At 37.2% G+C, this 57,671-nt stretch carries 63 protein-coding genes and 1 other RNA gene (2 of these 64 cut by a window edge); 5 read left to right on the forward strand and 59 right to left on the reverse strand.

What is annotated here, in order from left to right:
- From KTB61_RS09610 to KTB61_RS09795, 38 genes are all read right to left on the reverse strand, one after another.
- Nucleotides 1-220, reverse strand: the beginning of a protein-coding gene (locus KTB61_RS09610) for a Nif3-like dinuclear metal center hexameric protein (RefSeq protein ID WP_075758412.1). Its footprint begins 572 nt before the window's first position; 220 of the gene's 792 nt are visible here — the first part of the coding sequence; it begins with the start codon at nucleotides 218-220; the stop codon falls past the left edge of the window.
- Nucleotides 210-905, reverse strand: coding sequence for a tRNA (adenine(22)-N(1))-methyltransferase (locus KTB61_RS09615; protein WP_216697384.1), 696 nt, complete (start codon nucleotides 903-905; stop codon nucleotides 210-212). Before KTB61_RS09615 ends, KTB61_RS09610 begins: the two co-directional genes overlap by 11 nt.
- A gap of 9 nt (nucleotides 906-914) precedes the next feature.
- Nucleotides 915-2,006, reverse strand: coding sequence for an RNA polymerase sigma factor RpoD (gene rpoD / locus KTB61_RS09620; protein WP_075758410.1), 1,092 nt, complete (start codon nucleotides 2,004-2,006; stop codon nucleotides 915-917).
- 36 nt (nucleotides 2,007-2,042) lie between these two features.
- Nucleotides 2,043-3,815, reverse strand: a complete 1,773-nt coding sequence (dnaG, locus tag KTB61_RS09625; protein WP_075758409.1) for a DNA primase — start codon at nucleotides 3,813-3,815, stop codon at nucleotides 2,043-2,045.
- Between the two features lie 88 nt (nucleotides 3,816-3,903).
- The gene (locus KTB61_RS09630; RefSeq protein ID WP_216697385.1) at nucleotides 3,904-4,914 is read right to left on the reverse strand and encodes a deoxyguanosinetriphosphate triphosphohydrolase; all 1,011 of its coding nucleotides are present in this window, start codon (nucleotides 4,912-4,914) and stop codon (nucleotides 3,904-3,906) included.
- 63 nt (nucleotides 4,915-4,977) lie between these two features.
- Complete coding sequence (locus KTB61_RS09635) at nucleotides 4,978-5,736, reverse strand: sigma-70 domain-containing protein (protein WP_075758407.1); 759 nt, start codon at nucleotides 5,734-5,736, stop codon at nucleotides 4,978-4,980.
- A 13-nt stretch (nucleotides 5,737-5,749) separates the two neighbouring features.
- The gene (locus tag KTB61_RS09640; protein WP_075758406.1) at nucleotides 5,750-6,574 is read right to left on the reverse strand and encodes an undecaprenyl-diphosphate phosphatase; all 825 of its coding nucleotides are present in this window, start codon (nucleotides 6,572-6,574) and stop codon (nucleotides 5,750-5,752) included.
- Between the two features lie 81 nt (nucleotides 6,575-6,655).
- Nucleotides 6,656-6,895, reverse strand: a complete 240-nt coding sequence (rpoZ, locus tag KTB61_RS09645) for a DNA-directed RNA polymerase subunit omega (protein ID WP_075758405.1) — start codon at nucleotides 6,893-6,895, stop codon at nucleotides 6,656-6,658.
- Nucleotides 6,896-6,906: 11 nt separating this feature from the next.
- Entirely contained in the window at nucleotides 6,907-7,524 is a 618-nt protein-coding gene (gmk, locus tag KTB61_RS09650) for a guanylate kinase (protein WP_075758404.1), read from the reverse strand.
- A gap of 14 nt (nucleotides 7,525-7,538) precedes the next feature.
- Nucleotides 7,539-8,420: a YicC/YloC family endoribonuclease gene (locus tag KTB61_RS09655; RefSeq protein WP_216697386.1), complete on the reverse strand. Its 882-nt coding sequence runs from the start codon at nucleotides 8,418-8,420 to the stop codon at nucleotides 7,539-7,541.
- A 92-nt stretch (nucleotides 8,421-8,512) separates the two neighbouring features.
- The gene (locus tag KTB61_RS09660; protein ID WP_075758402.1) at nucleotides 8,513-9,046 is read right to left on the reverse strand and encodes a Holliday junction resolvase RecU; all 534 of its coding nucleotides are present in this window, start codon (nucleotides 9,044-9,046) and stop codon (nucleotides 8,513-8,515) included.
- A 2-nt stretch (nucleotides 9,047-9,048) separates the two neighbouring features.
- A complete protein-coding gene (locus KTB61_RS09665; RefSeq protein WP_216697387.1) occupies nucleotides 9,049-10,017 on the reverse strand; it encodes an RluA family pseudouridine synthase in 969 nt (322 codons plus the stop codon).
- A 10-nt stretch (nucleotides 10,018-10,027) separates the two neighbouring features.
- Entirely contained in the window at nucleotides 10,028-10,786 is a 759-nt protein-coding gene (locus tag KTB61_RS09670) for an SDR family NAD(P)-dependent oxidoreductase (protein WP_216697388.1), read from the reverse strand.
- A gap of 35 nt (nucleotides 10,787-10,821) precedes the next feature.
- Entirely contained in the window at nucleotides 10,822-11,487 is a 666-nt protein-coding gene (locus KTB61_RS09675) for an HAD family hydrolase (RefSeq protein ID WP_075758399.1), read from the reverse strand.
- Entirely contained in the window at nucleotides 11,481-12,218 is a 738-nt protein-coding gene (locus tag KTB61_RS09680; protein ID WP_216697407.1) for a pseudouridine synthase, read from the reverse strand. The genes KTB61_RS09675 and KTB61_RS09680 overlap by 7 nt, the downstream gene beginning before the upstream one ends.
- Nucleotides 12,209-13,570, reverse strand: coding sequence for an RsmF rRNA methyltransferase first C-terminal domain-containing protein (locus KTB61_RS09685; protein WP_075760470.1), 1,362 nt, complete (start codon nucleotides 13,568-13,570; stop codon nucleotides 12,209-12,211). The genes KTB61_RS09680 and KTB61_RS09685 overlap by 10 nt, the downstream gene beginning before the upstream one ends.
- Before the next feature lie 7 nt (nucleotides 13,571-13,577).
- A complete protein-coding gene (locus KTB61_RS09690) occupies nucleotides 13,578-14,381 on the reverse strand; it encodes a GTP pyrophosphokinase (RefSeq protein ID WP_075758397.1) in 804 nt (267 codons plus the stop codon).
- A gap of 120 nt (nucleotides 14,382-14,501) precedes the next feature.
- Nucleotides 14,502-15,464, reverse strand: a complete 963-nt coding sequence (locus tag KTB61_RS09695) for a beta-ketoacyl-ACP synthase III (protein ID WP_075758396.1) — start codon at nucleotides 15,462-15,464, stop codon at nucleotides 14,502-14,504.
- An 81-nt stretch (nucleotides 15,465-15,545) separates the two neighbouring features.
- Complete coding sequence (gene spoIVA, locus KTB61_RS09700; RefSeq protein ID WP_216697389.1) at nucleotides 15,546-17,018, reverse strand: stage IV sporulation protein A; 1,473 nt, start codon at nucleotides 17,016-17,018, stop codon at nucleotides 15,546-15,548.
- 116 nt (nucleotides 17,019-17,134) lie between these two features.
- Nucleotides 17,135-18,010 (reverse strand): shikimate dehydrogenase, encoded by an 876-nt coding sequence (gene aroE, locus KTB61_RS09705; RefSeq protein ID WP_216697390.1) that lies wholly within the window; start codon nucleotides 18,008-18,010, stop codon nucleotides 17,135-17,137.
- 13 nt (nucleotides 18,011-18,023) lie between these two features.
- Nucleotides 18,024-19,520, reverse strand: a complete 1,497-nt coding sequence (glpK, locus tag KTB61_RS09710; protein ID WP_216697391.1) for a glycerol kinase GlpK — start codon at nucleotides 19,518-19,520, stop codon at nucleotides 18,024-18,026.
- Nucleotides 19,521-19,547: 27 nt separating this feature from the next.
- Nucleotides 19,548-21,005 (reverse strand): UDP-N-acetylmuramoyl-L-alanyl-D-glutamate--2,6-diaminopimelate ligase, encoded by a 1,458-nt coding sequence (locus KTB61_RS09715; RefSeq protein ID WP_075758392.1) that lies wholly within the window; start codon nucleotides 21,003-21,005, stop codon nucleotides 19,548-19,550.
- Between the two features lie 14 nt (nucleotides 21,006-21,019).
- Nucleotides 21,020-21,856, reverse strand: a complete 837-nt coding sequence (gene dapF / locus KTB61_RS09720; protein WP_075758391.1) for a diaminopimelate epimerase — start codon at nucleotides 21,854-21,856, stop codon at nucleotides 21,020-21,022.
- A 166-nt stretch (nucleotides 21,857-22,022) separates the two neighbouring features.
- The gene (locus KTB61_RS09725) at nucleotides 22,023-23,291 is read right to left on the reverse strand and encodes an aminotransferase class I/II-fold pyridoxal phosphate-dependent enzyme (protein ID WP_075758390.1); all 1,269 of its coding nucleotides are present in this window, start codon (nucleotides 23,289-23,291) and stop codon (nucleotides 22,023-22,025) included.
- 25 nt (nucleotides 23,292-23,316) lie between these two features.
- On the reverse strand, nucleotides 23,317-24,336 hold the full coding sequence (locus tag KTB61_RS09730) for an NAD(P)H-dependent glycerol-3-phosphate dehydrogenase (RefSeq protein WP_216697392.1): 1,020 nt from the start codon (nucleotides 24,334-24,336) through the stop codon (nucleotides 23,317-23,319).
- A 9-nt stretch (nucleotides 24,337-24,345) separates the two neighbouring features.
- Complete coding sequence (plsY, locus tag KTB61_RS09735) at nucleotides 24,346-24,969, reverse strand: glycerol-3-phosphate 1-O-acyltransferase PlsY (RefSeq protein ID WP_075758388.1); 624 nt, start codon at nucleotides 24,967-24,969, stop codon at nucleotides 24,346-24,348.
- On the reverse strand, nucleotides 24,969-26,291 hold the full coding sequence (der, locus tag KTB61_RS09740) for a ribosome biogenesis GTPase Der (protein WP_216697393.1): 1,323 nt from the start codon (nucleotides 26,289-26,291) through the stop codon (nucleotides 24,969-24,971). The genes plsY and der overlap by 1 nt, the downstream gene beginning before the upstream one ends.
- Nucleotides 26,292-26,362: 71 nt before the next feature.
- Nucleotides 26,363-27,181: a peptidoglycan editing factor PgeF gene (gene pgeF, locus KTB61_RS09745; protein ID WP_075758386.1), complete on the reverse strand. Its 819-nt coding sequence runs from the start codon at nucleotides 27,179-27,181 to the stop codon at nucleotides 26,363-26,365.
- Nucleotides 27,171-27,512, reverse strand: coding sequence for a YraN family protein (locus tag KTB61_RS09750; protein ID WP_075758385.1), 342 nt, complete (start codon nucleotides 27,510-27,512; stop codon nucleotides 27,171-27,173). Before KTB61_RS09750 ends, pgeF begins: the two co-directional genes overlap by 11 nt.
- Entirely contained in the window at nucleotides 27,512-28,168 is a 657-nt protein-coding gene (locus KTB61_RS09755) for a ribonuclease HII (protein WP_216697394.1), read from the reverse strand. Before KTB61_RS09755 ends, KTB61_RS09750 begins: the two co-directional genes overlap by 1 nt.
- Before the next feature lie 2 nt (nucleotides 28,169-28,170).
- Entirely contained in the window at nucleotides 28,171-28,731 is a 561-nt protein-coding gene (gene lepB, locus KTB61_RS09760) for a signal peptidase I (RefSeq protein ID WP_075758384.1), read from the reverse strand.
- Nucleotides 28,732-28,739: 8 nt separating this feature from the next.
- On the reverse strand, nucleotides 28,740-29,588 hold the full coding sequence (ylqF, locus tag KTB61_RS09765; RefSeq protein ID WP_075758383.1) for a ribosome biogenesis GTPase YlqF: 849 nt from the start codon (nucleotides 29,586-29,588) through the stop codon (nucleotides 28,740-28,742).
- An 18-nt stretch (nucleotides 29,589-29,606) separates the two neighbouring features.
- Nucleotides 29,607-30,161 carry a signal peptidase I gene (gene lepB, locus KTB61_RS09770; RefSeq protein ID WP_075758382.1) on the reverse strand — a complete coding sequence of 185 codons (555 nt, stop codon included), beginning with the start codon at nucleotides 30,159-30,161 and terminating at the stop codon, nucleotides 29,607-29,609.
- A gap of 72 nt (nucleotides 30,162-30,233) precedes the next feature.
- The gene (gene rplS / locus KTB61_RS09775) at nucleotides 30,234-30,581 is read right to left on the reverse strand and encodes a 50S ribosomal protein L19 (protein WP_075758381.1); all 348 of its coding nucleotides are present in this window, start codon (nucleotides 30,579-30,581) and stop codon (nucleotides 30,234-30,236) included.
- Between the two features lie 122 nt (nucleotides 30,582-30,703).
- Nucleotides 30,704-31,546 carry an HAD family hydrolase gene (locus KTB61_RS09780; RefSeq protein ID WP_230973711.1) on the reverse strand — a complete coding sequence of 281 codons (843 nt, stop codon included), beginning with the start codon at nucleotides 31,544-31,546 and terminating at the stop codon, nucleotides 30,704-30,706.
- On the reverse strand, nucleotides 31,536-32,252 hold the full coding sequence (gene trmD, locus KTB61_RS09785; RefSeq protein WP_075758380.1) for a tRNA (guanosine(37)-N1)-methyltransferase TrmD: 717 nt from the start codon (nucleotides 32,250-32,252) through the stop codon (nucleotides 31,536-31,538). The genes KTB61_RS09780 and trmD overlap by 11 nt, the downstream gene beginning before the upstream one ends.
- Nucleotides 32,245-32,760, reverse strand: a complete 516-nt coding sequence (rimM, locus tag KTB61_RS09790; protein ID WP_075758379.1) for a ribosome maturation factor RimM — start codon at nucleotides 32,758-32,760, stop codon at nucleotides 32,245-32,247. The genes trmD and rimM overlap by 8 nt, the downstream gene beginning before the upstream one ends.
- A 90-nt stretch (nucleotides 32,761-32,850) precedes the next feature.
- On the reverse strand, nucleotides 32,851-33,627 hold the full coding sequence (locus KTB61_RS09795) for an HAD-IIB family hydrolase (protein WP_216697395.1): 777 nt from the start codon (nucleotides 33,625-33,627) through the stop codon (nucleotides 32,851-32,853).
- Nucleotides 33,628-33,756: 129 nt separating this feature from the next.
- On the opposite strand from KTB61_RS09795, the gene KTB61_RS09800 reads away from it, so the two are divergent.
- From KTB61_RS09800 to KTB61_RS09810, 3 genes are read left to right on the forward strand one after another with little or no spacing between them, the layout of a single operon-like run.
- Complete coding sequence (locus KTB61_RS09800; protein ID WP_075758377.1) at nucleotides 33,757-34,128, forward strand: GntR family transcriptional regulator; 372 nt, start codon at nucleotides 33,757-33,759, stop codon at nucleotides 34,126-34,128.
- A gap of 3 nt (nucleotides 34,129-34,131) precedes the next feature.
- Entirely contained in the window at nucleotides 34,132-34,983 is an 852-nt protein-coding gene (locus KTB61_RS09805; RefSeq protein WP_075758376.1) for an ABC transporter ATP-binding protein, read from the forward strand.
- Nucleotides 34,980-35,645, forward strand: coding sequence for an ABC-2 transporter permease (locus KTB61_RS09810; protein WP_216697396.1), 666 nt, complete (start codon nucleotides 34,980-34,982; stop codon nucleotides 35,643-35,645). Before KTB61_RS09805 ends, KTB61_RS09810 begins: the two co-directional genes overlap by 4 nt.
- Before the next feature lie 296 nt (nucleotides 35,646-35,941).
- Here KTB61_RS09810 and KTB61_RS13270 read toward each other — a convergent pair whose 3' ends face one another.
- The 12 genes from KTB61_RS13270 to gpmI form a co-directional block, all read right to left on the reverse strand.
- Nucleotides 35,942-36,823 carry an LD-carboxypeptidase gene (locus tag KTB61_RS13270; RefSeq protein WP_287725295.1) on the reverse strand — a complete coding sequence of 294 codons (882 nt, stop codon included), beginning with the start codon at nucleotides 36,821-36,823 and terminating at the stop codon, nucleotides 35,942-35,944.
- A 58-nt stretch (nucleotides 36,824-36,881) separates the two neighbouring features.
- Nucleotides 36,882-37,421 carry a histidine phosphatase family protein gene (locus KTB61_RS09820; RefSeq protein ID WP_216697397.1) on the reverse strand — a complete coding sequence of 180 codons (540 nt, stop codon included), beginning with the start codon at nucleotides 37,419-37,421 and terminating at the stop codon, nucleotides 36,882-36,884.
- A 253-nt stretch (nucleotides 37,422-37,674) separates the two neighbouring features.
- A complete protein-coding gene (locus KTB61_RS09825; protein WP_216697398.1) occupies nucleotides 37,675-38,700 on the reverse strand; it encodes an NAD(P)H-dependent amine dehydrogenase family protein in 1,026 nt (341 codons plus the stop codon).
- A 96-nt stretch (nucleotides 38,701-38,796) separates the two neighbouring features.
- The gene (locus tag KTB61_RS09830) at nucleotides 38,797-39,078 is read right to left on the reverse strand and encodes a hypothetical protein (protein ID WP_216697399.1); all 282 of its coding nucleotides are present in this window, start codon (nucleotides 39,076-39,078) and stop codon (nucleotides 38,797-38,799) included.
- A 245-nt stretch (nucleotides 39,079-39,323) separates the two neighbouring features.
- Nucleotides 39,324-39,893 (reverse strand): MerR family transcriptional regulator, encoded by a 570-nt coding sequence (locus tag KTB61_RS09835; RefSeq protein WP_230973712.1) that lies wholly within the window; start codon nucleotides 39,891-39,893, stop codon nucleotides 39,324-39,326.
- Between the two features lie 68 nt (nucleotides 39,894-39,961).
- Nucleotides 39,962-40,306: a transfer-messenger RNA gene (ssrA, locus tag KTB61_RS09840) on the reverse strand.
- Between the two features lie 96 nt (nucleotides 40,307-40,402).
- The gene (gene smpB, locus KTB61_RS09845) at nucleotides 40,403-40,873 is read right to left on the reverse strand and encodes an SsrA-binding protein SmpB (protein WP_075758372.1); all 471 of its coding nucleotides are present in this window, start codon (nucleotides 40,871-40,873) and stop codon (nucleotides 40,403-40,405) included.
- The gene (gene rnr / locus KTB61_RS09850) at nucleotides 40,836-43,004 is read right to left on the reverse strand and encodes a ribonuclease R (RefSeq protein ID WP_216697400.1); all 2,169 of its coding nucleotides are present in this window, start codon (nucleotides 43,002-43,004) and stop codon (nucleotides 40,836-40,838) included. The genes smpB and rnr overlap by 38 nt, the downstream gene beginning before the upstream one ends.
- A gap of 89 nt (nucleotides 43,005-43,093) precedes the next feature.
- Nucleotides 43,094-43,330, reverse strand: coding sequence for a preprotein translocase subunit SecG (gene secG, locus KTB61_RS09855; RefSeq protein ID WP_192846084.1), 237 nt, complete (start codon nucleotides 43,328-43,330; stop codon nucleotides 43,094-43,096).
- Nucleotides 43,331-43,420: 90 nt separating this feature from the next.
- The gene (gene eno, locus KTB61_RS09860; RefSeq protein WP_216697401.1) at nucleotides 43,421-44,731 is read right to left on the reverse strand and encodes a phosphopyruvate hydratase; all 1,311 of its coding nucleotides are present in this window, start codon (nucleotides 44,729-44,731) and stop codon (nucleotides 43,421-43,423) included.
- A 153-nt stretch (nucleotides 44,732-44,884) separates the two neighbouring features.
- The gene (locus KTB61_RS09865; RefSeq protein WP_075758369.1) at nucleotides 44,885-45,190 is read right to left on the reverse strand and encodes a hypothetical protein; all 306 of its coding nucleotides are present in this window, start codon (nucleotides 45,188-45,190) and stop codon (nucleotides 44,885-44,887) included.
- A 99-nt stretch (nucleotides 45,191-45,289) separates the two neighbouring features.
- Nucleotides 45,290-46,831 carry a 2,3-bisphosphoglycerate-independent phosphoglycerate mutase gene (gene gpmI, locus KTB61_RS09870; RefSeq protein ID WP_075758368.1) on the reverse strand — a complete coding sequence of 514 codons (1,542 nt, stop codon included), beginning with the start codon at nucleotides 46,829-46,831 and terminating at the stop codon, nucleotides 45,290-45,292.
- Between the two features lie 189 nt (nucleotides 46,832-47,020).
- Between gpmI and KTB61_RS09875 the strand changes: the two genes are divergently transcribed.
- Both KTB61_RS09875 and KTB61_RS09880 read left to right on the forward strand, forming a co-directional pair.
- Nucleotides 47,021-47,944 (forward strand): alpha/beta fold hydrolase, encoded by a 924-nt coding sequence (locus tag KTB61_RS09875; protein WP_075758367.1) that lies wholly within the window; start codon nucleotides 47,021-47,023, stop codon nucleotides 47,942-47,944.
- Between the two features lie 121 nt (nucleotides 47,945-48,065).
- On the forward strand, nucleotides 48,066-48,707 hold the full coding sequence (locus KTB61_RS09880; RefSeq protein ID WP_075758366.1) for a helix-turn-helix transcriptional regulator: 642 nt from the start codon (nucleotides 48,066-48,068) through the stop codon (nucleotides 48,705-48,707).
- Between the two features lie 117 nt (nucleotides 48,708-48,824).
- On the opposite strand, the gene KTB61_RS09885 is transcribed toward KTB61_RS09880, so the two are convergent.
- The 9 genes from KTB61_RS09885 to gap form a co-directional block, all read right to left on the reverse strand.
- Nucleotides 48,825-49,193, reverse strand: coding sequence for a RidA family protein (locus KTB61_RS09885; protein WP_075758365.1), 369 nt, complete (start codon nucleotides 49,191-49,193; stop codon nucleotides 48,825-48,827).
- Between the two features lie 93 nt (nucleotides 49,194-49,286).
- A complete protein-coding gene (locus KTB61_RS09890) occupies nucleotides 49,287-50,690 on the reverse strand; it encodes an FAD-binding oxidoreductase (RefSeq protein WP_075758364.1) in 1,404 nt (467 codons plus the stop codon).
- 3 nt (nucleotides 50,691-50,693) lie between these two features.
- Nucleotides 50,694-51,887 carry an electron transfer flavoprotein subunit alpha gene (locus KTB61_RS09895; RefSeq protein WP_075758363.1) on the reverse strand — a complete coding sequence of 398 codons (1,194 nt, stop codon included), beginning with the start codon at nucleotides 51,885-51,887 and terminating at the stop codon, nucleotides 50,694-50,696.
- Between the two features lie 16 nt (nucleotides 51,888-51,903).
- Nucleotides 51,904-52,692: an electron transfer flavoprotein subunit beta/FixA family protein gene (locus KTB61_RS09900; protein ID WP_075758362.1), complete on the reverse strand. Its 789-nt coding sequence runs from the start codon at nucleotides 52,690-52,692 to the stop codon at nucleotides 51,904-51,906.
- A gap of 222 nt (nucleotides 52,693-52,914) precedes the next feature.
- Entirely contained in the window at nucleotides 52,915-53,622 is a 708-nt protein-coding gene (locus KTB61_RS09905; RefSeq protein ID WP_230973713.1) for a FadR/GntR family transcriptional regulator, read from the reverse strand.
- Between the two features lie 12 nt (nucleotides 53,623-53,634).
- The gene (locus tag KTB61_RS09910) at nucleotides 53,635-54,324 is read right to left on the reverse strand and encodes a hypothetical protein (RefSeq protein WP_216697402.1); all 690 of its coding nucleotides are present in this window, start codon (nucleotides 54,322-54,324) and stop codon (nucleotides 53,635-53,637) included.
- A 350-nt stretch (nucleotides 54,325-54,674) separates the two neighbouring features.
- Nucleotides 54,675-55,421: a triose-phosphate isomerase gene (gene tpiA, locus KTB61_RS09915; protein WP_075758359.1), complete on the reverse strand. Its 747-nt coding sequence runs from the start codon at nucleotides 55,419-55,421 to the stop codon at nucleotides 54,675-54,677.
- A gap of 89 nt (nucleotides 55,422-55,510) precedes the next feature.
- The gene (locus KTB61_RS09920) at nucleotides 55,511-56,716 is read right to left on the reverse strand and encodes a phosphoglycerate kinase (RefSeq protein ID WP_075758358.1); all 1,206 of its coding nucleotides are present in this window, start codon (nucleotides 56,714-56,716) and stop codon (nucleotides 55,511-55,513) included.
- Nucleotides 56,717-56,889: 173 nt separating this feature from the next.
- Nucleotides 56,890-57,671 carry the 3' portion of a type I glyceraldehyde-3-phosphate dehydrogenase gene (gene gap, locus KTB61_RS09925; protein WP_075758357.1) on the reverse strand. Its footprint extends 235 nt past the window's final position, so 782 of the gene's 1,017 nt are visible here — the last part of the coding sequence; its start codon lies off the right edge, out of view; the stop codon is at nucleotides 56,890-56,892.

Raw genomic sequence — 57,671 nt, forward strand, 5'->3', positions numbered from 1 at the left:
TTTGAATTTTGGAAAATATTACCGGATGGTGTGCAAGAATAAAATCAACATTTTCTTTTACAGCCATTTCCACCACTTCATTGGTTATATCTAAGACTACAAGAATTTTCCTTACTTCCTGTTCCATATCTCCCACAAGAAATCCCGGATTATCCCAGCTTTCTGCTCCATCTAAAGGCACTTCCCTCTCCAGAAATTCTACCACATCTCTACATTTCATAATATCCCAATGCCTCCCTTATATTACAAAGCATGGTTTTAACTTCTTTTTTTCTGATTTTTATATGTTCCTTTGATTCATCGGTTAATGTTGCACATATTTTTTCATATTTCTGATATTCCAGATCCAGGTATTCCAAAAGTACTGGATGTTTGTCTAGAATCAGATTCTGGCCAAACAAATAAAAACATTCTTTTTTATACTCTTCATGTCCATGAACAGCTCTCATGATCATATAATATTTTCCATCTTCACAAAGCATCTCTTCTTCTAAAATGCGAAAGTTATGATCATGAAGAAAATGCCTTACTTTTTCAAGATGAGACTGAGGAGAAAGAATAAGCTCTTTCACCGAATCAAGCTTATCTAAATCCTGTTCCAGAATACGAACCACGAGATCTCCACCCATACCTGTTATTATAATAGAATCAACCTCCTTTTGAGGAAGTTGATTCAATCCGTCAGAAAGAATACAGACAATTTTATCTGCTGTATTTGTTTCTGTAATATGTTGTTTTGCACGGTTCAGCGGCTCTTCATTGATATCCATAGCAAAAGCTTTTGGACAACAGCCAGTCTGAGTCAGGTAGATTGGTATGTATCCATGATCCGTTCCAATATCTGCTGCACAATAACCTTCTGTTACAAAAGAAGCAATCGTTTTTAAACGGTTTGATAATTCCATTTCTACACCTTAATCCAAATAATCTTTCAATTTTCTGCTACGGCTTGGATGTCTTAATTTTCTTAATGCCTTCGCCTCGATCTGACGAATACGCTCTCTTGTTACATTAAATTCTTTACCGACTTCTTCCAAAGTACGTGCTCTGCTGTCATCTAATCCAAAACGAAGACGAAGAACTTTCTGTTCTCTTTCAGTAAGAGTACCCAAAACTTCATCCAACTGTTCTTTTAAGAGAGTAAAAGCAGCTGCGTCTGCAGGTACTGGTACATTTTCATCCTGAATAAAATCTCCAAGATGACTGTCTTCCTCTTCTCCAATTGGAGTTTCCAGAGAAACCGGTTCCTGAGAAATTTTCAGGATTTCCCGAACCCTGTCAACCGGAATATCCATTTCTTCTGCAATTTCCTCTGGAGATGGTTCTCTTCCCAGCTCCTGAAGCAGCTGTCTGGATACACGAATTAATTTGTTGATTGTTTCCACCATATGCACAGGAATTCGAATGGTTCTTGCCTGATCGGCAATCGCTCTTGTGATTGCCTGACGAATCCACCATGTTGCATAGGTACTGAATTTATACCCTTTTCGATAATCAAATTTTTCAACAGCTTTAATAAGTCCCAGGTTTCCTTCCTGAATCAGATCAAGAAACAGCATACCACGTCCTACATAACGTTTTGCAATACTGACCACCAGTCGAAGGTTTGCTTCTGCCAGTTTTTTCTTAGCAGCTTCATCTCCTTCTTCCATACGTTTCGCAAGCTCAATTTCTTCATCTGCACTTAAAAGAGGTACCTTTCCAATTTCTTTCAGATACATACGTACCGGATCTTCAATACTGATTCCATCAGGCACAGCGATTTCTGTTTCATCATCTAAGTTATCTTCCAGATCATCGTCAGTATCTTCTACCGCTGCCAGAGTCAGCACATCGATTCCATTCTGCTCCAGATAATCATAAATAGCCTCCATCATATCAGAAGTAAGCTTCATATCCTTAAAATATGTCTCAATCTGTGCATACTCCAGAAAATTCTTATTCTTTTTTCCTAATTCTACTAATCCAGCCAGTTTTTCACTGAATTGTTCCATTGTACCTTCCATAATTCGTCCTTTCTTCTCTCTCCTATTTTAACCAACCTATAATGAAATATGCAATTTTGACAATCTGCCTTTTTCCTTAATCAGCTCCTGCCATTTCAAAATATCGCTGGTTGAATTCATCTGTTGTTCGATGCTGTCTTCTTTGACCCGTCGAACGATATCTGTCAGTGCTTTATCATTATCTTCCGGCGAAGGTTCCATTTTTAATTTAGTATTAAACAGCTCTGCTATTTTATTCTGATCCTCAGGATCCGTATACTGATTCATGATCTTCGCAGGAATTACTTTCCTCTCTTCTTCATATTGTGAAAAAAGCATCAGTGCGGCACCATGATAAATTGGATCATAAAAATCATCCGGACCTATGAGTCCCCGAAGCTTTTCAAACAGAATTGGTTCATTGACCAGCCATGTAAGCAAAAGCTTTTGCGGTTGTTTCTTTTTACTCTCTCTGATATCCTCTCTTCGGATACTTTTTTCTTCATTTTCTTTCTTTTGCACTTCCTGTCTTTGTACATAGCCACTGGTTCCATAATAATTGACCAAATCAGAAAATTCTTTCTGTGCCATATAGTATTCACGGGAAACTGCATCAATATAATTCTTTCGCTCCAGCGGTTCTTCAATTACTGCCAGAAGCTTGGCTGCTTCATGCTGAAACTTTGTTTTCTCTTCCGGATCATCCTGATTATATTTTTTTGAAAGAACTTTTACCTGAAACATAAAACTGCTTACAGCTTTCCTGATTCGCTCTTCCAGAGCCTCAGCGCCCAGCTCTTTAATAAATTCATCCGGATCCTTATATGGAGTTAAATCCAACACCTTCACTGTCAGTCCAGCATCTTTCAAAATAGGAATCGCCCTTAGAATTGCCCTCTGACCGGCTTCATCACTATCAAAAGATAAAATGACATTTTCCGTATATCTGCGAAGAAGTGTTCCATGTCCACTGGTAAATGCTGTTCCCAATGCTGCTACCGCATTGGTAAACCCTGCCTGATGCATGGATATCACATCCATATATCCTTCACAAAGAATAATTTCATTCTTCCTGGAACTTCTTGCGAAATTTAATCCATAAAGATTTCGGCTTTTATCAAAGAGTTTTGTTTCTTTGGAGTTTAGGTACTTAGGTGTTCCATCGCCCATAACTCTTCCTCCAAAGCCTATCACACGGTTATTGACATCCACAATCGGAAACATGACCCGGTTCCAGAATTTATCACTTCCTCCCCGCTGTTCATCAATATTTACCAGTGCAGAATCTTTTAACTCCTCATCACTATATCCCTTGCTTTTTAAGAAACGATACAGATCATCGTTATAAATATCTGCATACCCAAGTCCAAATCGTCGAATAGTCTCTTCTGTAATGCCACGTTTCTTCAAATATTCAAGTCCCTTTTCTCCCCGCTTCTGATGAAGCAGATAATAGAAATAATTGGCTGCAAGCTTATTCATTTCCCTTAATCTTGCTTTTTCATCCATCTGTTTTTTAGCTTCATCATCTAATTCTTCCTCTGGCAGTTCCATACCTGCACGGTCTGCCAGAAATCTGACAGCCTCTGGAAATGAGAAATTTTCATATTCCATCAGAAACGTATAAATGTTTCCTCCGGCTCCACATCCAAAACAGTAATACATCTGCTTGTCCCTGCTCACAGAAAAAGAAGGAGACTTTTCATTGTGAAAAGGACACAAGCCAAAATAAGAGCTGCCCTTTTTCTTTAACGATACATATGAAGAGATAAGATCTACGATGTCATTGCGGCTTCGCACCTCTTCAATAATATCTTCTCCATAAATCACATTTGTCCCTCCTTAAAAGTTCTCTCCATATATATTATTCTACATATTTTCTCTGTTTCCTTTTTATTTTACATAAAAATATGAATTTCTATTTTCCTATCCAGAATTTTGGAATAAAAATCTCTTTGTATGTTTCTATTGCAAAATGATCCGTCATTCCGGCTATATAATCACATACTGCCTGTTCTTTTGTCTCTCCCTCATTTTCAATTCTTAAAAGATTATATTCTGGAAGTTTTTCAATGTGAAAGAGAAAATATTCATATAATGGCTCGGTAATATGTGAAACCTTTTGTTCTTCCCTTTTTGTTGCCGGATCCTGATAAACGTTTTCAAACATAAATCTTCTCAGACCAAACATGGCATTATGTACTTTTTCTGACATGATAATATCATTCCTGCCTTCACTTTCATTGACAATATCAAGAATCATAGTATTCATTCGTTCCCTGACCGTATGACCCAGAATATCTGTGTATTCCATAGGGAGATCCTCTTCTGTAATTACTTTTGCTCTAATAGCATCATCCACATCATGATTGATATAGGCTATCTTATCTGCAAGGCGTACAATTTTTCCTTCTAAAGTAGACGGATTGCTGGCGGTTGAATGATTTTCCATACCATCCAGCACTTCCCATGTAAGATTCAGCCCCTTCCCGTTTTTTTCCAGATACTGAGCTATCCGCACACTTTGCATACTATGTTTGAATCCCATTGGATGCATGTCATTTAATACACGTTCCCCTGCATGACCAAAAGGTGTATGTCCCAGATCATGCCCCAGTGCAATAGCTTCTGTCAGCACTTCATTTAAGTTAAGGGCACAGGCAATAGTTCTGGCATTCTGTGAAACTTCCAGTGTATGAGTCAGTCTTGTCCTGTAATGGTCACCTTTCGGTGATAGAAAAACCTGTGTTTTATCTTTTAAACGGCGAAAAGCCTTACAATGCAGTATCCGATCCCGGTCTCGCTGAAAACATGTCCGGATCTCACACTCCACCTCAGGCCTTTTTCTTCCTTTTGTATTTATACTTAATGTCGCATAGACACTTAAAAAATCTTTTTCAGACTGTTCCTGCTTTTCTCTGATATTCATACACGGACCCTCCTGACTATATAGCATACACCACCTGGCATTTTGAATCCTTAAAATCGAGAATTATCTCACATCTGGTGTAATATCTGTTTCCATTACAGAAAGTGCATCTAATGATATTTTCATTATGTCCTTAATCTCTTCCACTGTCATGGATAAATAATCAGCCAGTTCCTCTGCCTTGGGTTCTCTTCCTAACTCTTTTGACAAATGAGTGGATGCTTCATCCAGCCGATTGGCTTTTAATGCCATCTGCTGGCTTACACTATCTGAACCTCTTTGCAGTGCAATAGCATCCAATATGGAATCCTCAATTGCCTTTCTGGCATGACGGAGAAATCCTTCTTCATCATTACCACGATAAGCAGCCATAGCTTCAAGAAGCCCGATATTTCCCTCTTGAATCAAATCAGCAAATAAGACTCCCTTCCCTCTATGGTTTTTAGCAATTTCAACTACAGCAGGAAGCAGACAGGAAATCACCATATCTCCATTATCTTCTCCCTGAAACCATGCCTGAAGCATTGCTTTCTGTTCTTCTTCACCTGGAAGATCCATATTTCTCAGTTCCTCTTCATAAAAATGAATGGCGGCACTTTCTTCCTCCGCTTCTTCATTCTCAGAATTCCCGGATGTTCCTTCATAACCAATCACTCGAATGCCTGCCTCTACATAACTGTCAAATAAAAGTTTCTGCGCTTCTTCATCCAGTGAATAATCACTAAAATATGTAATCAGTTCCTCTTTTGTAATCTGGTTGCCATTGGTTTTTGCAACCGCCAACATTTCTTCCATTCCTTTTAAAAATGCATTTTTATCCATGAACTATCTCCCTTTATGCTAATGCAAAATAAGCAATCACAAGAATACCAAGAATAATTCTGTATACCCCGAAAGCTTTAAAATCATTATTTTTAATATAGCCAAGTAAGAATTTAATTGCAATAACAGACACAATGAACGATACTGCCATTCCTGTTATTAAAACAATCGCTTCCATACTTGTAAAATTCAATCCGAATTTCAGTATTTTTATAAAACTTGCACCAAACATAACTGGTATTCCCAGGAAAAATGAAAATTCCGCTGCAACTGTTCTGGAGCATCCAATCAATATTCCTCCAAGAATAGTTGCACCTGATCTTGATGTTCCAGGAATCAGTGATAATACCTGAAAAACTCCGATGGCCAGAGCCATTGGATAACTAAGTCTGCCAAGATCATTCATCGGTCTGCGCCTGTTCTTTCGATTTCTGTTTTCAATCACAATAAACAAAATACCATAAATAATCAGCATCGCTGCAACAACCGGAGGGTTATAAAGATGTTCATCCAGCCAGTCATCCAAAGGAATACCTATTACTGCTGCAGGAAGGACAGCCAAAATAACCTTTGACCATAAAATCATGGTTTCTCCTTTTTCTGTACGACTTTTGCTAGGTGAAAAAGGATTCAATTTATGAAAATACAAAACCACAACAGCCATAATAGCCCCAAGCTGAATGACCACATTAAACATCTCCATAAACTCTGCAGACATGTTCAATTTGATAAATTCATCTGCAAGAATCAAGTGTCCGGTACTGCTGATTGGAAGCCACTCTGTAATTCCTTCCACAATACCAAGTATGATTGTTTTTACTAATAATAAAATGTCCATATTCTTCTCCCTTAGATGTAATAATCTTCAAAGTGGAAACAAGGGTGCTTAGGAAAACCTAACCACCCTTTGTCCTATGTTCTATTCTTCTGCGTCGTCATCTCCAAGAATTTTGACTTTTTCCTGTCTTAATTCTTCTACAGCTGTCGATAATGGTTTTTCTTCATCTGCATCTTCAACCAGTGGCATATCTCCTGCAATAATCTGTCTAGCACGTTTTGCACTTGCAAGTACAACAGAATAACGGCTGGAAATAACCTTTTCATCTTCACTGTCCCCATTGATAACTTTCATTAATTCTGTATATGATGGATGTAACATAATCATTCCTCCTATAATTCATTTAATCCTTTTTTTGTTTCTTCAATAAACTCAAGATTATTTGCAAGCAGACATTCCTTTGCCTGAACGATTGCATGAACCCGGTCAACACATTCCTCTAAATCATCATTAACGACTATATAGTCATATTTTGACATATCTTCGGATTCTTCTTTTGCACGATTCAGTCTTTTCTGTATGATTTCCTCAGATTCTGTTCCTCTTCCAACTAACCGTTCTTTAATGGCTGCTGCACTTGGAGCTGTAATAAAAATCAAAAGTGCATCTTTATACTGATTTTTTATATTAAATGCTCCCTGAACCTCAATCTCAAGAATGACATTATGTCCCGCTTTAAGTTCCTCTTCTACAAATTTACGAGGTGTCCCATAATAATTATCAACATATCTAGCATACTCTATAAATCCATTATAATCAATAAGATTCTTAAATTCTGCCTCTGTCTTAAAGAAATATTCTCTTCCGTTCTCTTCTCCAATGCGAGGGCTTCGTGTTGTAGCAGAAATAGACAGACTGTATCCATACTTATCAACCAGCTTTTTTGCTACTGTTCCCTTTCCAACACCTGAAAATCCGGAAATTACCAGCAATGAACCTCTTTTTCCCATCTTCATATCCCTTCTTATTCTATATTCTGAATCTGCTCTCTGACTTTTTCCACATTGGTCTTTAACTCGATTGCATGCTCAGATAATGCAACATCACTTGATTTTGACAGGATTGTATTTGCCTCACGATTCATTTCCTGGGCCATGAAATCAAGTTTTCGTCCAATACTTTCGTCTGAATCCAGAACATCTCTCATGGAGCGAATATGACTCTGCAGTCTGACAATCTCTTCATCTACTGCAATCTTATCAGCATATAATGTTACCTCCGCAGCAATTCTGCTTTCTTCTATACCAGAATCCTCCAGAAAATCTTTCACTTTTTCTTCCAGTTTTACACGATATTCCCTGATAATGTCCGGTGAACGTTTTTCAATAAACAAAACGTCCTCTTCCATCTGTTTTAATTTTCCAAGAAGATCTGCTTTTAAATTAGATCCCTCTGCAGTTCTTGTCTCTACAAAATTTTCTGCTGCCTGGCGTAATGCACCTTCAATCAGCGCCCACCACACTTCCTCATCCTGTTGTTTCTCTTCAATTGTAACAACTTCTGGAAATCTTGCCAGACTGGAAGCGGTAATATCCATTTCTATTTGAAATTCTTCTTTCATTTTCTGAAAAACTTCCATATATTCACGAGCCATTTCCTTGTTATAGTGAAGTCCGACTCCTGTTTCAGATAAATCCTCAAAGGATACATAGATATCAATCTTTCCTCTGCTGACATATTCTTTCATAATGTTTCGAATCTTTGCTTCAAACATTGAGAATTTTTTTGGAAGTTTTAAAGACAGATCACAATATCTATGATTTACTGATTTCATTTCAACTGTGACTTTTTGATTACTGGTATTGGACATTTCTCCATATCCAAACCCTGTCATACTCTTTATCATACATCTATCCTTCTTCTATATGTAATCTATCCGGGTTTCCGGATTATAAATTTTGTCAGTGAATTTTATTATACGCAAATATAGACTTTTCGTCAATCATTTGTCTGCAATACCTTTTGAAGACATTCCAGATAATGAAGAATCATCCCTTTTTTCAGCGGAACAAAAAAACCTATATCCAGTTCTTCATACTTGAAATGTTTGGGACCTCCCTTTTTTCCACGATTCCAATAGGTCATCATCTCTTCAAAAGAAAGAAAATAACAGGCATGTCGATTGGTAAAATAAATCAGAAGGAAACTGATTCCGCCCTGCTCTTGAAATTGTTTCATAAAATCAATCTGATGCTCGTGAATATTTTGAAGCGGAAAAACATCTGATGCACATTCTTTAGCATCAAAACAGATGGGAATTCCCTGTACTACACCTATATAATCCACAGTGCTCTTCTGATCAAAATATGCAAGTGTTATTTGCCTTTTTGTCTTATCAAAACGAACCGGCTTAATAGATGTTGGAATTTTCTGGACCAGAGCCAGTTTCTGTTGTCTGTATTTTTCATTGGTATAATTAATAAGTTCTTCCAGAACAGAACCTCTCAACCCTTTTACATTCCAGCTTCCCATAATTATCTCCCAAATAAATCTTTTTTAATTTTACAAAACATTTCCGGCAGAGGAGCTTTAATTATTTTTCCCTGAAGATTTCTACATCCATCCATCTGATCAGGAAATTTCAATTCACTGCAGTGCAACAGCTGACTTGTAATTCCATATTTATCTTTTGCCCACTGATTCCATGATTTATGACCATATTTAAAATCTCCCAAAAGGGGATGTCCAGTACTGGCAAGATGTGCCCTGATCTGATGAGTTTTTCCGGTAATCAGTTTAACACGAAGCAATGTACACTCATCTTTTGTTAAAACCGGTTCATAAAATGTTTCAATTTCAACGCCATCTGCTCCTTTTTTCCCTGAAACCATAACCTTATTATTTTTATGATTTTTTACAAGAAATCCCGATACTTTTCTGGACTGATCGATTCTCCCTTTTACGATACAAAGATAATATTTATCAATCGTTCGTTCTTTTAACATATGCGCCATTGTCTGCAATCCCTCCAGAGAAATTCCGCCGATAATAATTCCCGTGGTATTTCGGTCCAGCCGGTTACAGATTGACGGTGTTACCATCTGTAAATCCTGTTTTGTGATCAGGTCTTTCTCCAATGCATAGGGAGCAATCTGTTCATTGATAGAAACATCTGATGCTTTGGATTTCTGGGATAAAACACCCCATGGTTTATTAATAAATATTACATTCTGATCTTCATAAAGCACATCCAGAGATAATGTCTGCTTCTGAACTTTAACTTCCTTTTGAAAATTTATAATGGTATCTTCAGCCAGATAAATCTGTATCAGATCTCCATTGACCAGCTTTTCGTTGCCTGAAGCCTTTTTACCATTTAATTTTATATTCTTTTTTCTAAGCATTTTATATAAAAAGCTTTTGGGAGCCTGGTTTAAATATTTCCCCAGCATCTTATCCAGACGCTGTCCCTCCTCTTTTGATGTCACATGTATTTCTCTCATATAGTTCCTTCTAACCAATAAATTTTATAATCAGTTCTTCGGGCAGAATCGCACAAAGGATTCTCATTACTTTCATAGTAAATCCATAAACGGAAACCGCTTTATTCCTCTTTCCATCCTCTAATGCTTTTTTTACAACTTTTTTTGTATCTGCCATAACAAATTTTTTGTAAAATTTCATTTCCTGATGCTGATATGCCGTTTCAAAAAATTCTGTTTTTACAGGTCCCGGGCAAATAGCTGTTACTTTGATACCTCTAGCAGCCACTTCCTGGCGAAGTGCCATGGTAAAGCTTAATACATAAGCTTTTGTTGCCGCATATATTGAAAATCCCGGCTGAGGACAGAAAGCTGCTGATGAAGCAAATTGAAAAATATGTGCTCCTTTTTCCATATAGGGAAGTACCATATATGTCATTCTGGACAGTGCAGTACAATTAAGCTCTATCATATTAACTATTTCCTCTTCTGACAAAGTCTCAAAATTTCCTGAGATTCCTATTCCTGAACTATTTGCCAATATACCGACCCTTGGTTTTTCTTTTTGTAGAATCACTTTTAATTTTTCAAAACTATCATTGTTTCTTAAATCAAAAACAAAAGGACGTATTTCAACATCCTTTATCTGCTCTTTCAGAGCAATTAATCTATCTTCTCTTCGTGCAATAACCCATATTTCTTCAAGTACCGGATATTTTTTTACAATCTGCAAAATAAATTCTCTGCCCATACCGGAAGATGCACCTGTCACAATTGCAATTTTTTTCATCTTACTTTCCTCGTATCACTGAAATCTGCCTGTAATCATAATTTCTGATATGTCCCATTGAGAACATCATAATAGGATTCTATGTAATAATCTGCCAGCTGCAGTTTTTGTTCCATCACCCGTTCTGAATAAGGATCCTTTACTGCACAGGTAGTCATATTGGCCCGGTTACCCGCCATCAGCCCATAAGGAATATCTTCGAACACCAGCACCTGTTCTGGTTCTACATTAAGGTTCCTTGCCGCATGGAGATAGACATCGGGCTCCGGCTTTCCCTTGGGAACCTCATTGGATGTACAGATATAATCAAAGGCATCCATAATACCATTTGCTTTCAGACATGCTTTTGTCAGTTCTCTTGAATTACTGGTTGCAATTCCCAAAGAATATTTCTGTTGTTTCAACATGGAAATAAATTCACGGGCTCCATCTTTTAAAGGAATTTCATGTATATACATCTGAGATGCCATTTGATTCCATGTATCCATGATTTCTTCAATAGAAAGTGGTAATGGAAAGTGTTCTTTAAAATATACTGCCGTTTCACGAAAACTAAATCCTTCCAGTGCATCATTTAATCCTTCCGGAACAGTCATTCCATATTTTCCGAGAAAACGGATATCAATTTCTTTCCAGATCCACATGGAATCAACTAACGTTCCATCCAGATCAAATATTACTGCTTTTTTATCTGTTAACATGTATGCTCCTTTAACTGTCTGATTTCTTCCGATGTTAATGTTCTGTATTCTCCCAATGATAGATTCTCATCCAATACGAGTTTTCCCATAGACAAACGTTTCAGGTATAAAACCTCGCTTCCGGCAGATTTTACCATTCTCTTTACCTGATGATACTTTCCTTCTGTTATGGTTATTAAAATCAGAGATTCCTTTTCATTTGCCTCAATTATCTTAAGTTCCGCCGGTTTTGCCACTTCACCATTTCCTATGGATATCCCATTTGAAAACAGCTCCACAGCTTTTTTATCTATACACCCGGAAACTCTGGCAAAATAGACTTTTTTCACATGCTTTTTGGGTGAAAGCAGATTATGAGCCAATTCTCCATCATCCGTCAGTAATAACAATCCTTCTGTATCTTTATCTAGTCTTCCCACAGGAAACAGTTTATTCTTATAAGATTCACTAATCAGATCCAAAACTGTTGAATCCTGCCGGTCTTTAGTAGCAGAAACCACTCCTGCCGGTTTATGAAGCATCAGATAATGAAACTCTTCATAGGATAATTTCTTCCCATCAAGTAAAACCTGCTCTGTCTCCGGCTGTATTTTATATTCAGGTTTTTTTATAATCTGATCCTTAACCTGTACTTTCCCTTTTTTCAGGAATTCCTTAGCTTCTTTTCTGGTAATATCCAGACAGCTGCACAGATATTTATCCAAACGTACCTGTTTTCCCATTATAACCATCTCCAACTGGATGCGTACTTATTTTTCATTCTTCCTTTTTTTATCTTACCCCAACCTAAAGGAAACTGTCCTGTTCCAATCAGATGAATTCCTTCAGAGCTGGTATCAACATCCAGAGTCTCACATTTTAAATATTTTATTGTCTGCTCATCATTTTCTTCAAAAGATATATACGCCGGATATTCTTCCGGGCGAAGAGCAACTGCAAATGACTGACTTGGCTCAAATCTGCCTTTCTTCATTTCTCCCAGAAATAATCCTTTTCTTAAAATACGGACCTTGGAAAGTTCAGGAATATCTTCTTTCAGATAAAAAAGTTTCCCCTGATGCTCTCTCACATGATTCCAGTCTATATCCATCTTACATTGTTTAAAAAATTTCTTTGTTTCATCTGTAAGTTTAGGTTTTCGAATACGTTCATATGTGAATTCCGGTTCCTGACCTGGGGCTTTCATAAGTAATGCCAGAAAATGACCTTCTCCTTTAATCTTATGAGGCCAGAGTCTGATACAATTCTTAATATCCTCTCTTCCTGTCAACGTCCATTCAGGATGTCCCTGATCAAATCCTTCACACATTTTCATTGGAACCAATGATAAATCCTCATTTTTTTCAAGTAAATATTCTATTACCTGTTCGTTTTCTTCCGGAGAAAAAGTGCAGGTGGAATATAACATCATCCCGCCTGGCTTTAAAAGCTTTATGGCATCATCAACAATTTCTCTTTGTAATCTGGCATAAGGTTCACTTCCCTTTTGCTCCCAGTTTTTGATTTCATTATTGCCCTTTCGAAACATTCCCTCTCCAGAGCATGGAGCATCCACCAGAATCTTATCAAAAAATCCTGTCAGTGACGGTACCATATATTTTGCTTCTGTACAAAGAACTATACTATTTCGGATCCCAAACATTTCAATATTTCGAATTAATGCTTTTGTTCTTGAAATGCTCACATCATTTGATACAAGAAGACCTTCTCCTTTAAGCTTCGCTCCCAGTTCTGTTGATTTGCCTCCCGGTGCAGCACACAAATCCAGGACCCTGTCCCCTGGATTCACCGGCAGATAAGCCGCCGGTGTCATGGCACTAGGTTCCTGGATGTAATAAAGTCCTGCATGATAAAACGGATGCTTAGAAGGTTTTTCTTCTCTGTCAACATAAAATCCGTTTTCGGTCCATGGAACTTTTGTAACATGAAACGGACAAATCTTTAAGAATTCTTCCACTGAAATTTTCAAAGTGTTTACTCTGATTCCATAGTATGCCGGATCATCTAAATGTCTCTCATATTCCGCAAAGTCTTCCTTTAAAAGACCTTTCATTTTTTTTTCAAATTCAATTGGTAATTCCATATTTCTTTTATGAAATACTCTGTGCACGATAACCCTCTGCTATAATATCCAGCTGTTTGTTAAAATGCTCCAGGCTTTCCATATCTCCTGTCTCGTAGATTTTATAAAATTCATCCTGTATTTTAATTACTTCATGCTTATTTGCAACCTTGTACAGATTCTGCATCGTATGAAGGATCTCAGATACAACATTGGCCTTCTTTCGAAATGAATTCTGCGCATCCATTATCTCATCACGAACAGAAGACATTTCACGATCCAGCATAACAATTGCGTTTGATGCACGAAGCAGCTTTTCTGTTACATGATCGGGAATATTTCCTTTGTATTTATACTGCAGGGAATGTTCCACTGTTGCCCAGAAATTCATGGCAAGAGTTCTGATCTGTATCTCTGCCTGCAGACGTTTTTTGCCATAAATGGTATTAACTTCATAATAAATAATCAGATGATAGCTTCTATATCCGCTATCTTTCGAATGGGAAATATAGTCTTTATGGCTTTTAATCTCCATATCTGAACGATTCTCGATAATCTCAACAACTTTCTCGATATCTTCCACAAACTGACAAGTAAGGCGTACTCCTGCAATATCTTCCAACTCCGTCTCTATGTGGTTAACATTGATTTTTTTTCGCTGCATCTTATCCAGAATACTTGATATGGTCTTCACTCTTCCATCCACCTGTTCAATAGGCGAATACCTTCCCGCTTGCCGGTATTCTGCAATGATATGGTGAAATTTCAAAACCAGTTCATCTACCGCCAACTCGTATGGGCTAAGCATTTCTCTCCACAATTGTATTTCCATGTATAACCTCCTGTTTATCATTTTATTATAACATATTTTTGCATAGAAAAATAGCCAACTTTCGTTGATATTACATAAAGCTGACTATTCCTTATCCCATCTTATGAGTTTAATCTTTTGTTACCACTCCAGATATACTGCTCCCCAGGTTAATCCTCCTCCGAAACCACAGAGCACGATCTTGTCTCCTGGTTGCAGCATACCTTTTCTATTCATCTCATCCAAAAGAATAGGCACTGTTGCTGAAGAAGTATTTGCACAGTGATCCAGATTCATCGGGAACTTCTCAATTGGTTCTTTCAATCGTTTTGACGCAGATTCAATAATTCTGCGATTTGCCTGATGAAGAACATAATATTTAATTTCGTCTTTGGATATTCCCGCTGTCTCCAAGACTTTATTTATACTTGCCGGAATTTTCTTCACTGCAAATTTAAACACTTCCTGACCATTCATGGAAACCTGCTCTAAAGGACTATCATCTTTCACAAGAAGGTTATTCAGCTTTCTTTCACCACAAGTCAGTACATCTCCCATACTGCCATTAGATCCTGCTTCAATAAAAATTTCTCTTTCAGGATCAGCTTCAACAATAGCACATCCGGCGCCATCACCAAACAGAACACAAGTGCTCCGATCATTCCAGTCCATAAGTTTTGAAAGTGTTTCCACACCAATGACCATCATTTTCTTACCCATCCCTGCCTTGGCATATGCCATAGCTGTCTGAAGTCCGAAAATAAATCCTGAACATGCTGCATTAATATCCATACAAACTGCATTTACAGCTTCAATTCCCTTCTGAACCTGACAGGATGTACTTGGTGTAGCATGATCTCCAGATAAAGTAGCTACAAAAATATGATCCAGCTCTTCTGGAGAAATTCCTGCATCCTCTAATGCAATCCTGGCAGCTTTTACTGCCATAGAAGATGTTGTATCCTCTACAGAAATATGTCTTGATCTAATACCCGTTCTTGACGAAATCCATTCATCACTGGTATCCATCACCTTCGCAAGATCATCATTGGTTACATTTCTCTCCGGAAGGAAACTTCCTGTTCCTAATATTTTAACAGCCATAATAACTCCATTTATTCTTTTGATTTTAAATTACTTTGTCTATCAAAGTATATTCTTTTTTTCTCCATTTGTCAATGTATCTCAGATGATGATACAAACTAATCCGCCATTACTTTCATTAATAATTTTTTCCATGGTTTCCTGGAGCTTTTGCTGACTTTCATCAGTCATTTTCAAAGCTTTTGCCTGCATACCGTCTCCGACCAGCTGCTCCAGTGTTTTACCAAAAATATTCACATCCCACATACTTTCTCCAGGCTCTCCTGATCCTTTTTCAATATATTCCATTAAATCTTTTGCCTGATATTCTTCTCCTACAATAGGCGCAAGCTCGGTGGAAATATTTGCACGAATCATATGAATAGAAGGTGCACTGGCTTTAATCTTTACTCCATATTTATTTCCATGTTTCACAATCTTAGGTTCTTCTAATGTAATATCTTCTTTTGTAGGAGTTACAACTCCATATCCCCTTTGTTTTACAGCATTTAATGCTTCCCCTACTTCCTCATATTCCTTTTTCTTTCTCGCCAGCTCTCTCATAATCCTAATGAATTCATACTCGTTTTTAATTGGAAATCCGATGGTTTCACTTAGGAAGTCGTAATAATATTTATCGTCTATTGTCACCTGTACTGTTACTTTTCCGGTATCCATGGCAACCGAATCCAGTTTCCATGCCTTTATGTACTGATTTTCCGGAGTCATTTTCTCATAAACATCTTTCATAGTGGATTTTTCTTTCATGATTTCTGCAGCAGTCTCTAACAATTCCCTTTTCACAGGATGACTTTTTGATAAAGTTTCTGTCCATTTTGGAACATAAAATCCAATATAGGAAATTGGAAATTCCATTAGAATGCTTTTTAAAATCAAATATATATCTTCCTTTTTCAGCTGTTCCAGATTTAACGGAATTACCTTCGCCTGATATTTTTCTTCTTTTTCCTTTGCCAGCGCAATAGTTTCCTCTGAATATGGATGTACCGTATTTAATAATACTACAAAGGGTTTTTTTAGATTTTTAAGCTGAGAGACAGTTTCCTTTTCCGGTTCCTCATACTGCCTGGCCGGTATATCCCCAAAAGATCCATCACATGTGACTACTACACCTATGGTTGAATGTTCCGTAATAACTTTTCTGGTTCCTATGGCAGCTGCTTTGGTAAAGGGAATTTCATAATCAAACCACGGAGTCTTTACCAAACGTTCTTCCTCCCCTTCCATATGTCCTGTAGCTCCATCCACCATATAGCCAACACAATCAATCAGACGAACACTTAATTCTATTTCATCCTCAACTTTAATAGAAACTGCTTCATTGGGCACAAATTTAGGTTCTGTGGTCATTATGGTTTTACCGCTGGAAGACTGTGGCAATTCATCATTTGCACGATTTCTCTCATTTTCATTTTCCATATTCGGAAGTACCATCAGATTCATAAACCGTTTGATAAATGTACTTTTTCCCGTTCGAACAGGTCCGACAACGCCAATATACATTTCCCCATTGGTTCTTGCTTTCATATCCTTATATACATTAAACTGATCCATAATATCCTCCTTGGATAGACTGTTACAGTATATGCAGGATTTTTGAAAATATTCCCTTTATGCAAAAAGGACCTGTTCCAATTTTCACTGAAACAAATCCCTTTTGTCTTTATCCTTTATACTTCACTGAAAAATTTAGCCTTCACTTCTTCCACCGGCATTTCTTTTCCGGTAAACAGTTTAAAAGATGCAACTCCCTGCCATAAAAGCATTCCATTCCCTGGAACTGTGATACATCCATGTTCTTTAGCTTCTCTTAACAGCCTTGTTTCTTTCGGATTATAAACAACATCTGCTACTACCAGTCCTTCATGAAACAGACTTGTATCCGTGATAACTGTTGTATCTTCTTTCGGTTTCATTCCAAGAAGAGTTCCATTAACCAGAATATCTGCTGCATCAATTTTCTCACGCATAATATCTTTCGCATCCAGATCATACAATTCTACCTGACACTCCGGAACTTTTGCCATAATCTTTTCAACCATTTTTTCTGCTCTTTCGAAGAACGGATCTCTAGGATTAAAAATTGTAATTGATGCTGCTCCATCCAGTGCACATTGTACCTGAATGGCTGTTGCTGCTCCACCTGCACCAAAGATCACGATATTTTTATCTTTTACTTCTACACCATGGTCTTTTAAATTGGCAACAAATCCTTCACCATCTGTAATATGTCCATACAGTTTTCCATCACGATTCACAATAGTGTTAACTGCTCCGATCAGTTCAGATGCCGGTGATAATTCATCCATATTCTGCGCTGCTGCTGTTTTACATGGCATTGTTACATTACATCCCTGTATATTTAATAAACGCATGGTTTTTACAAATTCAGGCACCTGATCTTCTTTAATATCAAATGCAAGGTATGCTCCATCCACATCACATGCCTGAAAACCATAATTTTGCATTGCCGGTGATCCTGAATGTCCTACTGGCGACCCGATTAATCCGTATAACTTTGTTGTTCCTGTAATTCTCGCTTCCATTATGCTAATTCTCCTATTCTTTTTCCCAGCCTAAACTTCTATTAACAGCTTTCTGCCATCCAGTAAGTTTCTCGCTGCGTATTGTATCTTCCATATCCGGTTGAAAGATCTGATCTAATTTCCAGTTCTTTTTAATTTCATCTTTATCTTTCCAGTATCCTACTGCAAGACCTGCCAGATAGGCAGCTCCCATTGCTGTTGTCTCCACACATTCAGGTCGATGTACCGGAGCATTGATCATATCTGACTGAAACTGCATTAAAAAGTTATTGGCACAAGCTCCTCCATCAACTTTTAATGATTCAAGATGGATTCCACTGTCTTCTTCCATAGCCTTCAATACATCCAGCGTCTGATATGCCAGAGCTTCCAAAGTTGCTCTAACGATATGTTTTTTGTTAACTCCTCTGGTCAATCCCTGAATGCTTCCTCTGGCATACTGATCCCAATATGGAGCTCCAAGTCCTGTAAAAGCCGGAACCACATAACATCCATTGGTATCCGGTACAGATACTGCCATGGCTTCACTTTCAGATGCCTTCTCAAATAATCCTAATTCATCTCGCAGCCACTGAATCGCTGCTCCTGCCACAAATATTGAGCCTTCCAATGCATAATCAATTTTTCCATCCATTCCACAGGCAATGGTTGTTATCAGCCCGTTCTTGGAATTTACAGGCATTTTCCCTGTATTCATCAGCATAAAACATCCTGTCCCATATGTATTCTTTGCTTCTCCTGGTTCAAAGCAGGTCTGACCAAACAAAGCGGCCTGTTGATCTCCGGCTGCACCGGCAATAGGAATTTCACAACTCATAATATCTTTATCCAGATATCCATAAATTTCACTGCACGAAACAACTTCAGGGAGAATTTCTTTGGGAATATCCAAAATCTTCAGAATTTCCTCATCCCAGCACAGATCATTGATATTAAAAATCATAGTTCTTGCCGCATTAGTATAATCCGTTACATGAACTTTTCCACCAGTTAAATTCCATATTAACCATGTTTCTACGGTTCCGAACAGAATATCTCCCTTTTGAGCCTTCTCTCTTGCACCTTCTACATGATCAAGAATCCATTTAATCTTCGTACCTGAAAAATACGCATCGATCGGAAGTCCTGTTTTTCTCTGAATCATTTCTTCCAATCCCTGATTTTTTAACTGGTCACAATATCCTGACGTTCTCCTGCATTGCCATACAATAGCATTATAAATGGGCTGTCCGGTATTCTTATCCCATAAAATAGTTGTTTCTCTCTGATTGGTGATACCAATTCCAACCACATCTTCTGCTTCAATCCCTATTTTTTCTACAGCATAAATCATAACCTTTTTTTGTGTTTCCCAGAGTTCCACAGGGTCATGTTCCACCCATCCTGGTTTTGGGAAATACTGAGTAAATTCCTGTTGTGCCATACTGCAGATTTCACCTTTTTCATTAAACAGCACACAACGGGAGCTGGTTGTCCCTGCATCCAGGGCCATCATATATTTGTGTTCCATAAACGATTCTCCTTTGCAGAGATGATTCTATCTTCCTTCGATGATTTCCTGAATCAGATCTCTTTCATCCATATGGTGTTTTACACCTTTTATTTCCTGATAATCTTCATGTCCCTTCCCTGCAAGTATTACGATGTCCCCGCTTCCAGCATGTTCCATACAATATCGAATGGCTTCTTTACGATCCGGAATAGTTACATATTCACCCGGACCTTTATGAACACCAATCAAAATGTCATTGATAATATCCATTGGTTCTTCATTTCTTGGATTATCGGAAGTTACCACTGTAAGATCTGCAAGATTTGAAGAAACCTCTCCCATTTCATAACGTCTGGCTTTTGCACGATTTCCACCACATCCAAATAAGCAGTAAATCTTTTTTGGATTGTATTTTCTAATGGTTGTCAAAAGACTTTCCAGACTCATGGCATTGTGAGCATAATCAATCATTAATGTATATTCTCCTGGAGTTTTTACAATCTCCAGTCTTCCTTTTACCTGAATGGTATTCAATGCAGATAGTACATCCTCTTTTACAATTCCCATATGGCGGCAAAGAGAAATCGCTGCAAGGGAATTATATACTGTAAAATCTCCCGGAATGTCTACATGAACATTGTATTCCTGTTTTCCTTTCAGATCATAGGATACTCCCAGATATCCAGGTTCCTGTATACGCTTTACATTCTGGGCATACACATCATTGGTATCTTTCATGCCAAATGTCTCAATATCACAGGTATGGTCTTTGATGATACGATCTACATACTCATCATCTCCATTGACAATTCCCTGTTTACATTGCTGAAACAGAAGGCTCTTGCAATGAATATAATCATCCATATCCTTATGTTCGTTTTCCCCGATATGGTCTTCTGCCAGATTGGTAAATAATCCATAATCAAAAGTGAATCCACCAACTCTGTGGAGCATAAGTCCCTGTGAAGATACTTCCATAACTACATTTTTACATCCTGCATCTGCCATCTTACGAAATGATTCCTGAATCACATAAGACTCCGGTGTCGTATTTACAGAAGGAATCTTATCATCACCAATAATCGTCTCAATGGTTCCGATCAAACCTGTTTTCTGTCCTGCATGCTCCAGCACGGAACGAATCATATAAGTAATAGTTGTTTTCCCTTTGGTTCCTGTAATTCCAATAGTGGTAAGTTCTTCTGCAGGATATCCAAAATATGCTGCTGACATCTCTGCCAGCGCCAGTCTTGTATCCTTCACCTTAATAACGGTCAGCCCTTCCGGCATTTCTGTATCTTTCTCTACCACCACTGCTGCTGCACCATTTTCAGCAACCTGTGCAACAAATTTATGTCCGTCAAAAGCTGCTCCTGAAATACATACAAACACACTTCCTTTTTCAACTTTTCTGGAATCATAAACCAGTGTAGATATTTCTATTTCTGCATCTCCCTGGATACATTCAAATTCTGATCGTTCTAATAAGTCTTTTAATTTCATCTTTTCCTCCAAAATTAAAGTTCAATCTCCCCGTCAAATACCTTAGTTGCTGGTCCTGTCATAAAAATGGTGTTTTTATCTTCATCATATTCTATCTGAAGATCTCCACCTAATAAATGCACCAGAACTTTCTTTCCTGTCTTGTGATTCAGATAAGATGCATATGCACTGGCACATGCTCCTGTACCACATGCCAGAGTCTCTCCTGCTCCACGTTCCCACACGCGCATTTTAATGGTATTTTCATCCACCACTTCAATAAACTCTGTATTGACTCTGTCAGGGAACATCGGATGATTTTCAAACTTTGGCCCGATTTTTTCAAGATCTAGATTATCTACAGAATCTACGAATACAACTCCGTGAGGATTTCCCATAGAAACACAGGTAATATTGTATTCTTTTCCATCTACAATCACAGGCTGATCAATGATTTCATCCAGATCATCATAAATTGCCGGTATTTTAGCAGCGTCTGTAATAGGTGCCTCCATATCAACTTTAACCCATGTCACCTTTCCATCTTCCACCGTAAGATCTAATTCTTTAATTCCACCTTTGGTTTCAATGGTAATTGTTGTTTTATCTGTCAATCCATAATCATAAACATATTTGGCAATACAGCGCACTCCATTGCCACACATGGCACCTTCTGATCCATCAGAGTTATACATGGCCATCCTAAAATCAGCTTTATCTGATGGACAAATACATATCATTCCGTCAGAACCAATTCCAAAATGACGGTCACTAACAAATTTTGCCACCTTGTTCGGGTCATCTATGGTTTCTTCAAAACAGTTTACATATACGTAGTCATTTCCACAACCGTGCATTTTTGTAAATTTCATGTAATCACTCCTTTTTTCACTTTTTTATTATTCTATCACAAGGGCATTATTAAAGTCTACCAATTCTTGTTCTCATTCATAACAAGCACTATTTTATTCCACAGAGAAAAAACTGCGCTTTCAGATTACCTGAAAACGCAGTTTTCTTTTTCGCAATTTGTATATATTATGCTTCTAACAGTTTTTCAATTCCAGCCTTCTTTACACAGACACAGAATAAATCCATTGCCTGCTGGAGTTCTTCAACTGTAGGATAGGTTGGAGCAATTCTTAAATTACTGTCCATTGGATCGTTTTTATATGGATAAGTTGCCCCCGCTCCTGTCAGAACAACACCTGCTTCTTTGGCAAGACGTACAACTTCTTTTGCACATCCTGGAAGAACATCAACAGAAACAAAGTATCCGCCTTTCGGATTTTCCCATGTGATCAGACCACTTCCTGCCAGCTCTTTTTCCAAAGTATTTAACACTGTTTCAAATTTAGGTTTCATACAATCTGCAAGAATCTGCATATGATTGCGAAGTCCCTGAGCATCTTTAAAGAACTGTACATGGCGAAGCTGATTGATTTTATCAAATCCAATAGTCTGTGCGCCCATGATTTTTTTAATTTCAGCAATATTTTCATCACTGGCTGCAACCAGAGAAACACCTGCCCCAGGGAAAGAAATTTTGGAAGTTGAGAAGAAATAATAAGGACGGTTCTTTGTTCCTGCCTCTTCACACGCATCTAAAATATTCTTTACTTTTACATCTTCAAATATCGGATGCACACCATATGCATTGTCCCAGAATATTTTAAAATCTTTTGCAGCTGTCTTCATGGAAGCCAGACGATCTACTGTTTCATCACTGTAACAGATACCCTGTGGATTAGAGAATTTTGGTACACACCAGATTCCTTTAATAGAATCATCTTCTGCTACAAGTTTTTCTACCTGATCCATATCAGGACCATCATTTGTCATAGTAACCGGAATCATTTCCATTCCGAGGGTTTCACAAATGGTAAAATGTCTGTCATATCCTGGTGCCGGACAAAGGAATTTTACTTTATCCAGCTGTCCCCAAGGTTTTTCACCCATGGTACCAAATACAAAAAGACGCATCATTGCATCAAACATCAGATTTAAGCTGGCATTTCCACCAATAATCAGCTGATCTGCCGGAATATCAAGTAATTCACTGAAAAGTCTTTTCATTTCAGGAATTCCATCCAGCACACCATAGTTTCGTACGTCCATCCCAGCTTCTGTGTGGAAATCTGTCATTTCTTTTAACATTCCATTGGAACAATCAACCTGACTTGGTGCAGGTTTTCCTCTGGACATATCCAAGGAAAGGTTCATGTCCTTAAATTCCTGATATTTCTTATCAACTTCTTCTTTTAATACCTGAAGTTCTTCTTTTGTTTTTTGCGTAAATGATTCCATTTGTCTTTTTCTTCCTTCCTATAATCTATTCTGTCTTATCCCATTCCAAACTATTATATTCCTTTTTAGGTTCGCGAACCAGTAAGTTGGTTACTTCTTCTTTTGGATCTGCATTTTCAAACAATACCCGATTCACAGCTTCAACAATCGGCACAGATACTCCGCATTTTTTAGCCAGTCCAAGAGCAGCTTTTGCTGAATATACACCCTCAACTACCATTTTAACCTCTTTCATTGCCTCATCAGCTGTCATTCCTTTTCCGATCAAATATCCAGCTTTTCGGTTACGGCTGTGGACACTGGTACAGGTTACGATCAGATCACCTACTCCTGTCAGTCCTGAGAAAGTCTCAGGTTTTCCTCCAAGAGCAACTCCCAGGCGTGAAAGTTCAGCAATTCCTCTTGTCATTAATGCTGCCTTCGTATTATCACCATATCCAAGACCATCTGTGGTTCCGGCTGCCAGAGCGATAACATTCTTTAATGCCCCTCCCAATTCAATTCCTATTATATCCGGATTGGTATACACACGGAACACTTCACTCATAAAGGTATCCTGAAGCATTTCTGCAATTTCTTTTTTTCTGGATGATACTACAACTGTTGTCGGAATTCCTTTTCCAACTTCTTCTGCATGACTTGGTCCCGAAAGCACACAGACTTCGGCATTTGGAATTTCTTCTTCGATGATTTCAGATAATGTCATATATGTGACATCTTCGATTCCTTTTGCCACATTCACAATAACCTGTCCGTCTTCAATAAAAGGTGCCATCTGTTTTGCCATCGTACGAACAACCGGTGATGGAACTGCCATTACGACAATATCTTTATCTTTCAGACTGGTTTCAAGATCTGCTTCCACTGTAATATTTTCAGGCAGTATGACTCCTGGAAGCTTATCTTCTTGCTCTCTTTTTGTTGTCAGCATTTCAATCTCATGAGAATCTACTGACCACAGCATTACTTCATGTCCGTTGTTTGCCAATAGTACAGCAAGGGCAGTTCCCCAGCTTCCTGCACCAATAACACTAACTTTTTTCATTTATTCCTCCTAACGATCAACCTTTTGACCTAATTTATTTTCAGTTCCATGAATTAATCTGTCAATATTCGCACGATGTCTCCAAATTGCCATAATAGTAAAAATGCATCCCACAACTACAAGTGCTGTATCATGTGGGCTATTAAAATACAGAATAAACGGGATAATCAATACCATACATATGGATCCAAGTGATACATATTTGGTAATAATCGTCACAACAAGGAAAACAAGTGCACATAAAAGTCCTAACTGCCAGTGGAATGCAAAGATAACACCTCCGGTAGTTGCAATTCCCTTACCTCCTTTAAATCCAAGATAAAATGGGAAGTTATGACCAAGCACTACCGCGAATCCAGTCAAAAGCCACAATGCCGCCTGTCCGTCAACTCCAAATGCCGGAATGATTATGTATCTGGCAAGATTCACTGCAACCAGTCCCTTCGCCGCATCACCTAAAAATGTCACGATTGCTGCTCTCTTGCCAAGTGTTCTTAAAGCGTTTGTTGTTCCGGAATTTCCACTTCCGTAATCACGAATATCTATTTTATTAACTTTTCCAACAATATATCCTGTCTGGATACATCCAAACAAATATCCTATTAACATACATACTGCCATACAAACTATCATTATCTTTCCTTCCTTTCCCTGGCAATAATATGGATTGGAGTTCCACGGAAACCGAATGTATTTCGAATCTGATTTTCCAGATATCTTGTATATGAAAAATGCATCAGCTGTCTATCATTGATAAATACCACAAATGTCGGAGGTTTTACAGAAACCTGCGTCATATAATAAAGTTTCAGACGTTTTCCTTTATCAGATGGAGGCTGTTTCATTGCCATTGCCTCTGCAAGAATTTCATTTAATACACCGGTCTGCACACGAAGTGCATGATTTTCAATTACAACATCCAGCAAATCAAAAATCTTATTGAATCTTTGTCCTGTTTTTGCCGATACAAATACCAACTCCGCATAAGACATATATGCAAGCACTTCTCTTACTTTGTTTGTATATTTATATATTGTTTTATCATCTTTTTCAATTAAATCCCATTTATTTACCGCAATGATCATTCCTTTTCCTCGTTCATGGGCTATTCCTGCAATCTTCGCATCCTGCTCTGTAATTCCTTCTTCTGCATCAATTACAAGAATCGCAACATCACAGCGTTCTACCGCTGCAACCGTACGAATGACACTATATCGCTCAAGATCTTCCTTGATACGGCTTTTTCTTCTCAGACCTGCAGTATCAATAAACACATATTCCTTATCTCCCCTGCGGATTACCGTGTCGATAGCATCTCGGGTAGTCCCTGCAATATCAGAAACAATCAGTCTTTCTTCTCCCAGCATCTTATTGATCATAGAAGATTTTCCTGCATTTGGCTTTCCGATAATCGCTATTTTCGGACGTTCATCATCCTCTTCCTTAAGGCTCTCAGGATCACAGTTGGCGATAACCTCATCTAACAAATCTCCAAAACCAATCTTGGAATTTGCAGAAACCGGAAACGGTGTTCCTAAACCAAGGTTATAAAACTCATAGGTATCCATGATAAATTTTTCATAGTTATCAACCTTGTTTACTGCAAGCACCACTGGTTTCTGTGAACGACGCAGCATATCTGCGACCTGATAATCTGCATCCACCAGACCCTGTCTCACATCAGTCAGAAAAATAATCACATCTGCTGTTTCAATGGCAATCTCCGCCTGATCCCTCATACGAGACAACAGCAAATCTCCTGTATCCGGTTCAATTCCTCCTGTATCAATCATTGTAAACTGATAATCCAGCCAGGAAATATCCGCATAAATTCTGTCTCTTGTTACTCCAGGAGTATCCTTAACAATAGAAATATCTTCTCCCGCCAATGCATTAAACAATGTAGATTTACCAACGTTTGGTCTTCCCACAATAGCTACAATTGGTTTACTCATAATCTATATTCCTCTCTTAATATTCATAAAAAACAGATATTCATGTATAGTATAAAATAATATCCTTTTAATTACAATACGATAAATGCTCCTAAATTACCTCTTTTTCCATGACTGGCTCTATGAGAAAATAATAATTCAGAATTACAGCAGGTACAAATATCTGTCACATCCAGATGTTCTTTTAAAATCCCTGCCTCAAGTAAAATGATTTCATTTACTTTCCATAAATCCAGCTGGTATTTCCCATTTCCTTTATCTATCAGATAATCTTCCCATGGGCATTCCTTAAATTCCTTTTTAAATTCTATTGCAACATCCTCACTGATTTCATAACAGTCCTGACAAATGGACGGTCCAACTGCTGCAATAATATCTTTTCTCTCACATCCATAATCTTTTTCCATGACGCTTACCATTTTAGCCCCGATCCTTCCGACAGTCCCCCGCCATCCGGAATGTGCCATTGCTGCCACTTCTTTGATCGGATCGTAAAAAAATAACGGAACACAATCTGCATAACTGGTATACATTGGAATTCCTTTTATATTTGTCACCAGTCCATCCATATGTGTCATTACTTTACCACAATCTTCTTCTGTAACTTTATGAATGCTTGTTTCATGGATCTGATTTGAAAAAACCAGTTTTTGGGAATCAAACCCAATAGCTTTTCCAATTCTGCGGAAATTCTCATCTACTGCATTTTTGTCATCTCCTCTGGTATAGCTTAAATTCAGAGATGAAAAAATACCTTTACTGACTCCTCCAATTCTGGTAGAAAATCCATGTGTAACTCCCGCTTTATCTAATTTTTTAAAAGTAATATATGGCACTTCACCCTGGTGAAGCACCGTAGAATGATTTTGATTTGACTTCTTAAAATGCATGTTTTATCACTCTTATTTTCTTTCCTAATATTTCAACTACATCAAAACGTATGGCTTTATCAAATGAAATAGAATGCTGCTTCATATAAACCATAGCTGTTTTTCTTATTTTAGCCTGTTTCTTTTGGTCAACTGACTCCCCGGGATATCCATAACAGGAATCTTTCCGATATTTCACTTCTACAAAGACCAGCACCTCTGAATCCATTGCTATAATATCAATTTCTCCGGTACGAATTCCATAATTCTGTTCCAGAATCACATATCCCTGCAGTTTCAAAAATTCTGCTGCAACTTTTTCAGCTGCCATTCCCTTTTTCCTCTGATTCATTATATATACTTCTTTACAAAGGTTTTTCGATGAATATCACAGATTCCATGCTCTTTAATACCCTGAATATGCGCCTTTGTTCCATATCCTTTATTTTTTGCAAAATCATAGCCTGGATATACATCGTCATATTCTTTCATCATACGATCCCTGGTTACTTTTGCAACAATACTGGCTGCAGCAATGGATGCACTTTGTGCATCACCTTTGATAATCGGAATCTGAGGAATATCAACTTCAGGTATTGTTACCGCATCATTTAACAAAAGATCAGGCTGTACAGTCAAACTTGAAATTGCAGAGCGCATTGCCTGATATGTAGCCTGCAGAATGTTTATATCATCAATCACTTTTTCTGATGCCATGCCGATACCAACTGCAACTGCCTTTTCATTTATTTCATCATAAAGCATTTCTCTTTTTTTCTCAGAAAGCTTTTTAGAATCATTTAAATACAAAATATCACAGTCCTTTGGAAGAATCACTGCTGCTGCCACAACCGGACCGGCAAAAGGTCCTCTTCCAACCTCATCGATTCCACATATATATGAACAATCACCATGTTCTCTTTCATAAGAGAACATTTGATACATTCTTTCTTTTTCCTGCTTTAATTTTTCAGCTTTTCTTGCTTCTCTTTCTTCTTTTTTTGTCATTTTTATTCCTTCTGAATCCTTCCTGCCTGTTTCCACGGATATATTCTGAAAATAACTCTGCCGATTATTTCATCCCGGCGAACCGATCCAACTTCCTTATAACGGCTGTCCAGACTGTTTTCCCGATTATCTCCCAGAACAAAATACTCATCTTTTCCCAGTTTCACTGTTTTAGTCATAGTACCCTGATGAGTATAGTAATCTTTCGCATAATCCCATGAAATTTCTCTATCATTAATATACACAACACCGTTAGCGATTCTGATTATCTCTCCTGGTAACCCGATAATACGTTTTACAAATAATCTTTTCTGATCTCCCGGTCCCGGAAATACAACAATATCAAACCTTTCCGGAGCTTTGAAACGATAGGTCAGTTTATCCAGTATAACCTGATCACCATCTGACAGCACGGGCTCCATGGAGCTTCCTGTTATTTTTGTACGCTCACCGACAAAAATAATGACTCCTGCAGCAACTATTGCCGCCATAGCAAATGTAACCAGCCAGAGAAACAACTCTCTTCTGTCTCGGTTTTTTCGTCTTCTGACGCGAAATGACATATTAAACCTTACTCCTCTTCCGGGATCTCCAGTGATATTTTTCCTAACTTACCATTTCTGAACTCTTCCAGCAGAATATTGGCTGCCTTAGTATAATCCAGCTCATCTCCTTTTAACTTGCAGTTACGGTTTAGAGCAATTGCTTCTAAAATCTTTACTCTATCCATTGTTTCATCAACCTGATAGCGCTGATTCAGAATACCCTCATAATTCATTGTAAGAAATTCAATCAGCTCCAGTGCCATTTCATCCTGATTCAGAATTTCATCACGTATGGAGCCAATCAATGCCAGACGAAGACCCACTGTCTGATCTTCAAATTTAGGCCATAATATTCCAGGGGTGTCAAGAAGTTCAATATTCTTATTTAACTTTATCCATTGTTTTCCCTTGGTTACTCCTGGCTTATTTCCTGTCTTTGTACAGGCTTTTCCAACAAGGCTGTTAATAAATGTTGATTTCCCGACATTAGGAATTCCTGCGATCATGGCACGAATCGGTCTGTTTTTTATTCCTCTTTTTCGATCTCTTTCAAGTTTTTCCTTGCAGGCATCCATTATAATAGATTGTGTAGCTTTCACACCTTTCCCAGCCTTGGAATTGGTTTTTGCCACAAAAAATCCTTTTGATTTGAAATAATCTTCCCACATAGCTGTAACTTTTTCATCTGCCATATCTGATTTATTTAACAAAATCAGGCGAAACTTATTGGCCGCCAGCTGATCAATATCTGGATTTCGACTGCTCAAAGGAATTCGTGCATCTACCAGTTCAATCATAATATCGATTAATTTCATATTTTCCTGCATCATACGCTTTGCTTTGGTCATATGACCAGGATACCATTGAAAATCCATGTTTCTTTCTCCTTTTACTTATCCCCATGGCCAGTATTTAAAGCTTACTTTGCCAATAATATTTTCCCTTTTAACATTTCCAATACTTGCACTGCGAGAATCTTCACTATTATTATAATTATCACCTATTACAAAGTACTGATTTTTCTTTAATGTGATTTTATCAGAAGCAAGTCCTGGTGAAAGAATTTTTTCTTTTGAAAATGCCTGAGTCCTTTTTCCATTGATATAAATTCTTCCATCCTTTACTTCCACTGTTTCTCCCGGCAATCCAACAACACGTTTCACATAATAACTCTTATTCTTCTCATCATCCAATCTAAATACGATTATATCATATCGGCTTGGCTTTTTCACTTGATAGATGATTCTATTTACCAAATGCTTTTCACCTTTCTCAAAAGTCGGTGCCATAGAATCCCCTTGAATCGTGTAACTAAAACATATAAAACGAACAATAATGAAAGCAAAAAATACAGCTGTTACAAATTTCAGTATATACTGAATAATTTTTTCCCTTCTCTGACGCTGCTGTTTTCGCATCTGATAAGTTACGGTATATCCATTCCTCATATCATCATACTCCTATGAAACAAAACAGGGATAAGCTATACGCCTATCCCTCTTCCCTGTAATCTGTTTTGATTATACTCTTTCTTTAACTTTTGCAGCTTTACCTACACGGTCACGTAAGTAGTATAATTTAGCACGTCTTACTTTACCACGTCTTACAACTTCAATCTTTTCGATGATTGGAGAGTGAACTGGCCAAGTTTTTTCAACTCCTACACCACTAGCCTGTTTTCTGACTGTGAATGTTTCACGAGCTCCACCGTTCTGTCTTTTAATAACAGTTCCTTCAAATACCTGAATTCTTTCACGGTTTCCTTCTTTTACTTTTGCATGAACTCTTACAGTATCTCCTGTTCTGAATTCAGCTACTTCTTTTAACTGTGCATCTTCAATGCTCTTAATAATATCCTGTGCGTTCATTGTTGTTCCTCCTTGAACTGATTTAGATGTTCTTAATACCTTTTGTAACAGAGGACCATCCTATTTATAACAACTCGAATATCTTAGCATATTTTTATGTCTATGGCAAGATTTTTTTTAAACTACTCAGAATTTTTTTCAAGAATAAACTTCTCCATGGCTTTTGCCACACCATCATGATTATTTGTATCGGTAATATAATCTGCTATTTTTTTTACAGAATCCAGGCCATTTTCCATAACCACAGATAATCCAGCCTCTTCAAGCATTTCCATATCATTATCTGCATCACCAAAAGCCATTGTTTCCTGCTGCTTTATACCCAGTATCTGTGCCAGATGCTTCAATCCATCTCCTTTATTACATCCTTTTGGAGAAATTTCAAGATTCTTAGGCAATGAACTTGAATACTGTATATCGGAAAACCTTTTCAAATCCTCCCAAACTTTTGCTCTCTCTTCCATTGTTCGAAAAATCAAAGTCATTTTCTCTACGGTATCTTTATGCTCTTCTATAAAATCTTCCACATTTTCTACTATTTTTCTGGACCCCTTTACAATAGCCCTTGTATTATCATCTAATTGATAATAATCCAGATTCTCCATGGCTTTTCTTTCCCCATAGGATTGTCCATTCTGACTTACACTGATCATCAGATCAAACTGTCTAAGATATTTTATCAGTTCCAAAACCCTTTCCGACGAAAAATGATTTTTATAAAGAACCTTTTTTTCTCTAATATCATAAATTGTGGCTCCATTACTAAAAATTCCGTAACGAATTTTTCCCATTGATGATAATTCTTCTGGAAGAGCATTTACGGCTCTTCCTGTAGCTGCTACAAAATGTACTCCCTGATCCAATACTTCTTCTATCACTTCTCTGGTATGTTTTGTTATGACACGATCCCCATTTAATAAAGTGCCATCCATATCTGCTGCAACCAGCTTTATTCTATGTTTCAATTTTTTCTCCTGTTTCCTTCTGATATGCTTCCCACAAATCAGGCCTTCTTTCTTTTGTACGCTTTATTGACTGTTCTAGACGCCATTTTCGAATATTCTCATGATGACCGGACAATAATACATCCGGAACCTCCTTATCCAAAAAAACAGGAGGTCTTGTATACTGAGGATATTCCAGCAATCCATTTTCAAAGGATTCCTCACCGGCAGAATCATCATTATTCAAAACACCTGGTACCAGTCTGGAAATAGCATCTATCATTACCATGGCAGGAAGTTCTCCTCCTGTAAGAACATAATCTCCGATAGAAACGTAATCTGTTACAATTTCTTCCAAAACTCTCTCATCGATGCCTTCATAATGTCCGCACAGAAAAACAAGTTCCTCTTCCTTTGCCAGTTCCTTTGCCATATTTTGATTAAAAACAGTCCCCTGAGGCGTCATATAGATAACTCTCGGTCTCTTTTCCATATGCTTTACCAGATCTTCATATGCACGGTATATAGGCTCAGGCTGCATTACAAGGCCTGCTCCTCCTCCATAAGGATAATCATCAACTTTCATATGTTTATTAGTTGAATAATCTCTGATATTTACTGCATGGATATCCAGACATCCTGACTCTATCGCTCTTCCAATAATACTGGTATTCAATCCATCTCTTACCATATCAGGAAATAATGTTAAAATATGAAATCTATTCATCCAGCAATCCTTTCATCACATTGACAGTTACCTGTCCGTTATCAAGATCAACCTTTTTTACACACTCTCGGATTACCGGCAAAAGCACTTCTTTTCCGTCTTCCATAGTAACTACATAGACATCATTAGCTCCTGTCTGAAGAACATCTGTCAATTCTCCAAGAACCTCTCCGTTATCTTCACGAATCACTGTAAGACCGATCAGATCAACTATAAAATATTCATCTTTTCCCAAAGGTACCGCCTGATCCCTTGTGACAAATAAACCACAGCGTTTATACATTTCCACCTGGTTAATATTATCAAACTCTTTAAATTTAAGAATCGGCTGATTTTTCATAAACTTACAGGAAACCACATGCAGCAGAATGCGCTCTTTTCCTGTATCAAGATACACTTCCTTCAATTTTTTAAAACGTCTGATATCGTCTGTCATTGGGAAAACTTTCACTTCCCCGGCAATCCCATGTGTATTGGAAATAGCGCCAACCTGTAAAAATTCCTCCATTGTGTACTGTCTCCTTCCACTTAATTTTCAATTCTCATTCCATAATATAAAAAGCAGGAATAAAACTCAAGTTTTTCTGAAAAAATCATTTTATTCAATCCATCCAAAATGTCTGCATGCATTGTAGATTCCATCTTCCCATGCATTGGTGGTAATGTATGAAGCCTTTTCCTTTAGTTCATCCACCGCATTTCCCATGGCAATACTGATCCATTCATCTCTGAACATGCTCAAATCATTCCTATTATCTCCAAATACTACAACATTTTTGTAATCAGCACCGAAATAGTCCATCACAGCTTTTATTCCAACAGACTTATTACCAGGTTCAACAAAAAAATATTCTTTGTGAAATCTAAACCATGGCAAACCTTTTAAATTTTCCAGTTTTTCTTCTTCTCCTTCATTACATACAACATAAACCTTGAAAATTTTATCATAATCTCTTGGATTCAGATTTTTTTCTACAACCGTATCCATATATACATCTCTGGTCAATTCATAAAATCTATCATCCGGTGCCAGTCTCCTGGTTGTATTATCCGGCTGAAAAGCCCACACAAATCCTTTTTCTTCACATTCGTCAATCAGACGAATACACTTATCATAATCCAACGGCTTAATATCTATGATTTTATGATTAATGGTAATTCCATTTCCACCATCATGTACCATATTTTCAAAACCAAATTCTTTCAGATATCCTTCCGCCATAGCCTGGCTTCTCCCAGTTGCCAATGCTAGAAAATGTCCCTGTTCTTTCAGCTGATTCAACGCTATTTTGGCAGATTCAGGAATATACCCCTTTCCAGGCTCTCCTACTGCCAATGTCCCATCAATATCAAAAAAGAAATATTTTTTCTCCATTTTTTCACCACCTTCTCTCAATACTATAACTTAGAATTTTCTCATAATCAACTTTTTCTCCACAAACAGTATATAACAGTTGACAACAGTTATTCACTGTTATATACTGTTAATACAAGGAGGAGTAATATGAAACTGATAATCAACGGATCTTCCATGGTTCCAATTTACGAGCAGATCATGGATCAAATCAAAGCCATGATCCGAAACGGTGAACTGATAGAAAATGATGCGCTTCCTTCCGTTCGTTCTTTGTCAAAGGAATTAAAAATCAGTGCTCTAACTGTCAAAAAGGCCTATGACCATCTGGAACAGGAAGGTTTTACTGTAACCGTTCATGGAAAAGGTACCTATGTGGCTGCTACAAACAAAGAATTATTGCTGGAGGAACAACGAAAAGAAATTGAAAATGATTTGGAAATGGCCATCCAAAAAGGAAAACGATACGGATTAACAAAAGAAGAATTAACAGATTTGTTTTATCTCATTTTGGAGGATTAAGATATGTTAAAAATGAATCATGTAAATAAAAATTATTCAAAATTCCATCTAGATTGCACACTCCAGGTTAAACCTGGATATATTACAGGATTAATCGGACAAAATGGTTCTGGAAAAACAACATCATTTAAAGCTTCCCTGGGACTTATTCCCATTGATAGCGGATCTATTTCTATATTAGGGAAAAATATTGATGATTTTTCCGCAAAAGACCGGGAGCAGCTGGGAGTAGTATTATCTGATTCCGGGTTCAGTAATTATTTATCAATTTATGATTTAATTCCTATTTTAAGTAACCTGTACAGCAGATTCGATAAAGACTTCTTTCTAACAGAGTGCTCTCATTTTTCTCTTCCATTAAAAAAGAAAATCAAAGATTTTTCTACTGGAATGAAAGCTAAACTAAAAGTCATCATAGCCTTGTCCCATCATGCATCTTTACTGATATTAGATGAACCAACGGCGGGGCTGGATGTCATCGCCCGTGATGAAATACTGAATCTTCTTCGTGTCTTTATGGAAGAGAATGAAGAAAACGGGATTCTTATCAGCTCTCATATATCCTCTGATCTGGAGGGACTTTGTGATGATCTCTATATGATTCATGAAGGTAATATTATTTTTCATGAAGACACCGATAAATTGTTAAGTGAATATGCTGTTTTAAAAGTTTCTAAAGAAAAACTGCATCAGATAGATCAGCAATATATACTAAAAATACAAAAAGAAGCTTTTGGTTATTGCTGCCTGACAAACGAAAAACAGTATTATCTGGACAATTATCCGGATATTATCATCGAGAATGGAACCATTGACGAATTAATGATGATTATGATACGAGGTGAAGAATTATGAAAGGCTTATTAATCAAAGATATAAAATTATTGAAGAATCAGAAAAGTTTCTTATATATTTTAGCTATTATTGCTATAATATTTTCATTTTTACCTGGTGAAGGGCCTTCCTTTGCTGTGGGATATTTCACTTTTATCAGCGGATTCCTGGCGCTTTCTACTATCAGTTATGATGACCTTGACCATGGTTTTTCATTTTTATTCACTTTACCTGTCAGCAGAAAAATATATATCCAGGAAAAATATATATTGGGAGCAGGATTCTCCTTCCTGATCTGGCTGGTTTTCACAACTTTATATTTTGCTTTATCACTTCAAAGAAACTCTTTGCTAAATATAACAGAATTCTGGCTATCTCATATTATCTTATACATTCTGCTACTTTTGATATTATCCATTTTCATTCCTGTACACTTAAAATTTGGAAATGAACGTGCCAGGGTTGCATTGATGATTTTTTTCGGATTGGTTTTTGCCTCTTCATTTGTTATTTCATCTGTTTCATCAAAAGAAGAATTAAACGCTTCATTTAATCAATTCATCAACTCATTTTCTTCCTTGATGTTTCCTGCTTTAATTATGATTCTTTTCCTTGTATCTGCTGCTGTTTTGTGCATCTCAGCCATAATCAGTACACATATTATAAATCATAAAGAATTATAAAAGTTATCCTGGTGTGTATTAAAACCTTTTCTGTTGAAATAAAAAACTTCTTTCCAGAAAAAACATTTTTCTGGAAAGAAGTTTTTATTATTCTGCTTCATCTACATCATAGAAAAAAATATTACAACTAAAAACATTGTAACTATAGAAAGCACCTTAATTGTATTTCCATAGTATTCTTCATCAAACTCTGTGTCACCTAAACTATGATTCATATATATCCCTCTTTTCTAGTACTCTTTTGTTGTCTTTAATATATCATATGAATTTATAGTTCTTTTATGATTTTCGTTATATTATTGTAAAAACAGGTTTCTGCTAATCAATACTTCCCGGCCAATGACTACCGCTTTGGAATCTGTTCCATGACCAATCTGATCTGTTTTAAAAACCGGTGTACTTTCCTTTACATAATCTAAAACGATTTTTATCATATCAGGCTTACATTTTTCCTGTTCCATTTGTGTAAATGTACCGAGAACCAGTCCGCTTATTTTTTCAAATACTCCTAGCATCTTCAGATGGCTAAGATAGGTAATCATCTGCGGAACCTTGCCGCTTCTTGCTTCCAGCAGCAATACTTTATCTTTCATATCCGGAAAAAATTCCGTTCCTGCTAATTTAAGAAAACAGCGAATATTGCCACCCACTAAAATCCCCTGCATTTTTTCCCCTTGAACAAACTGCCCTCTCACTGAAAACAGATCCGATTTATTATACAAAAAACTTTGTGAAAATTCTTCCTTTTGCTTCTTTCCATAATCATATATCAAATTTCTTATCTGATATAAAACAGATTCTTTTCCAGTTTTAGTATAAATTGCATTAATAATTGTTGTCAGATCACTATATCCCCAAAAAGTTGCTTTGCTGTCCTTAATTTTTTCAAAATCCAGATACGGCAGAAGCTCATTTGCCAAATCTCCACCAGAAATATCAAAAATATCTTCTATCTTTTTATCACAAAAGAATTCCATCAGATTTTCCGCTTTTTCTTTTCCTGTTCCACTAATCCCCTGCTGTTTTTCAAAAATATACTTACTGGTTTTTGTGCAAATACCAAGTTTTTTTAATGTATCTCTTAATAATTGTATTTCTAATGTTTTTTCCACTGATAAACCGTTGGAGCATGCAACAAGTGTCGTATTTCTCTTATTTTCTCTATTAATAGATCTCACCTGCTTTCTTATATCTATGAAACTATCTGAATATGAAATCCTTGTTTTTCATACTCTCCTAAAAATCATATCTTACAATAGCACAGTTCTTTACTCCAAAAGCTGCATACTCTTCATTTGTCATATCAGTAAAATAAGACTGTACTACACGTGCAATACCATTATGAGCCACCAGAATATAAGTTTTTTCGTCAGATTCCGCCTTGATATCATCCAGCAGATTGTATATTCTCTGTGCCAGACGCAAAGTAGATTCACCACCTTCATGACTGCAGGCAAAAAACTCTTTGGCCTTTTTGAAATCTTCACCATCTCTTGGGGTAGACTCCCATTTTCCAAAGTTCTGCTCGATCAGCCTTGGTTCCATATGTGCCGGTATTCCTGTAATCTCAGAAATATGCTTTGCAGTATCTGCTGCCCGAACCAGAGGAGAATGCAAAATCTCATCCGCTGTAATTCCCTCCTTTAAGATTTTCTTTCCTGTCTCTATGGCCTGCTGATGACCAAACTCTGTCAGAGCAATATCTGTTGCTCCACAGATCTTATTTTCCACATTCCACACAGTCTGACCGTGTCGTACAAAATACAAATGTCCCATGTAAATCTCCTAATAAATTAATACCTTTGAATTGTCTTTATTCATCATTAAAAAATGCTTAAACTCATTCTTTGATTAAAGATAGCGCATTTAAACCTTTTTTTCAAGTATTTACTGTCCGGCTCTTTCCTAATGAAAGAATAAAGTCTTTCTATAAAATAATAAAAAGAATCTGCTCATTTATATATGAACAGACTCTTCTAAGTTTATGTCTTAATGTTAAACATAGTTTTTCTATCTTTTATCTTGTTGTTTACAGATAAAATTCCATTGGAGAAGTTGGATACTCGATTTCATCCAGCTGATCCATCGTAACCAATCCTGCAGGTGCACGAAGTACGGATGGAATTCTATTTACAATCGTAGCACAGGTGTGCTCAACTGTTGCAGGTTTTACAACATGAAACTCTGTATCCGGTTCACCTGTGATTTTCCAGTCACACATATCCCCATCTTCTGGTCCGTAAACTTTACCAATACAGCTTGTCTCGATTACAGAACCCTGGAATGTTTCTGTTGTCACAACAGCAGCCATACCAATACAGTTTCCTTTTGGAATCGTTGCATTCATTGTAGATGAGAAAAGATCTGTATCATGGAAGTACGGTATACACTTCTGGGTCTGACTCTTAATCGTCCATCCCATCTTAGATGCAAGTGCTTCATTGGAATTCCATACATAAGAAGGCTCTATCTCCTCTGGGTGTGCAATCTGCTTCTCAAATTCATCCGCTGTAAGTCCTACACCATGTGCTTTTGCAAGTGCTAGTCCATAATCTTCTACATTATAACTTACAGCCCCCTGAATCTTCTGGATCTTATGGCAACCGCCTGCGACCATTCCTACCATATTTACCCAAAAGATATCTTCCATTCCGCTTCCTACAAAAGTACATCCATTTTTCTTTGCTGTCACATCAAGAATGTTGGCTCTTACCGCATCTGTTGTCCAACAGTAAGTTGCTTCCTCACATGTTGTGATGACACTGATTCCTCTGCTCAGGCATTTCATATAATGAGGAAAACAGTCACTTACGAGACTGAACAACGTAACAACTGCAATATCTGCGTCACAATTATCAAGCACTTCATCCGCATTGTCACTGATCAGAATACCTGTTTTTATGCCAAGTCCCGCATAATCACCAACATCCATTCCCACGATTGCCGGATTGCTGTCAATGGCACCGACTATCTGACATCCTGTCTCATACAAATATCTGAGTGTATATTTGCTCATTTTTCCACAGCCGTACTGAACTACCTTAATTTTACTCATAACCACACTCTCCTTTTCTGAAAACTGTTTGTTATTTTTTTATCCAACTTCAGTGTACAGTCTCAAGTCAGACGAGAGTCAATAAGTTTTTCATTTTTATTTATCCATTTTCACAGGCACCTGAAGGCGCAGATACATAGAACGTTTTCCGCTGTCAAAAATATGCATTTCCATAATTTCTTCACAGATGTAATCTCCGCATATCTCATAATCATTCTTTCTGCAATAATCCAGCAACGCCGTTGCAGATGTACATTCCTGATCAAAGTCTTCTATATAAATACAGGCATACATGCCGTTTTCTATCTTCTGTGTACAGTCTTGCAACGGAAAATTATCATCCACAAAAATAAAAATCTTATCAGAAAAAAATTTCATATTCTTAAAATTTTCCTTGGACATGATCGGTCCGGCGTTGCAATAATAAACGGGAGGAATTTTGTATTCTAACAGTTTATTTTTCAGTTGCTTTAGGATAAGTTCATACATGTCTATATCAGATGAGGGATGACTCCCGCCTCTGTAGGCGGTGAGCAACAATTATGTATCAGTGGCGGGTTTCAATCCCCATCTGATATACGCTCCGCGAGGATGCGCAGGAATTCGGATTGGAAGTATGTCTGCTATGCAGACCCGAATTCCGCGCCAAGACTCGCGAGCGAGTCTTGAATGTAATCATAGAAATTCATATCCACATCCATGGCATAAATAATCCGTTCCGGTATATATTCCAACGTGATTGTTCCGCTTTTAGGAGATTTCTTATATCTTTTAATATTAGACATGGTACGATTGATTGCTTCCATCTTATACTGCAGCTCCTTCTGCTGCTGTATTGTCTGCACTTTCTTCCATTGCAGTATTTTTTCAATCTGATCAATATCTTTCTGATCCAGCACTTCTTTAATCTCTTTCAGTTCCATACCCAGTTCTTTCATGTACTGAATCATATCCAGTCGTGCATTCTGTTTGATATCATAATACCTGTAATGAGTCTTCTCATCTACATAGCATGGCTTTAACAGCCCCATTGAATCATATAGTCTAAGCGTTGGAACTGTTGTACGGTTCAACTTCGCCATTTCACCAATCCCGATATATTTCAGCTTTTTTTCACCCATATCACTCATATAATTTTCTTTACACTTTCTCCATAATAACTCTAATGTTACATTAGAGTTATTATAACACATTTTTCTTTTTTGTTGCAGTACAAGAAAAACACAAAAAATAAAAGACCCACGTAAAAACGTGAGTCTGATAATGGACCAGGCGGGAATCGAACCCGCGTCCAAAAACCTTTCCACATGAGGCTCTCCCATTACAGTCTGTCTTTTTACATTCCCTCCACAGTGCTCCGACAGACAGGATCACTGCTTTAGTAGCTTCATAAATACTTCATCTGCCGCAAAGCTTAGGCAAATGAGGGTCCTACATTATTTGAAGCCAGGACTCACAGACTGTAGGTGATCCGGAGCTGACTGCTGCAAACTAGGCAGCGTACGCTAATTTATTATCTGCGTTTATATTTAAGTTTGTACCGTAAGGTGGTCCCTCCCAATGGCTCCTCAAGCTTCTAGATCCCTGTCGAAACCAGTACTGGCCCAGAAATAAAGAAACTTTTACCGAGACTGAATTTTTATATCCAGTCTCGGATTCTTATTATATATCTTGAATAAACTCCTGTCAAGCAACAGCCGGTTTAACCAAAATTACGTACTTTAAAATCTCTTTGTGCTTCACGAAGCTGATCCCTTTTTGATATATCCTGTCGCTTATCATATAATTTCTTTCCACGACAAAGACCTACTTCAACTTTTACCAGACTTCCTTTAAAATATACTTTCAATGGAATCAGTGTGTATCCCTTTTGTTTCATCTGTCCTACCATTTTGGATATTTCAGAATGGTGTAGAAGAAGCTTACGCACTCTAAGGGGATCCTTATTAAAAATATTTCCCTTTTCATAAGGACTGATATGCATCTGGTGGATGTATGCTTCCCCTTTTTCAATACCAATAAAAGCTTCCTTTATGCTGCAATGCCCCATACGTAAAGATTTCACTTCTGTTCCATGCAGTACAATTCCTGCTTCAAAAGCATCTTCCACAAAATAATCATGTCTTGCCTTTTTATTATTTGCAATTAGTTTTGTCCCACTGGTTTTGGCCATTTTCCTCATCCTCCACTAATTCAAAATCAATATTTTTAAGGAGCATATCTACTCCCTTGACTTTAATTGTTACATGCTGACCCAGTTTAAATTCTTTTCCTGTTCTTTCCCCAATCATAGAATAGGTAGCTTCATTATAATAGTAATAATCTCCAGGAAGTGTAGATACATGAACCATTCCTTCTACCGTATCAGGCAGTTCCACATAAATACCCCATCCTGTGACTCCGGAAATAACACCTTTGTGTATTTCCCCGATGCGATTTTTCATATATTCTGCTTTTTTCAATTTCTCCACTTCACGTTCTACTTCATCTGCACGACGTTCCGTTTTGGATGTCTGTTCTGCCACCTTAGGTAAAATTCCTTCATAATGAGCATATCGTTTGCCTGTAAAATCGCCATGAAGATTTTCCTTTATAATACGATGAATCTGAAGGTCCGGATATCGACGGATCGGAGAAGTAAAATGGCAGTAGTATCTGGTTGAAAGTCCAAAGTGCAACGAACACTGTACGGTATATTTTGCCTGTTTCATGGATCTGAGGGTCAGCCTGCTGATTAACGGCTCCTCTGGAGTTCCTTCAATCTTTGTTAATAATTTCTGTACTTCCATTGGATGAAGCTCTTCACGGTTAATTTTAAGGTATATTCCGAAATTTTGCAGAAATGCCTGCAATCTGTCTATTTTTTCTCCATCAGGAATATCATGGGTACGATATAAAAACGGAATCTCTCTCCAATAAAAATCTTCCGCTACAGTTTCATTAGCACACAGCATAAAATCTTCAATGATTTTTGTTGCTGCATTACGTACTTGTGGAAAAATATCAATCGGTCGTCCATTTTCATTTAAGATGATTTTAGATTCAGGAAAGTCAAAATCAATACTTCCTCTTTCATGTCTTCGTTCTCTTAAAATATCAGAAAGTTCTTTCATCAATTCAAACATGTCCACAAAATCTTTATAACGTTTTCGCTCCTGCTCATCTCCATCTAAAATTGCAGCCACGCTGGTATAAGTCATTCTTTCATCAACATTGATCAATGTCTCAGCAATCTGATGATCTATCACTTTTCCCTTTGAATCAATCTCCATAATACAGCTTAATGCCAGCCGGTCACATCCTGCATTTAATGAACAGATTCCATTGGATAACTGATAAGGCAGCATAGGTATCACTCTGTCTACAAGATACACACTGGTTCCCCGTTTTAACGCTTCTTTATCTAACGGAGAATATTCTGTAACATACTCAGAAACATCGGCTATGTGCACTCCAAGAAGATAATGATCTCCTTTTTTTGTCAATGTAATAGCGTCATCCAGATCTTTTGCATCTTCCCCATCTATAGTAACTGTTGGCCAGCCACGAATATCCATTCTATCTTTATAATCAGCTGCATGAACCTCATCAGGAATCTGCTTCACCTGCCTTTGCACATCCTCATCAAATTCTGTGGGAATACCATATGCTTTCACAATGGATAAAATATCAACTCTTGGATCATTTTTATGCCCAAGCACTTCAATAATTTTCCCCTCAGGACTATGTCTCTCATCTCCATAATCTGTAATTTCCACAAGAACCTTAAATCCATTGGTAAGATTTTTGCATTCTTCTTTGGAAATAAAAATATCACTGTCGAATCGCTGATTATCCGGTATAACAAAACCAAAATTCTGATTTTTCTGAAGAGTTCCAACAATAGTCGTTATTCCCCGTTCTAAAATCTTGACGATTTTTCCTTCTTTTCTGCGTCCGGTCTTTGGCAGATCATTTAGCACTTCCATCAGAACCTTGTCATCATGAAAAGCACCATTCATATTCTTCTCATGTATATAAAAATCTTCTTTCATGCCTTCCACTGTTACAAACCCAAAACCATTCTGTGTACAGGTAAAAGTCCCTTCCAGGATTTCCTTTGAAATCGGTTTATATTTTCCTCGTTTTGTAACCTCAATACTTCCTTCTTCTACCAGTTCTTTCAGGATACTGACAAATTCTTCTCTGTCATCCGGATCAACCTGCATCAGATATCCGATTTCTTTTTGTTTCATCGGTTTATAATGTTTATCGTAGATTAATGCCTTTATTCTCTTTTTTCTTTCAAATCTCTTATCTGTCATCTTATTTCTCCCATATCAGGAAATTTAACGTTATTTCCCACAGAATAATAAAGCACCTCTTAAACAAGTTTAAGAAGTGCTCAAATTTCTTAAATAAATCTGGAACATAAAATAGCTGCTGTTACAAAGAAAATAACTGTAAAAAATGTTGTTAATTTAATTAATGTTCCTTCCTTAGAACGTCCTTTGTTTTTGCTCCAGTATGTCCCGGAATCTGCTGCTCCTGTTAAAGAACCCAGCCCGGCTTCTTTCCCTTCTTGCATTAGTACTAATATAATTAATAAAATTGATGCTATGATAAAAATAACGGTTAATGCTGTTTTCACAATATGCCTCCTAATAATCTTCTATTCACTGTGAATTATTCTAACATAGAAGTAAATAAGATGCAAGAAAAACTCCCGTTTTACAAAAATCTAACATAGTCCATATCTTCTGCTGCTTCCCAACTGTTCCTCTATCCTCAGAAGCTGATTATATTTTGCTGTCCTGTCTGAACGACATGGTGCACCGGTTTTTATTAGTCCGCTGTTTACCGCAACTGCAATATCCGCAATGGTAGTATCTTCTGTTTCTCCAGACCGATGAGATATGATGGTTCTGTACCCTGCATTTTTTGCCACTTCCACCGCATCCAGAGTTTCTGTCAGTGTTCCTATCTGATTTGGTTTTATAAGAATACTGTTTGCAATTTCTTCCTGAATTCCATCTCTCAACCTGCCTACATTAGTAACAAACAAATCATCCCCCACCAGAAGAATCTTTTCACCTAGCCGATATGTCAATACTTTCCAACCAGGCATATCTTCTTCATTCAGGCCATCCTCAATGGAGAAAATAGGATATTGTTCCACCAGTTTTTCATAGTATTGTACCATTTCCTCTGAATTTCTCCTGATTTCTTTTCCTGCCATTTTACTTTCACCAGCAAAAAAATACACATCTTCATCTTCATCATAAATTTCAGATGCTGCACAATCCAATGCAATGGCCACCTCTTCTTTTGGTTTATAACCTGCTGTCTCAATGGCGTTTACCAGCAATTCCAAAGCCTGCTCGGAGCTTTCCAGATTTGGAGCAAATCCTCCTTCATCTCCTACACCTGTACTTAAATTATTTGATTTTAAAATGCCTTTTAGATTATGATATATTTCTGTTCCCATCATCAAAGCATCTTTAAAAGAATCCGCTCCTACCGGTGCAATCATAAATTCCTGAAAATCCACGGTATTGTCCGCGTGTTTCCCTCCATTTAAAATATTCATCATAGGAACAGGAAGTTTACACGCAAAGCTTCCGCCCAGATACTGATAAAATGGGATCCCAAGTCCACTGGCCGCTGCTTTGGCTGTAGCCAGTGAAGCCCCCAGAATAGCATTGGCACCAAATCTTTCCTTATTGGGTGTACCATCTGCTTCCAGCATGATTTCATCAATTTCAATCTGATTTAAAGCATTTTTTCCAATCAAACGATCTGCAATCCTGTGATTTACATGATTCACTGCCGTTTCTACTCCAAATCCTCCATAACGTTTTTCTCTGTCGCGAAGTTCCAGTGCCTCAAATTTTCCTGTAGATGCACCAGATGGCACAATGGCTCTTCCTCTGGCTCCCCCTTCCAGTACCACCTCAACTTCAACCGTTGGATTGCCTCTGGAATCCAGCACTTCTCTGCCAATTACATTTTCAATACACAAACGATATTTCAACAAAATCACATCCTTCATCAATAATACTGCTATTATTTCCAAGAATATGAGATGCTATACAAAAAAGAACATCTACGGTATTTTCTTAGATATTACAAGACAAAAAAACTACTGCAGATAATTTTTCTTTATCTGCAGTAGTTTTTATACTATTTCATATGACAGGCAATATCAGGACAACTCCATAGATTGATTTCTCTCCAATGCTGCAAGGCATAGTTCATACATATCATCTTCACCTTCTAGCATTGGAGAATTTTCTCCTCCTCCATTAGTACTTCTCCTCATGGTGGCATAAAATTCTTCTCCTGCATTGATCAGTTCCATAGGATAAATCTCATAACCATTTTCCCTGCAAATCTTACAGAAAGCAACTATGGGTTCCTTGTCATCCTTTGTTGCTAGCAAAGCGCTTTTTAACTTTTCATCATGTAGCGCTTTTTCCTGCAGTTCCTCTAACATTTCATATACATCCATAGTGGTACCTCCTTTATTAAAATGTTTGTATTCATAATACAAAGCAACAAAAGCGTCCGTGTTATCACACAGACGCCTTTGTCTTTCAAAATGATTTTATTATTTTACTAACAGAGATGTTCCTGTCATATCTTCTGGTTTTTCCATTCCCATCATTTCAATTAATGTAGGTACGATATCAGCAAGGCATCCACCTTCTCTTAATTTCACACCTTCATCATAATTTACAAGAATAAATGGTACTGGATTTGTTGTATGTGCTGTAAATGGAGCTCCTGTTTCATAATCTACCAGCTGCTCTGCATTTCCATGGTCAGCACAGATAAACATCTGTCCATCTACTTCTTTAATTGCTTCTACAGCGTTTCCAACACATGTATCAACTGCTTCTACAGCTTTAATTGCTGCTTCTTCAATTCCTGTATGTCCAACCATATCACTGTTTGCAAAGTTAACAATGATAACATCATATTTATCAGATTTGATTGCCTCTACCAGTTTTTCTCCAACTTCAGGAGCACTCATCTCAGGCTGAAGATCATAAGTTGCTACTGCAGGTGATTTTACCAGGATTCTTTCTTCGTTTTCATTTGGTTCTTCTACACCACCATTGAAGAAGAATGTTACATGAGCATATTTTTCTGTCTCTGCCAGACGAAGCTGTTTCAATCCGTTCTTGGCAAGGAACTCACCAAATGTATTCTTGATTTCCACTTTATGGAATGCAACTAATTTGTTAGGAATTGTTACATCATATTCTGTAAAGCATACAAATGTTGTTTTAAAATATCCATTTGGACGTTCAAAGCTATCAAACTTGTCATCACAGATTGAACGGGTGATTTCTCTCGCACGGTCTGGTCTGAAGTTATAGAATATTACAGAATCATTTTCTTTTAAGGTTGCCACTGGAGCACCATCTTCCATAATAACAGTTGGTACAACAAATTCGTCTGTTACATCTTCTTTATATGATGCTGCGATTGCTTCTACACCATCTTCTGCTGTATTACCCTGTCCCATAACAATGGCATTGTATGCTTTCTGCACACGATCCCAGCGGTTGTCACGGTCCATTGCATAATAACGTCCGGAAACAGATGCAATCTTACCTACACCGATTTCTTTCATTTTAGCAACTAATTCTTCAGCATAACCTTTTCCAGATGTAGGTGCTGTGTCACGACCATCCAGGAACAGATGAACATATACTTTGTCCAGTCCGTTTCTCTTAGCCATTTCAAGAACTCCATACAGATGTGTATTGTGACTGTGTACTCCACCGTCTGATAATAATCCGAAACAATGTAATGCAGAATCATTCTTCTTGCAGTTTTCCATAGCTTCTAATAATGCTTCATTGTCAAAGAATGTTCCATCTTCAATTTCTTTTGTGATTCTTGTAAGTTCCTGATACACGATACGTCCTGCACCCATATTCAAGTGACCTACTTCAGAGTTACCCATCTGTCCTTCTGGAAGTCCTACAGCCATACCTGAGGCATTTCCTGGAACAAACGGATATTCTTTCATTAATTTATCCATAACAGGAGTTTTTGCTTCTGCAACTGCATTGGCTTCCTGTTTGTCATTTAATCCATATCCATCTAAAATCATAAGAACGGTTGGTTTTTTACTCATCTTTATCTCCTTTATCTTAATTAATTATCCTTTTATAGTCCGTTAATATTATAACGATTTTTTTCAATGAATTCAATATATTATTTAAAAGAACTCTTCTCCTTTTGTAGATATTACAATATCATTGCGTTATAATAAATATATAATTATGTTCGGTTTAATTTCATACAGAATTAGGAGGTGCTTTTTATGTTACATGAAGTAAGTTTTCAGTCCTTTAATGAACGTGATATGGTACAGGGATGGATTTATGTACCTGCTGCAAACCCTAAGGGAATTGTCCAGATCATCCATGGCTTCGGTGAACATTCCAGAAGATATCTTCACATGATCGTTAAATTCATGGATGCAGGCTATATCGTAGCTGCTGATGACCATGTAGGACATGGTAAAACCGCTATGATGAATGATACCTGGGGTGACTGGGGTGATAAAGGTTTCCATACCATGATGGAGGATGAGCATACTTTAAAAGAAATTGTGTGTCAAAAATATCCTGATCTTCCTTATTTCCTGTTTGGTCACAGCATGGGATCTTTCATTACCAGAGATTATGCGGCAAAATATGGTCATGACCTGACTGGTATTACCATATGTGGAACCACAGGAATTTTCCGCGGAGCTTCAGAAGCTTCCAAAGAACTGGAAAAGGCAGTTGCGGAAGGGAAAGGAAAGGAATCTAATCCTGAATACACAGTTTCTTTAATGGGATGGATGTGCGAGCGTTGTGGTGAAATATCCATCGGAAATGAATGGATCTGTGCAGATCCTTATGTTCAGAAAGACCATGCTCAAGATCCTTTTGATGCCTTTACAAAGCCAACCACAAACCAGTCTATGCTTTATTTTACCCAAATGATGGAAGCTATCAGGGGAACCCAGTGGGCTCAGAAAATCCCGACCTCTCTTCCTATTTATAATATTGGTGGTGATCAGGATCCTGTCGGCGAATATGCAGAGGGAATTTATCAGGTTACCAATTGGCTCTGCAGCACAGGACACACAGTAAAAACTAAAGTTTATTCCGGATACCGTCATGAAATTCATAATTATAATGACATCAAAGACGATGTTGAATCCGGTATTATTGATTTTATGGATAATCTTATATAAAAATGATAGTGCTTTTTTGTTCAAAAAGATTTTTTCCACCTAATTTTTTTTATTGATTTTCCAGACTATTCTGCTATTATAAATTTAAAAAGACAATGAAACTAAATCAGGAGGTATTGATATGGCTGATTTTCAATTAAATATATTAAAACAAATAGCTGCCGGTCTAGCCGCCCAATTTGGAAGTAATTGCGAAGTTATCATTCAGGATATTGCTCATAACTCTTCAGAATGTTCTATTGTACACATTGAAAATGGACACGTCAGCGGAAAGAAAATTGGTGACGAATCATCTGGTATCGTTTTAAATAATATACGTCATATGAATAATCTTCCAACGGATCATTTAGCCTATTTAACAAAGACTGATACTGGCAGAATACTTAAATCCAGTACCATCTATATAAAAGATGATACCGAAAAACCACGCTACATTTTTTCTATTAATTTTGATATTACCAATCTTCTTGCTTTAGAAAAAAGTATCCATTCTCTTACCGAGTGCAATACTGATTCAAGAAGAAAAAATTATGCTCCGAAAAATACTCATAATGTTAATGAACTTCTTGATGAATTAATTGAACAATCTGTAGCATTGGTTGGAATACCAGTCCCATTAATGACAAAAAATGATAAAATCAAAGCAATCCATTTTCTAAATGATGCAGGTGCTTTTCTCATTACGAAATCTGGAGACAAGGTAGCAAAATATTTTGGAATCTCAAAATACACCCTTTACAGTTATGTAGACATTAATAAATAAGCATTTGTCTGTAAATACTACAATGAAAAACCGCTTCTGATCTGTTTTGAGGAGTCGCTTCACCCTCATTACAGTCAAAAGCGGTTTTTGATAATTAAGAATTTTATCCAATCCAGACTATTTTACTGCGATAACTTCAATCTCACAAAGAACGCCTTTTGGTAAATCCTTTACTGCAACACAGCTTCTTGCCGGTTTAGATACAAAATATTTTGCATATACTTCATTGAATGCGGTAAAATCAGCAATATCTGCCAAGAAACATGTGGTCTTAACCACTTTATCATAACCGCTTCCTGCTGCTTCAATGATAGCTCCTGCATTCTTACAGCTCTGCTCTGTCTGAGCTTCAATTCCTTCTGGAATCTCACCAGTTTCAGGATTTACAGGAATCTGTCCGGAAGCAAAAATAATTCCATTTACTTCGTATCCCTGTGAATATGGTCCAATGGCTCCTGGTGCTTTATCTGTACTGATTATGTTCATTTTGACTCCTCGCTTTCTACAAATTTTACTCTGTTTGTCCATTATACTATATCCACTTTATTATAACAATTACTTAATTATTAAAGTTCAACACTATGCCTGAAATACTTTATGAGGATTCAAAATATTTTTTGGATCAAATGCCTTTTTAATTCCATTCATTAATTCAATTGTTTCAGGATTCAGAGACTCTTGTAAATATGGTTTCTTTGCAAAACCAATTCCATGCTCTCCTGATACCTTTCCTCCAAGTTCTTTTGCCTTCCGATATATTTTCTCCATGGCAATTCCCATACGTTTTTCAAATTCCTCCTGGCTTAAATCATCTCTCAGAATATAAGAATGAAGGTTTCCATCTCCTGCATGACCAAAACTTTTAATTCGGATATCTACTTCTGTATGCAGATTATGAAGATAATCTACCATTTCATTCACCTTGTTTCTCGGAACAACCATGTCTACTTCATCCATATAGGTAGTTGACCCTTTAATTGCTTCCAGAAATGCTCCTCTGGCCTTCCAGATGGATTCTTCTCTTTCTTCCGTATCAGAAATCAGAACATCCAGTGCACCCTGTTCCAGACAAAGTTTTGCTACTTTATCATATGCTGCCTCAATCTCTTCTGTTGAATTTCCATCAAACTTTAGCAGAAGATATGCATCCGACTGGGAATCAGGAAATTTTTTCCCAAGATACTCTTCTGCATCAATAATGACTTCCCTTTGCATAAATTCAATGGCCGTTGGTATTGCTTTTGATTTAATTATTAGCGGCACTGTATCAATTGCCTGCTTAAGAGTAGGAAAAGGTATCAATAAACTAATTGCCTTTTTCGGCAGAGGGAGCAATTTTAATATAGCTTTTGTAATGAATCCAAGGGTTCCTTCTGAACCTATCATCAGATCTTTCAGTGAATATCCAGAACTGTTTTTTACGACCTTACCTCCAAATTCAACAATATTTCCATTTGGAAGTACCACTTCCAGTCCACGTACATAATCTCTGGTGACTCCATATTTTACTGCACGCATTCCTCCTGCGTTGGTGCTGATATTTCCACCAATGGTTGCAGATTTTTCCCCTGGATCTGGCGGATAAAATAAATCATGTTCTTCAACGAAGGCTGATAATTCCATAAGCAGAACACCCGGTTCAACCGTGATCGTCAGATTTTCCTCGTCCAGCTCCAGAATATGGTTCATCAGACTGGAATCCAGCATAATACCATGTTCCATAGCAACAGAAGAACCAACAAGACCTGTTCCTGCACCTCTTGGCGTTACCGGAATATTGTTTTCATAAGCATATTTCATAATTTCTGATATTTCCTGAGAAGATAATACTTTTACAACTACATCAGGATAACTCTTGGTACCACTTAGTTCGTCATGGCTATATTCTTCATTGATATTTTCCCCAAATAATATTCTCTCAGAATCCTTTACAATATTTTGAATTGCTTCCAGATCCGCTTTATCAAATTTCTTATAATCCATATCCTATGCCCCTTTCGCTGCTTTCACTTTTTCAATGAGCTTTGGTATGATTTCGTAAAGATCTCCTACCAGACAATAATGTGCCGTTTTGAAAATTGGTGCTTTTTCATCAGAATCTATGGAAATGATACAATCAGAATGATTCATTCCTGCAACAAACTGAATTGCACCAGATACACCACATGTAATAATTAATTTAGGACGAACCGTTCTTCCGCTTAATCCAACCTGGCGTTTTGCATCCACCCATCCGGCTTCTACCAATGGTCTTGTACATGCCAGCTGACCCTTCATAAGATCCGCCAGCTCCTGAATCATTGCAAGATCTTCTTCTTTTTTTACTCCTCGTCCGGCAACAACAAGTACATCTGCTGATTCAATAAACTGCTCCTGTTCTTTCAATACAATATCAAGTACCTCCACATTGGATTTCAGTTTCTCTTCATCGATCTCACATGAAATAATCTCTCCACTTGTCTCTTCCATACGCTCTGGTGCATTCATAACTTTATAACGCACTGTTGCCATTTGTGGACGGTTATTTGGTGTCAGAATATGTGCCATAATATTTCCGCCAAAAGCCGGACGAATCTGAGAAAGATCTGTATTTTTATCCATTTCAAGAATAGTACAATCTGCTGTCAGTCCTGTCTTCATTCTTGCCGCAACTCTTGGAGCAAGCTGTCTTCCCACCGTTGTTGCACCTGTTAAAATGGCAGATGGTTTCTGTTTTTCAATAAAATCCTCAAATACCGCTGTATATGGTTCAATCTTAAACCGATCCAGTTGAGGATTATCATATACAAAAACTTTATCAACTCCATAGTGAAGTAATTCTTCCGCTTTTTCTTTTATTTTACTTCCCATAAAAAGAGCATAAACCGGATGTTTAATGACCGCCGCCAATTCTCTTGCCTTTCCAATTAATTCATATGTAACTGGATGAATTTCTCCGTCAACATGATCCACATATACAGCAATTCCATTCCATTGACTTTTATCAATGGTTTTCTTTTCTTTTTCTTCTACATACTCTACAGCACCTGCCGGACCTTTTTTTACACACAGTCTGCACATTTTACATGCAGCATTGATACTGACTTTCCCATCCTTTTCTTCCATAGCTCCGAAAGGACAGATTGTTGTTAACTCTTTAGGATCTTTTATTTTTTCCTGATGAATGATTAATTTTGCCATCGCTTTCTCCCCCTTTTTAAATAAATTTTAATTCTGAGATCATATGAAATAATTTATCTGCAATTACGTCGCTATTCTCATTCCATACTTCTCTATGATCATTTGTCTCTGGTGGGAAAATGCGTTTTACCTGAGTTGGTGAACCGTTCAAACCATAATGAGTCTCATCTGTGTCTTCCATATCATCCAAAGAATAAACTTCTATTTCCCTATCTTTTGTCTCTGTTTTTTTCACATAAGATGGAAGTCTTGGCTGGAAGATATCTTTATCCACTGACAATAGACATGGATAAGAAACTTTTGCAATTTCCAGCTCATTTGGAAGATCCATCTCAATGGTAATTCCATTGGAATCGATGTCTTTTATTTTTTTAACATTTGAAACACTTGGTATATTCAGCCATTCTGAAACCTCGGATCCAACCTGAGCCGTATCTCCATCTGTTGTCTGCTTTCCACATAGGATCAAATCAAATGTTCCCATTTTCCGAATACCCTGTGCCAGAGTATAACTGGTTGCCAGCACATCAGCTCCGCCAAATCTACGATCAGATAGCAACGCCCCTTTATCTGCTCCCATAGCAAAAGCTTCACGAATAACTGCCATTGCCTGTGGCGGTCCCATACTAATTACACTGATTGTTCCTCCGGTCTTCTCCCGAATCTGTAATGCAGTCTCCAATGCATACAGATCATATGGATTCATTTTAGAATCTGCTCCGTTTCTTAATAGCACCCCCGTTACCGGGTCTACTTCTACTTTGTTGGAAGCCGGTACTTGCTTGATGCATACTAAAATATCCATAATATTCCCTCCTGTTTAAACACTTTTTCACATTTCTCTATATTGGTAGTACCAATTTTAATGGTAAAAAATAAAGATGTCTCCGCGCATCTGATTTTAATTTTTATATTGGTAGTACCAATTTCTGTGTTTTATTATAGTCAATATTACTATTTTTGTCTAGTATCTTCTTATAATTTTGTTAAAATTAAACAAAGGATATGTTGATTTACTCACATATCCTTACAATTCTTTGTTAATAATTTTATTAATCATATCAAAGTGACGTATCATTGCCTTCTGTCCATTAACTAAATCTCTTTTCATAAGACATTCCACCATTTCTTTATGTGCTTCCTGCAACATACCCTTACGCCTTTCGGTTCTTAAAATTTCACGACGCATATCTTTGATAAACACATCCATAACCTTTGATAACGCATTTAAAATATGCAAAATTAATATATTTCCTGAGGCCTTTGCAATTGCATAATGAATTTTTTTATCCAGCATTGTTTTTTCATCAACATCTTTACTCTGGTCCAGTTTTAAAACATATTCCTTCATCCTCATAATTTCTTCATCTTCTGCATTCTTTATGGCAAGTGCATAGGCCTGCATCTCCAGACCAATACGAAGCTGATTAACCTGTTCATAATCCAGCTCATTTAACCTGAACATCATAGACATTGTATCTACCAGATAGGATTCAAAATCACAGGAGATATAATTTCCCGCACCATGTTTACTGGAAATAACACCAACAACACTAAGGATCTTTAATGCTTCACGAACAGAATTTCTACTGACACCCAGCTGTTCTGATAATTCTCTCTCTGGTGGGAGAGTTTCTCCAAGAACAAGCTCCTCATTCATGATCTTCTGTTTAATATGATCCATAACAATCTCATATGCTTTTTTCTCTTTTTCCATGATATCATTTCCCTTCATTTCTATATTTTTTTATTCTTCATGCAAATAACAGTACTCGCTTCCCATTTTCGCATCTCTATAACACCCCTCTTCTGCACATTGGGGAGGATTATTCATTCTAATGGTAATCCAAAACATAATAATTAAGAAAATTATAGCTGCAGGAAAACTGAAATACCATGGTTCCTTCTCTTCATCCTTTTTTTCCTTCCTGGCTTCCAAAACATAAGGCTTTTTTATTTTTAATAATTTCACGCCTAAATATCCCCATGCAGGAATGCAACATGCGGGCACAACATATAACATATGTAAAAGTTCCCATGTTATCTCTTCAATTATTATAGTTTTTATCAAGACATATGTAAATGCTAGAGCAAAAATCAGTGCTATGGTAAAATAATCCCTTCCTTCTGATTTTTCTCCAAAATATATATATCCTATTGTTGATAACATCCACACAAAATATATGAGAATCATGTATCTTGGACTGCTAAGCCATATAATAAGCAAGAGCATCAATGGAACAACTGCACACAATCCAATCACAAAACATATTAATGCACTATTATATATTCTAAGACCTAATGAGTCCCTTTGGGGTTTTACTGTTTCAGATATGATTTTTTCATCCGTTTCATATATATCTTCTATGACCTTTTTTTCTATCATATCATCCCATATATCTTTTTTTCCATCTCCATTCATATCAAAAAATGACATTTCTTTTTCTCCTCATTTCCCTTGATTATAAATCAATACGCTTCCCCTTTTATTTCATTTTATCATATCCTCAAATTAAATACATCCTTTACTTAAGATTCAAGACTCGCTCGCGAGTCTTGGCGCGGAATTCGGGTCTGCATAGCAGACATACTTCCAATCCGAATTCCTGCGCATCCTCGCGGAGCGTATATCAGATGGGGGGATTGAAACCTGCCACTGATACATAATTGTTGCTCACCGCCTACAGAGGCGGGAGTCATCCCTCATCTGATATAGAGTCATAAAAAGAAAATCCCGTAAATACGCGGATTAACGTATCTACGGGACCCATCATCAATTAATCAAAATTATTTATAATTTACAATTTTTCCAAAGTCTGGTTTTAATGATGCACCACCAACTAATCCTCCATCGATATCTGGCTGAGCAAATAATTCTGGAGCACTAGCTGCAGATACAGATCCACCATACTGAATGCGGATTGCTTCTGCTGTAGCTTCATCATATACTTCACCAATACAAGCACGGATTGCTGCACAAACTTCCTGAGCCTGTTCTGTAGTTGCAACTTTTCCAGTTCCAATAGCCCAAATTGGTTCATATGCAATGATAGCAGTTTTAGCCTGGTCAGCTGTAACTCCCTGGAATGCAATCTTAATCTGCTGACGTACAAAGTCAATTGTAACTCCCTGTTCTCTCTGAGCAAGAGTTTCACCACAGCAAACGATTGGTGTAATTCCATGTTCAAAAGCTTTTAATACTTTTTTGTTTACAGTTTCATCTGTTTCAGCAAAGTATTCTCTTCTTTCAGAATGTCCAAGAATAACATATTTAACACCTAAATCTGTTAACATGTTAGGAGCGATTTCTCCTGTATAAGCTCCACTTTCTTCAAAGTACATGTTTTCTGCACCGATAGAGATATTGCTTCCTTCTGCTGCTTCAATAGCTGCTGGAATGTCAATAGCTGGTACACAAAATACTACATCAGAAGTTTCACTTGCTACTAATGGTTTTAATTCTTCAATTAAAGCTTTTGCTTCACTTGGAGTTTTGTTCATTTTCCAGTTTCCTGCTACGATTGTTTTACGCATGAGACTTATCCTTCTTTCTTAAAATATTAATATTGTACTTTTATATGGTAATTGTATTTATTCTCATTAAATACTTAAATGCTAAATGACTATTTATCGTTTGCTGCTACTACACCTGGAAGGTCTTTTCCTTCTAAGAATTCAAGAGATGCTCCACCACCTGTTGAGATATGTGTCATCTTATCTCCAAATCCTAACTGGTTAACAGCAGCTGCAGAGTCTCCTCCACCAATAATTGTTGTTGCTTCTGTTTCTGCTAATGATTCTGCAACAGCAATAGTTCCTTTTGCAAGGATAGGGTTTTCAAATACACCCATTGGTCCATTCCATACAACTGTTTTTGCTGTTTTAACTGCTTCAGCAAATTTAGCAGCTGTTTCTGTTCCAATGTCAAGTCCCATCATGTCAGCTGGAATTTCATCAGATGGTACAACAGATACTTCGATTTCCGCATCAATTGGATTAGGGAATTCTTTTGCGATTGTTGTATCAACAGGCAGGAACAGGTTCTTTCCTAATTTTTCTGCCTTATCCATCATTTCTTTACAGTAGTCGATTTTTTCATCATCTACCAGAGAAGTTCCAACTTCATATCCTTTAGCCTTTAAGAATGTATAAGCCATTCCGCCACCAATAATTAATGTATCACATTTTTCAAGAAGGTTATCAATAACTTTTAATTTGTCTGCAACTTTAGCTCCACCTAAAATAGCAACCATAGGTCTTTCTGGATTATTAACTGCATTTCCTAAGAAATCAATTTCTTTCTGCATTAAGTATCCCACTACAGCAGTATCAACATATTCTGTAACACCAACGTTAGAACAGTGTGCTCTATGAGCTGTACCAAATGCGTCATTTACAAATACGTCACACAGACTTGCCAAATCTTTGCTAAATTCTTCACCGTTCTTTGTTTCTTCAGCTCTGTAACGAGTATTCTGAAGAAGAACTACTTCTCCGTCTTTCATTTCAGCAACAGCTGCTTTTGCATTTTCACCAACAACATTGTCATCAGCTGCAAATTTTACTTCCTGACCTAACAGTTCACTTAAACGTACTGCAACAGGTGCAAGAGATAATTCTGGTTTTGGTTCTCCTTTTGGTTTTCCTAAATGAGAGCAAAGAATTACTTTTCCACCATCAGCAATCAGTTTTTTGATTGTTGGAAGAGCTGCTACCAGACGGTTTTCATCTGTAATTACTCCGTCTTTTAAAGGTACGTTAAAATCACAACGCACTAAAACTTTCTTTCCTGCTACATTAATGTCATCTACAGATTTTTTATTTAACATGTTTCGTGTTTCCTCCTAAGATTTTCCTGGATTAGGTCAGAATTGCAACCTATATAAATATAAATATTTGCAATTCTGATTAAAAAAAAGAGGATCCGGTCCAAAAAGACCGGACCCTCGTTGAGTCTTATCACACTGTATTACTACAGGCATGTCCTCAAAAATTGTTCAAATTAAGCTAATTCAGCAAAGTATTTGATTGTTCTTACCATCTGGCTTGTGTAAGAGTTTTCATTGTCATACCAAGATACAACCTGAACTTCATATAATCCATCACCGATTTCAGTAACCATTGTCTGAGTTGCATCGAATAAAGAACCATATGTGATTCCTACGATATCAGAAGATACTAATTCTTCTTCTGTGTATCCGAAAGATTCTGTAGCAGCAGCTTTCATTGCAGCGTTGATTCCGTCAACAGTAACGTTATCACCTTTAACAACTGCTGTTAAGATTGTTGTAGATCCTGTAGGAACTGGTACACGCTGAGCAGATCCGATTAATTTACCATTTAATTCTGGAATAACTAATCCGATAGCTTTTGCAGCACCTGTAGAGTTAGGTACGATGTTAACTGCAGCAGCACGAGCTCTTCTTAAATCACCTTTTCTCTGTGGTCCGTCAAGAGTCATCTGATCTCCTGTATAAGCATGTACTGTTAACATGATTCCAGACTGAATAGCTGCAAAATCATTTAATGCTTTAGCCATTGGAGCTAAGCAGTTTGTTGTACAAGAAGCTGCAGAAATAACTGTATCATCTGTTGTTAATGTGTCATGGTTAACATTGTATACGATTGTTGGAAGATCATTTCCAGCTGGCGCAGAAATAACAACTTTCTTAGCTCCTGCTGTAATATGAGCAGATGCTTTTTCTTTAGATGTATAGAATCCTGTACATTCTAATACTACGTCTACATCAAGGTCTCCCCATGGAAGTTTTGTTGCGTCTGCTT

The organism is Anaerostipes faecalis (assembly GCF_018982945.1).
Taxonomy (GTDB): Bacteria; Bacillota; Clostridia; order Lachnospirales; family Lachnospiraceae; genus Anaerostipes; species Anaerostipes faecalis.

Coding starts and splice junctions, on each gene's coding strand:
- KTB61_RS09615 (WP_216697384.1), bottom strand. CDS start 905: ATGGAATTATCAAACCGTTTAAAAACGATTGCTTCTTTTGTAACAGAA.
- rpoD (WP_075758410.1), bottom strand. CDS start 2,006: ATGGAAGGTACAATGGAACAATTCAGTGAAAAACTGGCTGGATTAGTA.
- KTB61_RS09630 (WP_216697385.1), bottom strand. CDS start 4,914: ATGAATATCAGAGAAAAGCAGGAACAGTCTGAAAAAGATTTTTTAAGT.
- KTB61_RS09635 (WP_075758407.1), bottom strand. CDS start 5,736: ATGGATAAAAATGCATTTTTAAAAGGAATGGAAGAAATGTTGGCGGTT.
- KTB61_RS09640 (WP_075758406.1), bottom strand. CDS start 6,574: ATGGACATTTTATTATTAGTAAAAACAATCATACTTGGTATTGTGGAA.
- rpoZ (WP_075758405.1), bottom strand. CDS start 6,895: ATGTTACATCCATCATATACAGAATTAATGAAAGTTATCAATGGGGAC.
- gmk (WP_075758404.1), bottom strand. CDS start 7,524: ATGGGAAAAAGAGGTTCATTGCTGGTAATTTCCGGATTTTCAGGTGTT.
- KTB61_RS09655 (WP_216697386.1), bottom strand. CDS start 8,420: ATGATAAAGAGTATGACAGGGTTTGGATATGGAGAAATGTCCAATACC.
- KTB61_RS09660 (WP_075758402.1), bottom strand. CDS start 9,046: ATGGGAAGCTGGAATGTAAAAGGGTTGAGAGGTTCTGTTCTGGAAGAA.
- KTB61_RS09665 (WP_216697387.1), bottom strand. CDS start 10,017: ATGAGAGAAATACATGTGACATCAAAAGAGGAGGGACAGCGTCTGGAT.
- KTB61_RS09670 (WP_216697388.1), bottom strand. CDS start 10,786: ATGAAAAAAATTGCAATTGTGACAGGTGCATCTTCCGGTATGGGCAGA.
- KTB61_RS09675 (WP_075758399.1), bottom strand. CDS start 11,487: ATGTTAACAGATAAAAAAGCAGTAATATTTGATCTGGATGGAACGTTA.
- KTB61_RS09680 (WP_216697407.1), bottom strand. CDS start 12,218: ATGGTTATAATGGGAAAACAGGTACGTTTGGATAAATATCTGTGCAGC.
- KTB61_RS09685 (WP_075760470.1), bottom strand. CDS start 13,570: ATGGAATTACCAATTGAATTTGAAAAAAAAATGAAAGGTCTTTTAAAG.
- KTB61_RS09690 (WP_075758397.1), bottom strand. CDS start 14,381: ATGGAAATACAATTGTGGAGAGAAATGCTTAGCCCATACGAGTTGGCG.
- KTB61_RS09695 (WP_075758396.1), bottom strand. CDS start 15,464: ATGGCTGTTAAAATATTAGGAACAGGAAGTTTCCTTCCGGAGAGAAAT.
- spoIVA (WP_216697389.1), bottom strand. CDS start 17,018: ATGGATCAGTTTAATGTATATAAGGATATGAAAGCAAGAACCAATGGG.
- aroE (WP_216697390.1), bottom strand. CDS start 18,010: ATGGAAGCGAGAATTACAGGAACAACAAAGTTATACGGATTAATCGGG.
- glpK (WP_216697391.1), bottom strand. CDS start 19,520: ATGGAACACAAATATATGATGGCCCTGGATGCAGGGACAACCAGCTCC.
- KTB61_RS09715 (WP_075758392.1), bottom strand. CDS start 21,005: ATGAAATTAAAAGACTTATTAGAACGATCAGAATTTGAATGTATCCAG.
- dapF (WP_075758391.1), bottom strand. CDS start 21,856: ATGAAATTTACAAAAATGCACGGTTGTGGAAATGACTACGTATATGTA.
- KTB61_RS09725 (WP_075758390.1), bottom strand. CDS start 23,291: ATGGAATCATTTACGCAAAAAACAAAAGAAGAACTTCAGGTATTAAAA.
- KTB61_RS09730 (WP_216697392.1), bottom strand. CDS start 24,336: ATGAAAAAAGTTAGTGTTATTGGTGCAGGAAGCTGGGGAACTGCCCTT.
- plsY (WP_075758388.1), bottom strand. CDS start 24,969: ATGATAGTTTGTATGGCAGTATGTATGTTAATAGGATATTTGTTTGGA.
- der (WP_216697393.1), bottom strand. CDS start 26,291: ATGAGTAAACCAATTGTAGCTATTGTGGGAAGACCAAACGTTGGTAAA.
- pgeF (WP_075758386.1), bottom strand. CDS start 27,181: ATGCATTTTAAGAAGTCAAATCAAAATCATTCTACGGTGCTTCACCAG.
- KTB61_RS09750 (WP_075758385.1), bottom strand. CDS start 27,512: ATGAATCAGAGGAAAAAGGGAATGGCAGCTGAAAAAGTTGCAGCAGAA.
- KTB61_RS09755 (WP_216697394.1), bottom strand. CDS start 28,168: ATGACAAAAAAAGAAGAAAGAGAAGCAAGAAAAGCTGAAAAATTAAAG.
- lepB (WP_075758384.1), bottom strand. CDS start 28,731: ATGTCATTTCGCGTCAGAAGACGAAAAAACCGAGACAGAAGAGAGTTG.
- ylqF (WP_075758383.1), bottom strand. CDS start 29,588: ATGGATTTTCAATGGTATCCTGGTCATATGACCAAAGCAAAGCGTATG.
- lepB (WP_075758382.1), bottom strand. CDS start 30,161: ATGAGGAATGGATATACCGTAACTTATCAGATGCGAAAACAGCAGCGT.
- rplS (WP_075758381.1), bottom strand. CDS start 30,581: ATGAACGCACAGGATATTATTAAGAGCATTGAAGATGCACAGTTAAAA.
- trmD (WP_075758380.1), bottom strand. CDS start 32,252: ATGAATAGATTTCATATTTTAACATTATTTCCTGATATGGTAAGAGAT.
- rimM (WP_075758379.1), bottom strand. CDS start 32,760: ATGGAGGAATTTTTACAGGTTGGCGCTATTTCCAATACACATGGGATT.
- KTB61_RS09795 (WP_216697395.1), bottom strand. CDS start 33,627: ATGGAGAAAAAATATTTCTTTTTTGATATTGATGGGACATTGGCAGTA.
- KTB61_RS09800 (WP_075758377.1), top strand. CDS start 33,757: ATGAAACTGATAATCAACGGATCTTCCATGGTTCCAATTTACGAGCAG.
- KTB61_RS09805 (WP_075758376.1), top strand. CDS start 34,132: ATGTTAAAAATGAATCATGTAAATAAAAATTATTCAAAATTCCATCTA.
- KTB61_RS09810 (WP_216697396.1), top strand. CDS start 34,980: ATGAAAGGCTTATTAATCAAAGATATAAAATTATTGAAGAATCAGAAA.
- KTB61_RS09820 (WP_216697397.1), bottom strand. CDS start 37,421: ATGGGACATTTGTATTTTGTACGACACGGTCAGACTGTGTGGAATGTG.
- KTB61_RS09825 (WP_216697398.1), bottom strand. CDS start 38,700: ATGAGTAAAATTAAGGTAGTTCAGTACGGCTGTGGAAAAATGAGCAAA.
- KTB61_RS09830 (WP_216697399.1), bottom strand. CDS start 39,078: ATGAAATTTTTTTCTGATAAGATTTTTATTTTTGTGGATGATAATTTT.
- KTB61_RS09835 (WP_230973712.1), bottom strand. CDS start 39,893: ATGTGTTATAATAACTCTAATGTAACATTAGAGTTATTATGGAGAAAG.
- smpB (WP_075758372.1), bottom strand. CDS start 40,873: ATGGCCAAAACCAGTGGGACAAAACTAATTGCAAATAATAAAAAGGCA.
- rnr (WP_216697400.1), bottom strand. CDS start 43,004: ATGACAGATAAGAGATTTGAAAGAAAAAAGAGAATAAAGGCATTAATC.
- eno (WP_216697401.1), bottom strand. CDS start 44,731: ATGAAGGATGTGATTTTGTTGAAATATCGTTTGTGTATTGAAAATGTA.
- KTB61_RS09865 (WP_075758369.1), bottom strand. CDS start 45,190: ATGGATGTATATGAAATGTTAGAGGAACTGCAGGAAAAAGCGCTACAT.
- gpmI (WP_075758368.1), bottom strand. CDS start 46,831: ATGAGTAAAAAACCAACCGTTCTTATGATTTTAGATGGATATGGATTA.
- KTB61_RS09875 (WP_075758367.1), top strand. CDS start 47,021: ATGTTACATGAAGTAAGTTTTCAGTCCTTTAATGAACGTGATATGGTA.
- KTB61_RS09880 (WP_075758366.1), top strand. CDS start 48,066: ATGGCTGATTTTCAATTAAATATATTAAAACAAATAGCTGCCGGTCTA.
- KTB61_RS09885 (WP_075758365.1), bottom strand. CDS start 49,193: ATGAACATAATCAGTACAGATAAAGCACCAGGAGCCATTGGACCATAT.
- KTB61_RS09890 (WP_075758364.1), bottom strand. CDS start 50,690: ATGGATTATAAGAAATTTGATAAAGCGGATCTGGAAGCAATTCAAAAT.
- KTB61_RS09895 (WP_075758363.1), bottom strand. CDS start 51,887: ATGGCAAAATTAATCATTCATCAGGAAAAAATAAAAGATCCTAAAGAG.
- KTB61_RS09900 (WP_075758362.1), bottom strand. CDS start 52,692: ATGGATATTTTAGTATGCATCAAGCAAGTACCGGCTTCCAACAAAGTA.
- KTB61_RS09905 (WP_230973713.1), bottom strand. CDS start 53,622: ATGAAGGGAAATGATATCATGGAAAAAGAGAAAAAAGCATATGAGATT.
- KTB61_RS09910 (WP_216697402.1), bottom strand. CDS start 54,324: ATGTCATTTTTTGATATGAATGGAGATGGAAAAAAAGATATATGGGAT.
- tpiA (WP_075758359.1), bottom strand. CDS start 55,421: ATGCGTAAAACAATCGTAGCAGGAAACTGGAAAATGAACAAAACTCCA.
- KTB61_RS09920 (WP_075758358.1), bottom strand. CDS start 56,716: ATGTTAAATAAAAAATCTGTAGATGACATTAATGTAGCAGGAAAGAAA.